Source organism: Halococcus sp. IIIV-5B (genome assembly GCF_003602035.1).
GTDB classification, from domain to species: domain Archaea; phylum Halobacteriota; class Halobacteria; order Halobacteriales; family Halococcaceae; genus Halococcus; species Halococcus salsus.
This window is the reverse complement of record NZ_QZWE01000020.1, coordinates 1-55929: the sequence shown is the minus strand read 5'-3', so window position 1 is coordinate 55929 and position 55929 is coordinate 1. Positions and strand designations below refer to the sequence as shown.

At 67.7% G+C, this 55929-nt stretch carries 54 protein-coding genes and 1 pseudogene (1 of these 55 only partly in view); 20 read left to right on the top strand and 35 right to left on the bottom strand.

Annotated features, from left to right (window positions below; genetic code table 11):
- The 7 genes in view from D3261_RS13560 to dapA are tightly spaced (at most 32 nt apart) and all read right to left on the bottom strand, a layout consistent with a single transcriptional unit that may run on beyond the window.
- Positions 1 to 74: the start of a ferritin-like domain-containing protein gene (locus tag D3261_RS13560; RefSeq protein WP_120073236.1), read on the bottom strand. The gene continues 388 nt to the left of window position 1, outside the view; 74 of the gene's 462 nt are visible here — the first part of the coding sequence; its start codon is at positions 72 to 74; its stop codon lies off the left edge, out of view.
- A gap of 25 nt (positions 75 to 99) precedes the next feature.
- Positions 100 to 1203, bottom strand: coding sequence for a M20 family metallopeptidase (locus D3261_RS13555; RefSeq protein WP_120073234.1), 1104 nt, complete (start codon positions 1201 to 1203; stop codon positions 100 to 102).
- Positions 1203 to 2084 (bottom strand): diaminopimelate epimerase, encoded by an 882-nt coding sequence (gene dapF, locus D3261_RS13550; protein ID WP_120073232.1) that lies wholly within the window; start codon positions 2082 to 2084, stop codon positions 1203 to 1205. The genes D3261_RS13555 and dapF overlap by 1 nt, the downstream gene beginning before the upstream one ends.
- Entirely contained in the window at positions 2081 to 3325 is a 1245-nt protein-coding gene (lysA, locus tag D3261_RS13545; protein ID WP_120073230.1) for a diaminopimelate decarboxylase, read from the bottom strand. The genes dapF and lysA overlap by 4 nt, the downstream gene beginning before the upstream one ends.
- The gene (locus D3261_RS13540) at positions 3325 to 4152 is read right to left on the bottom strand and encodes a 2,3,4,5-tetrahydropyridine-2,6-dicarboxylate N-succinyltransferase (RefSeq protein WP_120073228.1); all 828 of its coding nucleotides are present in this window, start codon (positions 4150 to 4152) and stop codon (positions 3325 to 3327) included. Before D3261_RS13540 ends, lysA begins: the two co-directional genes overlap by 1 nt.
- Positions 4149 to 4877 carry a 4-hydroxy-tetrahydrodipicolinate reductase gene (gene dapB, locus D3261_RS13535; protein ID WP_394337583.1) on the bottom strand — a complete coding sequence of 243 codons (729 nt, stop codon included), beginning with the start codon at positions 4875 to 4877 and terminating at the stop codon, positions 4149 to 4151. Before dapB ends, D3261_RS13540 begins: the two co-directional genes overlap by 4 nt.
- 32 nt (positions 4878 to 4909) lie before the next feature.
- Complete coding sequence (gene dapA / locus D3261_RS13530; protein WP_120073224.1) at positions 4910 to 5827, bottom strand: 4-hydroxy-tetrahydrodipicolinate synthase; 918 nt, start codon at positions 5825 to 5827, stop codon at positions 4910 to 4912.
- Positions 5828 to 6170: 343 nt separating this feature from the next.
- Between dapA and D3261_RS13525 the strand changes: the two genes are divergently transcribed.
- Entirely contained in the window at positions 6171 to 7478 is a 1308-nt protein-coding gene (locus D3261_RS13525) for an acetamidase/formamidase family protein (protein WP_120073222.1), read from the top strand.
- Between the two features lie 62 nt (positions 7479 to 7540).
- Here D3261_RS13525 and D3261_RS13520 read toward each other — a convergent pair whose 3' ends face one another.
- Entirely contained in the window at positions 7541 to 8800 is a 1260-nt protein-coding gene (locus tag D3261_RS13520; protein WP_120073220.1) for an AGE family epimerase/isomerase, read from the bottom strand.
- 230 nt (positions 8801 to 9030) lie between these two features.
- Between D3261_RS13520 and D3261_RS13515 the strand changes: the two genes are divergently transcribed.
- The 5 genes from D3261_RS13515 to D3261_RS13495 are packed head-to-tail and all read left to right on the top strand — an operon-like array spanning position 9031 to position 14015.
- On the top strand, positions 9031 to 10449 hold the full coding sequence (locus D3261_RS13515; RefSeq protein WP_120073218.1) for an extracellular solute-binding protein: 1419 nt from the start codon (positions 9031 to 9033) through the stop codon (positions 10447 to 10449).
- Positions 10450 to 10453: 4 nt separating this feature from the next.
- Positions 10454 to 11395: a carbohydrate ABC transporter permease gene (locus D3261_RS13510; protein WP_120073217.1), complete on the top strand. Its 942-nt coding sequence runs from the start codon at positions 10454 to 10456 to the stop codon at positions 11393 to 11395.
- Entirely contained in the window at positions 11395 to 12234 is an 840-nt protein-coding gene (locus tag D3261_RS13505; RefSeq protein ID WP_120073215.1) for a carbohydrate ABC transporter permease, read from the top strand. Before D3261_RS13510 ends, D3261_RS13505 begins: the two co-directional genes overlap by 1 nt.
- Positions 12235 to 12286: 52 nt before the next feature.
- Positions 12287 to 13471, top strand: coding sequence for an ABC transporter ATP-binding protein (locus D3261_RS13500; RefSeq protein WP_120073213.1), 1185 nt, complete (start codon positions 12287 to 12289; stop codon positions 13469 to 13471).
- Between the two features lie 46 nt (positions 13472 to 13517).
- The gene (locus D3261_RS13495; protein ID WP_120073212.1) at positions 13518 to 14015 is read left to right on the top strand and encodes an NYN domain-containing protein; all 498 of its coding nucleotides are present in this window, start codon (positions 13518 to 13520) and stop codon (positions 14013 to 14015) included.
- Between the two features lie 4 nt (positions 14016 to 14019).
- Here the strand turns inward: D3261_RS13495 and D3261_RS20380 are convergent, their stop codons facing one another.
- Positions 14020 to 14196 (bottom strand): hypothetical protein, encoded by a 177-nt coding sequence (locus tag D3261_RS20380; RefSeq protein ID WP_192927934.1) that lies wholly within the window; start codon positions 14194 to 14196, stop codon positions 14020 to 14022.
- Positions 14197 to 14287: 91 nt separating this feature from the next.
- Between D3261_RS20380 and D3261_RS13490 the strand changes: the two genes are divergently transcribed.
- Entirely contained in the window at positions 14288 to 14749 is a 462-nt protein-coding gene (locus D3261_RS13490; RefSeq protein ID WP_394337582.1) for a PUA domain-containing protein, read from the top strand.
- A 395-nt stretch (positions 14750 to 15144) separates the two neighbouring features.
- Positions 15145 to 16743: a long-chain-fatty-acid--CoA ligase gene (locus D3261_RS13485; RefSeq protein WP_120073208.1), complete on the top strand. Its 1599-nt coding sequence runs from the start codon at positions 15145 to 15147 to the stop codon at positions 16741 to 16743.
- A gap of 36 nt (positions 16744 to 16779) precedes the next feature.
- On the opposite strand, the gene D3261_RS13480 is transcribed toward D3261_RS13485, so the two are convergent.
- The 4 genes from D3261_RS13480 to D3261_RS13465 are packed head-to-tail and all read right to left on the bottom strand — an operon-like array spanning position 16780 to position 20522.
- The gene (locus D3261_RS13480) at positions 16780 to 17322 is read right to left on the bottom strand and encodes a CBS domain-containing protein (RefSeq protein ID WP_120073206.1); all 543 of its coding nucleotides are present in this window, start codon (positions 17320 to 17322) and stop codon (positions 16780 to 16782) included.
- 51 nt (positions 17323 to 17373) lie between these two features.
- Entirely contained in the window at positions 17374 to 18342 is a 969-nt protein-coding gene (gene purM, locus D3261_RS13475; RefSeq protein WP_120073204.1) for a phosphoribosylformylglycinamidine cyclo-ligase, read from the bottom strand.
- 48 nt (positions 18343 to 18390) lie between these two features.
- Positions 18391 to 19029 carry a metalloprotease gene (locus D3261_RS13470; protein WP_120073202.1) on the bottom strand — a complete coding sequence of 213 codons (639 nt, stop codon included), beginning with the start codon at positions 19027 to 19029 and terminating at the stop codon, positions 18391 to 18393.
- A complete protein-coding gene (locus D3261_RS13465; RefSeq protein WP_120073201.1) occupies positions 19026 to 20522 on the bottom strand; it encodes a TraB/GumN family protein in 1497 nt (498 codons plus the stop codon). The genes D3261_RS13470 and D3261_RS13465 overlap by 4 nt, the downstream gene beginning before the upstream one ends.
- A 181-nt stretch (positions 20523 to 20703) precedes the next feature.
- Between D3261_RS13465 and D3261_RS13460 the strand changes: the two genes are divergently transcribed.
- Positions 20704 to 21474, top strand: coding sequence for a hypothetical protein (locus tag D3261_RS13460; protein WP_233553991.1), 771 nt, complete (start codon positions 20704 to 20706; stop codon positions 21472 to 21474).
- Between the two features lie 27 nt (positions 21475 to 21501).
- Here the strand turns inward: D3261_RS13460 and D3261_RS13455 are convergent, their stop codons facing one another.
- The 3 genes from D3261_RS13455 to D3261_RS13445 all read right to left on the bottom strand — a co-directional run bounded on the left by D3261_RS13455 (position 21502) and on the right by D3261_RS13445 (position 24074).
- The gene (locus D3261_RS13455) at positions 21502 to 21948 is read right to left on the bottom strand and encodes an acyl-CoA thioesterase (protein WP_120073197.1); all 447 of its coding nucleotides are present in this window, start codon (positions 21946 to 21948) and stop codon (positions 21502 to 21504) included.
- A 98-nt stretch (positions 21949 to 22046) separates the two neighbouring features.
- The gene (locus D3261_RS13450; protein WP_120073195.1) at positions 22047 to 23354 is read right to left on the bottom strand and encodes a M20/M25/M40 family metallo-hydrolase; all 1308 of its coding nucleotides are present in this window, start codon (positions 23352 to 23354) and stop codon (positions 22047 to 22049) included.
- A 60-nt stretch (positions 23355 to 23414) separates the two neighbouring features.
- On the bottom strand, positions 23415 to 24074 hold the full coding sequence (locus D3261_RS13445) for an O-methyltransferase (RefSeq protein WP_120073193.1): 660 nt from the start codon (positions 24072 to 24074) through the stop codon (positions 23415 to 23417).
- Positions 24075 to 24190: 116 nt separating this feature from the next.
- Here D3261_RS13445 and D3261_RS13440 point away from each other — a divergent pair, with 116 nt between their 5' ends.
- Entirely contained in the window at positions 24191 to 25255 is a 1065-nt protein-coding gene (locus tag D3261_RS13440) for a polyprenyl synthetase family protein (RefSeq protein WP_120073191.1), read from the top strand.
- 353 nt (positions 25256 to 25608) lie between these two features.
- Here D3261_RS13440 and D3261_RS13435 read toward each other — a convergent pair whose 3' ends face one another.
- The 9 genes from D3261_RS13435 to ahaH all read right to left on the bottom strand — a co-directional run bounded on the left by D3261_RS13435 (position 25609) and on the right by ahaH (position 34550).
- A complete protein-coding gene (locus D3261_RS13435; RefSeq protein ID WP_120073189.1) occupies positions 25609 to 26310 on the bottom strand; it encodes a V-type ATP synthase subunit D in 702 nt (233 codons plus the stop codon).
- A gap of 29 nt (positions 26311 to 26339) precedes the next feature.
- Positions 26340 to 27782, bottom strand: coding sequence for a V-type ATP synthase subunit B (locus D3261_RS13430; RefSeq protein ID WP_120073187.1), 1443 nt, complete (start codon positions 27780 to 27782; stop codon positions 26340 to 26342).
- Position 27783: 1 nt separating this feature from the next.
- Positions 27784 to 29541 (bottom strand): ATP synthase subunit A, encoded by a 1758-nt coding sequence (locus D3261_RS13425; protein WP_120073185.1) that lies wholly within the window; start codon positions 29539 to 29541, stop codon positions 27784 to 27786.
- Between the two features lie 3 nt (positions 29542 to 29544).
- On the bottom strand, positions 29545 to 29871 hold the full coding sequence (locus tag D3261_RS13420) for a V-type ATP synthase subunit F (RefSeq protein WP_120073183.1): 327 nt from the start codon (positions 29869 to 29871) through the stop codon (positions 29545 to 29547).
- Between the two features lie 49 nt (positions 29872 to 29920).
- Positions 29921 to 30973 carry a V-type ATP synthase subunit C gene (locus D3261_RS13415; RefSeq protein WP_120073181.1) on the bottom strand — a complete coding sequence of 351 codons (1053 nt, stop codon included), beginning with the start codon at positions 30971 to 30973 and terminating at the stop codon, positions 29921 to 29923.
- On the bottom strand, positions 30970 to 31551 hold the full coding sequence (locus D3261_RS13410; RefSeq protein WP_120073179.1) for a V-type ATP synthase subunit E: 582 nt from the start codon (positions 31549 to 31551) through the stop codon (positions 30970 to 30972). The genes D3261_RS13415 and D3261_RS13410 overlap by 4 nt, the downstream gene beginning before the upstream one ends.
- A 9-nt stretch (positions 31552 to 31560) precedes the next feature.
- A complete protein-coding gene (locus D3261_RS13405; RefSeq protein ID WP_007696071.1) occupies positions 31561 to 31851 on the bottom strand; it encodes a hypothetical protein in 291 nt (96 codons plus the stop codon).
- A 169-nt stretch (positions 31852 to 32020) separates the two neighbouring features.
- Complete coding sequence (locus D3261_RS13400) at positions 32021 to 34231, bottom strand: V-type ATP synthase subunit I (RefSeq protein ID WP_199694008.1); 2211 nt, start codon at positions 34229 to 34231, stop codon at positions 32021 to 32023.
- Positions 34218 to 34550, bottom strand: coding sequence for an ATP synthase archaeal subunit H (ahaH, locus tag D3261_RS13395; protein WP_120073176.1), 333 nt, complete (start codon positions 34548 to 34550; stop codon positions 34218 to 34220). The genes D3261_RS13400 and ahaH overlap by 14 nt, the downstream gene beginning before the upstream one ends.
- Positions 34551 to 35069: 519 nt before the next feature.
- On the opposite strand from ahaH, the gene D3261_RS13390 reads away from it, so the two are divergent.
- Positions 35070 to 36470: a hypothetical protein gene (locus D3261_RS13390; protein WP_120073174.1), complete on the top strand. Its 1401-nt coding sequence runs from the start codon at positions 35070 to 35072 to the stop codon at positions 36468 to 36470.
- Here D3261_RS13390 and D3261_RS13385 read toward each other — a convergent pair.
- Positions 36458 to 36841, bottom strand: a complete 384-nt coding sequence (locus D3261_RS13385; protein ID WP_120073259.1) for a hypothetical protein — start codon at positions 36839 to 36841, stop codon at positions 36458 to 36460. The genes D3261_RS13390 and D3261_RS13385 overlap by 13 nt on opposite strands.
- Positions 36842 to 37046: 205 nt before the next feature.
- Between D3261_RS13385 and D3261_RS13380 the strand changes: the two genes are divergently transcribed.
- The gene (locus tag D3261_RS13380; protein WP_120073172.1) at positions 37047 to 37763 is read left to right on the top strand and encodes a TFIIB-type zinc ribbon-containing protein; all 717 of its coding nucleotides are present in this window, start codon (positions 37047 to 37049) and stop codon (positions 37761 to 37763) included.
- A 343-nt stretch (positions 37764 to 38106) separates the two neighbouring features.
- A complete protein-coding gene (locus D3261_RS13375) occupies positions 38107 to 39063 on the top strand; it encodes a TIGR03557 family F420-dependent LLM class oxidoreductase (protein WP_120073170.1) in 957 nt (318 codons plus the stop codon).
- Between the two features lie 12 nt (positions 39064 to 39075).
- Here D3261_RS13375 and D3261_RS13370 read toward each other — a convergent pair whose 3' ends face one another.
- From D3261_RS13370 to glyA, 3 genes are all read right to left on the bottom strand, one after another.
- Positions 39076 to 39606 (bottom strand): NUDIX hydrolase, encoded by a 531-nt coding sequence (locus tag D3261_RS13370; RefSeq protein WP_120073169.1) that lies wholly within the window; start codon positions 39604 to 39606, stop codon positions 39076 to 39078.
- Positions 39603 to 40496, bottom strand: coding sequence for a bifunctional methylenetetrahydrofolate dehydrogenase/methenyltetrahydrofolate cyclohydrolase (locus D3261_RS13365; RefSeq protein ID WP_120073167.1), 894 nt, complete (start codon positions 40494 to 40496; stop codon positions 39603 to 39605). The genes D3261_RS13370 and D3261_RS13365 overlap by 4 nt, the downstream gene beginning before the upstream one ends.
- A gap of 63 nt (positions 40497 to 40559) precedes the next feature.
- Positions 40560 to 41807, bottom strand: a complete 1248-nt coding sequence (gene glyA / locus D3261_RS13360; RefSeq protein WP_120073165.1) for a serine hydroxymethyltransferase — start codon at positions 41805 to 41807, stop codon at positions 40560 to 40562.
- Positions 41808 to 41914: 107 nt separating this feature from the next.
- On the opposite strand from glyA, the gene D3261_RS13355 reads away from it, so the two are divergent.
- From D3261_RS13355 to D3261_RS20865, 3 genes are all read left to right on the top strand, one after another.
- Entirely contained in the window at positions 41915 to 42178 is a 264-nt protein-coding gene (locus D3261_RS13355) for a DUF5827 family protein (RefSeq protein ID WP_120073164.1), read from the top strand.
- Positions 42179 to 42278: 100 nt separating this feature from the next.
- Positions 42279 to 44723, top strand: a complete 2445-nt coding sequence (locus D3261_RS13350; protein ID WP_120073162.1) for an ATP-dependent DNA helicase — start codon at positions 42279 to 42281, stop codon at positions 44721 to 44723.
- Positions 44724 to 45101: 378 nt separating this feature from the next.
- Positions 45102 to 45224 carry a hypothetical protein gene (locus D3261_RS20865; protein ID WP_255409224.1) on the top strand — a complete coding sequence of 41 codons (123 nt, stop codon included), beginning with the start codon at positions 45102 to 45104 and terminating at the stop codon, positions 45222 to 45224.
- Positions 45225 to 45612: 388 nt separating this feature from the next.
- On the opposite strand, the gene D3261_RS13345 is transcribed toward D3261_RS20865, so the two are convergent.
- The 4 genes from D3261_RS13345 to D3261_RS13330 all read right to left on the bottom strand — a co-directional run bounded on the left by D3261_RS13345 (position 45613) and on the right by D3261_RS13330 (position 49055).
- The gene (locus tag D3261_RS13345) at positions 45613 to 45750 is read right to left on the bottom strand and encodes a transporter (protein ID WP_120073160.1); all 138 of its coding nucleotides are present in this window, start codon (positions 45748 to 45750) and stop codon (positions 45613 to 45615) included.
- Between the two features lie 50 nt (positions 45751 to 45800).
- The gene (locus tag D3261_RS13340; RefSeq protein WP_120073158.1) at positions 45801 to 46568 is read right to left on the bottom strand and encodes a CAP domain-containing protein; all 768 of its coding nucleotides are present in this window, start codon (positions 46566 to 46568) and stop codon (positions 45801 to 45803) included.
- A gap of 58 nt (positions 46569 to 46626) precedes the next feature.
- Positions 46627 to 47136, bottom strand: coding sequence for an NUDIX domain-containing protein (locus D3261_RS13335; protein ID WP_120073156.1), 510 nt, complete (start codon positions 47134 to 47136; stop codon positions 46627 to 46629).
- A gap of 125 nt (positions 47137 to 47261) precedes the next feature.
- Positions 47262 to 49055, bottom strand: coding sequence for a S9 family peptidase (locus tag D3261_RS13330; RefSeq protein ID WP_120073155.1), 1794 nt, complete (start codon positions 49053 to 49055; stop codon positions 47262 to 47264).
- A gap of 340 nt (positions 49056 to 49395) precedes the next feature.
- Here D3261_RS13330 and D3261_RS20055 point away from each other — a divergent pair, with 340 nt between their 5' ends.
- From D3261_RS20055 to cruF, 4 genes and pseudogenes are all read left to right on the top strand, one after another.
- On the top strand, positions 49396 to 50577 hold the full coding sequence (locus D3261_RS20055; protein WP_158589390.1) for a hypothetical protein: 1182 nt from the start codon (positions 49396 to 49398) through the stop codon (positions 50575 to 50577).
- 33 nt (positions 50578 to 50610) lie between these two features.
- Positions 50611 to 52173, top strand: a pseudogene (locus tag D3261_RS13320) (phytoene desaturase family protein); the annotation flags it as partial.
- The gene (locus D3261_RS13315) at positions 52170 to 53066 is read left to right on the top strand and encodes a prenyltransferase (protein WP_120073152.1); all 897 of its coding nucleotides are present in this window, start codon (positions 52170 to 52172) and stop codon (positions 53064 to 53066) included. The pseudogene D3261_RS13320 and the gene D3261_RS13315, both read left to right, overlap by 4 nt.
- Positions 53059 to 53907 carry a bisanhydrobacterioruberin hydratase gene (gene cruF / locus D3261_RS13310; protein ID WP_120073150.1) on the top strand — a complete coding sequence of 283 codons (849 nt, stop codon included), beginning with the start codon at positions 53059 to 53061 and terminating at the stop codon, positions 53905 to 53907. The genes D3261_RS13315 and cruF overlap by 8 nt, the downstream gene beginning before the upstream one ends.
- 18 nt (positions 53908 to 53925) lie before the next feature.
- Here the strand turns inward: cruF and D3261_RS13305 are convergent, their stop codons facing one another.
- Positions 53926 to 54870, bottom strand: coding sequence for a phytoene/squalene synthase family protein (locus tag D3261_RS13305; RefSeq protein ID WP_120073148.1), 945 nt, complete (start codon positions 54868 to 54870; stop codon positions 53926 to 53928).
- A gap of 139 nt (positions 54871 to 55009) precedes the next feature.
- Positions 55010 to 55929: TIGR00300 family protein (locus D3261_RS13300; protein ID WP_233553990.1), on the bottom strand; the 920-nt coding region annotated here is incomplete at its 5' end.

Sequence of the window (55929 nt, the reverse complement as noted above, 5' to 3'; positions counted from 1 at the left end):
ATCACCGTCTCGAACTCGTCGTTACGTGCGGCGTGAAGCAGGTCGAGAACGTCCTCGTCGCCTTCGGTGCTCATGTCTCCCCGGAGGGCTGTCGAACACTTAAGAGTGGCTTTCGCGGAGACACGTTTCGACGGCGTTCTCGAGGGTCTCAGCCGCTCGCTCGACCTCCGGTAGACGGACGTACTCGCGCTCGGCGTGGGCCACTGGCCCCGTCTCGTCGGCGAGCACGCCTGGGCCGAACACGACGGTGGGCGCGCGCTGGGCGAAGTACGACGCCTCGGTCGCGGCGGTGAACGGCCGCGCCGTGCAGTCGAGGTCCCGAAACGCCCGCACCACGCCGGCGTCGGCGTCCGTCTCGAAGGCTTCGAGGAACGGCGTCTTCCGGTCGGTGAGTTCGAACGAGACCCCCGAGCCGAGGCGCTCGCGGAGGTACTCGTCGAGACCCGTCTCGTAGCCGTCGGCGGTCTCCGGCGGGACGCTCCGACGGTCGAGGACGATCTCGCACGCACCGGCGACCTGGTTCGTGGCGTCGCCACCGTCGATCACAGTCGGGGTGAGCGTCGGCGCGCCGAGGTCGGGGTGGGGGTCGAGCCCGTCGGGTCGGTCGTCGAAGCCGGGGAGCGCCTCGACCGCGCGGGCGGCGAGCGAGATGGCGTTCGTCCCGCTCTCGGGTTCGGCGGCGTGGGCGCTCTCGCCCTCGATCTCGACGACCCCCTCGAACCGGCCCTTCGCAGCGGTACAGACGTCGAGGCCCGTGGGTTCACCGACGATGACCGCGTCGCCGCGTTCGGGGTCGAGGTCGAGGTCCGGCACGAGCGCCGCCGCTCCCGTCGAGTAGACCTCCTCGTCGGGGGTGACGACGAGCGTGACGCGGCCGGCCTCGGGGTCGCAGTCGAAGAACGCCGCGAGGATCGCCGCGAGCGGTCCTTTGGCATCGCACGACCCGCGCCCCGAGAGGGTGTCGCCGTCGCGGGAAGGAGGGATATGGGGCGCGACCGTGTCGATGTGGGTGTTGAGGACGAGGTGGGGCCCGTCGGGATCGCCGCCTCGGCTCGCGGTCACGTTGCCCGCGTCGTCCACCGTGGGGTCGACGTCGTGCTCGCGGAGCGTCTCACGGAGGAACGAACGCATCCCGTCGACGTCCTCGTGGGAGGGGATCTCGACCGCGCGTTCGAGGAAGTCGATCGGATCGAACTCGGTCATCAGTCGTCGGCGGTCGCGCCGGGTTCGCCGTCGATCTCGACCGAGCGCGAGCCGCCCCACGAAACCCGGCCCGCGAACTCGCGCTCGGTGGGGCCGCGGAGGATGGCTTCGGTGCCCGAAAAGCTGACTTCGAGGTCGCCACCCGGCGGAGCGACCGCGATAGTGTCGGCCTCGGTACGGCCGAGCTTTCGGGCGACCGCCGCGACCGCGACCGCGCCGGTGCCACAGGACTTCGTTTCGCCCTCGACGCCGCGCTCGTAGGTCCGCTGGTCGAACCCGCCCTCGCTGTCCGGGCTCGCGAGCGTGACGTTCGCTCCGTGTGGGAAGATTTCGGCGTGGCGGACCGGCGGTGCGATCGATTCGAGGTCGGTCGTCGAGACGTCCTCGACGAACGCCACCGCGTGGGGGACCCCGATGTCGACTGCGGTCACGTCGAGGTCGCCGATGGCTTCCTCGACGATCGGCTCGTCACGCGCCAGCGGGACGGCCTCGGGCGAGAAGCGTGGCAGCCCCATCTCGATCGAGACGCTCTCCTCGTCGACCGTCGCGCGCCGGGTTCCCGACTGGGTGTCGACCATCACGACGCGTTCACCCGTTCGTTCGGTGGCCCACGCCGCCGCGCAGCGTGCGCCGTTGCCACACATCGGGGCGGTCGAGCCGTCGGGCTGGACCAACGTCATGACGACCCGCGGCGAAGCGTAGCCGGCTTCGAGCGCGAGGTAGAGCACGCCGTCCGCACCGGTGGATCCGTTTCCGTCCCCGATCCCGCTCTCGCGGTCACAGAGGTCGATCGCGAGTCGTCGTCGGTCCGTCACCGGCTGGGCCGCGTCGATGACGAAGAAGTCGTTGCCGGTGCCGTGGAACTTGTCGAATGATATCATTGGTCGAGCCTCGTGAGGTCGGATACCGTCTCGCGCCGCACGCAGACCCACGACGCGTCGCCGTCGAGGGCACAGACCGCGGGTCGGGGTCGGGAGTTGTAGGTGCTCGCCATCTCGTAGCCGTACGCGCCGGCGTTGCCGATGGCCAGGAGGTCGCCGCGCTCGGGTGCCGGGAGGGGTCGGTCGCGGGCGAGCGTGTCGGCGGACTCACAGACCGGGCCGGCGACGGTCGCCGCGACCGTCTCGCGATCCGACGCGTCCCCCGCGAGCGAGCGGATCGCGTGGTAGGCGTCGTAGAGCGCAGGGCGGGCCAGAGCCGTCATTCCGGCGTCGACACCCACAACGGTGGTTCCAGGCGTCGGCTTGACGGTGTTGACCCGCGTGAGGAGGACCCCCGCGTCGGCCGCGAGATACCGGCCGGGTTCGATCCCGAGCTGCGCGTCGACGGCGAACGCCTCGCGCGTCGTCTCGGCGAGAGTTGAGAGATCGAGCGGGGGTTCGGTCTCGTGGGAGGGGACCCCGAACCCACCGCCGATGCTCACCGCGTCGAGGTCGTGGTCGGCGAGCTCGGTCGCGATCTCGCTCACCCGCTCGACCAGCGCCTCGTGACGACCGAGGTCGTCGAGGATGCCGCTGCCGGCGTGGGCGTGGAGCCCGACGAGGTCGAAGCCCATCTCTTCAGCATCGGCCGCGATTTCTCCCACTCGGTCGGCCGGGATGCCGAACGTCGGGTCGCCGCCGGTGCGGACCTTCTCGTGGTGGCCCGCGCCCACGGCGGGGTTCGCCCGGAGGTAGACCCGCCCCGTCCAGCCCCGGTCGGCCAGTCGGGTCAGCGTGTCGCGCGCGCCGACGGTGATCGTGATCTCGCGTTCGGTGGCGACCTCGATCACTCGGTCCAGGTCGCGGGCGGGCGGGTTGACGGCGGTGTATCGCAGAGTCGAAAAACCCGCCTCGTGCGCCCGGACGACCTCGCCAGCGGAGGCACACTCCGCACCGAGCCCCTCGTCGGCGAGGGTTTCGAGCACTGGTTTTCGGGCGTTGGCCTTCACTGCGTAGTCGAACGCGGCGTCGGGGAACGCCTCGCGGAGACGGGCGGCGTTCTCGCGCACGCGTTCGAGGTCGACGACGTAGAGCGGGGTGTCGTGTTCGCTCGCGAGGTCGCGCAGCCGCGCCGCCGACCAATCGGAGAGCCGTCGGACGGCCGGGTTCTCGCTCGTCGTATCTACTGCGACTCCCGCCATCACCGGAGCGCCTCCTCGCGCTCGGTGGCCTCCAACGTCCGGTTCTCGACGGCGGTGGCGACCACGGCGGGTTTGTAGGCCCCGCCGTCGAAGAGGTCGTGCTCGCCTATCGAGGATTCCACGAATCGCGTGAACGCCCGGCGTTCTGGCGGGAGTTCACCGTAGACGACTTCCTCCTCGACGAGGTCGTAGACCGGGATCCGGGGCGTCAGCAGGGTGTTCTCGCCCACGACTGAATCGTGGCCGACCACGAACCCCGAGGTCACGCGGCAACCAGCGCCCAGCGAAACGCCCTCCTCGATCACGACCGGTGTGTTCTCGACGGGTTCGAGCACGCCGCCGAGGAGCGTGTTCGCGCCCAGCTTCACGTCCGCGCCGACTTGGGCACACGATCCGACCGTATCACACGAGTCGACGAGCGTACCGTCGCCGACGTACGCGCCCGCGTTGACGAAGCTCGGGCTCATCAGGATGGCGTCGTCCCCGATCGAGGCCCCGCGCCGCACGACGGTTCCGTCGGGGGTGTTCCGGGTGCCGCGCTCGCCGAGGTCGTCGGTCGAGCGGAGCGGGAGCACGTCGTGGTAGGCCACGTCGCCGTACTCCCGGCGCTGGGTCTCACGGAGGCTGAAGTTCAGGAGGATTCCCTGTTTCACCCACTCGTTCGCCACCCACTCGCTTCCTTGCTTTTCGGCCGCTCTGACCTCGCCGGCTTCGAGCGCGTCGAGGAACGCATCGAGGGTGTCGCGTTCGTCCGCCCCGGCCTCGCTCGCGGTCAGTCCCTCGTCGGCGCGCGCCCAGAGCGTCTCGATATCGGATTGAAGACTCACGCGAGCACCTCCTCGAACGCGTACCAGCCCGCGTCACGCCCGGCGAGCCAGACCGCCGCGTCGAGCGCGCCGGCGGCGAAGACGCCCCGGCTCTCGGCGCGGTGCGTCAAGGTGAGCACTTCATCGTTGCCCGCGAGCAGGATTTCGTGTTCGCCGCGGACGTTCCCCGCTCGCCGGACGTGAACCCCGACTTCGTCCACGTCGCGGGGTTGCTCGCCCTCGCGGCCGTAGGTCCGGTCGCGGTCCGCCGCGCTCGCGTCGTCGATCCGGTCGAGCAGGGTGGTCGCCGTACCGCTCGGCGCGTCGCGCTTTCGGTTGTGGTGGGTCTCGGTGAGTTCGATATCGTAGTCGGAGAGGGTCTCCACCGTCTCGGCGAGCGCGTCGCCGAGCGCGTGGATCCCGCGCGAGAAGTTCGCCGCCCACAGAACGGGGATCCGGTCGGCGGCCTCGCGGAGCGCGTCGCGATGGCCCTCCTCGAAGCCCGTGGTGCCGGTGACGAATCCGACACCCGCCTCCGCACACGCCGCCGCGTACTCGACGGCGGAGTCCGGACCCGTGAAGTCCACCACGACGTCGGGCGCGTGGTCGGTGAGGAGGTCGGGGAGATCGTCGGTCGACCGTACCTCGTGGCCCGCGACGCGCTCGTCGGTCGGGGTGCGGTTCGCCGCGAAGACGACCGTCGTATCGTCGCGCTCGGCAGCCGTTTCGAGGACCGCCCGGCCCATCGTTCCCGTCGCGCCGGTGACGCCGACCGCCGTCACCGTTCGACCTCCGCGGGGGTCCGTTGGTCGTCGGTCGCGAGGTCGGCGAGGATCTCGGCGAGCGCGTCGCGACGCTTCGCCGAGAGCCGCGAGAGCGGCGAGCGCATTCTCGGACTCATGTGGCCACGGATCGAGAGCGCCTCCTTCAGCGGGATCGGGTTGGTCTCCCAGAACAGCGCACGGAACAGCGGCCCGAGCTCGTGGTGGCGGTCGCGAGCGCGCTCGAAGTCGCCGTCGAGCCCGGCGTGAACCATCCGGCTCACGCGCTCGGGTTCGACGTTCGCCGCGACGCTGATGGTGCCACGCCCGCCCACCGCGAGGGTCGGGAGCGTGACGGCGTCCTCACCCGAGAGCACGGTGAAGTCGGTCTCGCGGGTTCGTTCGATGACCTCGCTGACGGCGGCGAGGTCGCCGCTCGCGGACTTGTAGCCGACGACGTTGGGATGCTCGGCGAGCGTCACGGCGGTGTCGACCTCGACCGTCCGGCCCGTCCGACCGGGGACGTTGTAGACGACCTGCGGGAGGTCGACGGCGTCGGCCACGGTTCGGAAGTGGGTTTCCATCCCGGCGGGTTCGGGCTTGTTGTAATACGGCGAGATCAGGAGTAGGGCGTCGGCACCGGCGTCGCGGGTTCGTTCAGCGAGCTCGACCGCCTCGCGTGTCGAGTTCGAGCCCGCACCAGCGACGACGGGGACCGAGACCGCCTCGGCCACGGTCTCCACGACCGCGACGTGCTCGTCGTGGGTCATGGTCGCGCTCTCGCCGGTGGTGCCGACGGGGACCAAGCCGTCGACGCCCGCGTCCGCGAGTCGTCGGGCTTCGGTCCGTAGTCCGTCGAAATCGATGCTTTCGTCCGCCTCGAACGGCGTCGCCATCGCGGGGAAGACGCCGTCAAGGTCGATCTGGTGTGTCATGTGGTGGTGGAGTGGGGACTCTGAAGTCGATGCACGAAAACGGTGCGCAACGGGGCGCTACACCCGCCGCGAACCGACCGGTTCGCGTTTCGATTTCGTCCTCGCCGCGGCCTCGAACTCGTCACACCCCTGGCTCGCCGACCGGGTCTGTGAGGGTGTGACGCGTCGCATACCACGACCACGGCACCCGGAGGACTTAGGCGTTGTGACGCGTGCGATACCTGCCAGTGCGGGCGAAACGCGGGACGAAGAGCGTCGATGATTCAGAACGGGTCGGTCGCGACCAGCGAGAGCTCCGAACGCAAGTTGATAGAGTTATGTTGACACGACCCGTGAACAGACTATGGCACAACACGAAGTCCAACGGGAGATCACGGTCGACCGGTACACGAAGGGGCTGGTCGGCCCAGACCAGGAGTGGGCGGGCACCGTCGCCGACGGCGGGACGATCCACACCCACACCCCGCCCGCCTGCTGGGGGCCGATGATCACCCCCGACTTCCGCGGTGGCCACGAGGTCACCCGACCGGTCCGCGTCGAGAACGCCGCGGTCGGCGACGCGGTCGCGCTCACGATCCGGTCGGTCGAGGTCACAAGCGTCGCGACGAGCACCGGCAGCATGGCCGAGCGGGAGGGCGCGTTCGGCGACGATCCGTTCGTCGACCACCGCTGCCCCGGGTGTGGCACCGAGTGGCCCGAGAGCATCGTCGAGGGGACGGGCGAGGACGCGATCAAGTGCGCCGAGTGCGGCGAGAACGCCTCCTCGTTCGGCTTCGAGTTCGGCTACACCGTGGCGTTCGACGAGGACCGAACTGTCGGACTGACGATGGACGCCGAGGCCGCCGACGACCTCGCGAGCAACGCCCGCGAGGCGATGGCGATCCCCAAACACGCCCGCCAGCACCCGATCCTGCTCTACAAACCCTCGGGGATGCCGGGGACGCTCGGCCATCTCCGACCCTTCGTGGGGAACATCGGGACGACGCCCCCGATCGAACTCCCGGACTCGCACAACGCTGGCGACTTCGGGCAGTTCCTCGTCGGCGCGGAGCACGACTGGGGCCTCCCGGACGAGGACGCCCTCGCCCAGCGGACCGACGGTCACATGGACATCAACGCGGTGCGCGAGGGCGCGGTGCTGATCTGCCCGGTGAAGACCGACGGCGCGGGGGTCTACGTCGGCGATCTCCACGCCAACCAGGGCGACGGCGAACTCTCGCTCCACACGACCGACGTGAGCGGCCGCACCGAGATCGACGTCGAGGTCATCAAGGGGCTCGACATCGACGGGCCGATCCTGCTCCCCAACGAGGCGGACCTCCCGCACATCAGCGCGCCCTACACCGACCGAGAACTCGAAACCGGACGACGGCTCGCAGCGGAGTACGGGGTCGAACTGGTCGACGACGTGGGACCGATCCAGGTCGTCGGAAGCGGCGAGACGATCAACGCCGCGACGCAGAACGCCTTCGACCGCGCCACCGCCCTCCTCGGGATGTCCGAGGGCGAGGTCCGCGGGCGCTGTACGTTCACCGGCGGGGTGGAGATCGGCCGCCTCCCGGGCGTCGTCCAACTCACCCTGCTCGCGCCGATGGAACGGCTCGAAGACCGCGGGATCGCACACCTCGTCAGGAACCAGTACGACCGCTGAACCGGATCGAGTGACTCACCCGCTTTCGGTCGCGTTCCCGTGGGCGGGGAAAAGCGGACGCCCTACAGCCGTTCGAGCGCCGCGATCGATTCGAGGAGCGCGCGGCCGTTGTGGTAGGCGGCCTTGTAGACTGCCCCCTTCCGTCCGACGGGTTCGAGGTCGTCGGTCACGCCCGAGTGCCACTCACCCACGTCGTGGTCGATACCGTACTCGTCGAGGAAGTCGTAGGTTTCAGTGAAGACGTCGAGATAGCGCTCGTCGCCAGTGTGTTCGTACATCCGGAGCGCGCTCGTCATGCCTTCGGCCTGGACCCACCACGCCTTGACCCGGAAGCTCGCGGGCTCGTCGAAGCCACCGTAGAAGTAGAATCCTCCATGGTCGTCGTCGTAGCCGTATTCAAGGGTGTACTCCCAGAGGGTCTCGTAGAGGTCCGTGTAGAGGTCCTTCGAGAGTCCGAGCGCGTCGGCGGCGTCCATCGAGAGCCAGACGTTCTCGATATCGTGGCCGTACGAGACCACCCGCAGGTCCTCGCCGTCGAGCTTAGGTTTCCAAGTGGCTGTGTACTTGTCCGAACACGCACCCAGTTTCTTTCGAACCACGGTGTTCGTGAGGATGTCGAAGAGTTCGTGCAAGCGCTCGCGACCGCGGTCGGTTTCGAACACCTCGTAGTAGGTCGTGAACGCCTCCATCAGGTGCAGATGGGTGTTCATGAGTTTGAGGGAGGCGTCGAGCGCGTCGTCGCCCGACTCCTTCGGCGACCAGTCGGGCTCGATGTTGTCGAGGTAGGTTCTGCCTTCGAGGATCGGCTCCCAGTCGGGCGTGAAGTACTCGACGTAGCCCCCGTGAACCTCGTCCTTCGCGTGCTCGTCGAGCAGGTCGACGAGGTCGTGGGCGTACGCCGCCGCGCGGTCGTCGCCGGTCGCCCGATGGTACTCCGAGAGGGCGTAGAGGCCGAACGACTGGCTGTAGCAGTGTTTGTTGGGTTTCGAGGTGGTACCGTCGCGCTCGACCTCCCAGACGAAGCCTCCATGCTCGTCGTCCCACATCTCGCCCAGCAGGAAATCGAGGCCGTGCTCGGCGATTTCTTGATACTCCTCGCCGTAGCCCTCGCGCGCGAGTCGTGCGGTGAACCAGACCATCCGCGCCTGGGTCACGACCTGTTTGTGGCCGTTGCCCGCGAACTCGCCCTCGCTATCGTAGCTCGTCAGAAAGCCACCCTCGTCGTCGATGCACCGGGGAAACCAAAAGTCGAGGACGTTCTCCTCCAGCACCGCTTCGAGTTTCGGACGGTACGTCTCGACGACGGTGGCCGCGTCGGTCATGCCCGTAGACACAGCGGTGGCTTCAATAGTCGTTCTGGTGAGAGTTCGACGACCGGACCACGGGATCGTCACGACCAGCGACGACACGCAGTGCCGGCGAAACGCCCGTAGGGAGCACGTATCGCACGTGGAGCAAGCCGTGACGGCTCCGGCGAGGATGGTATCGAGTTAGATCCAGCCCTCGGCGATAAGTATAAAAATGTGGGAAAATAACCGGAGACATCGTATCTATGACTAATAAACAAACACGTCGTCGATTCCTCACGACGGCCGGGCTCGCGACCGGTGTCGGCCTCGCAGGCTGCACCCGTGGCGGCACGAGTTCCGGCAGCAATTCGTCGGGGAACTCGTCGACGACGTCCCCGTCGTCGAGGCTCGATCCCTCGGCCTATCGGGACGCGAACATCGACTGGCGGGCCCACGAAGGGACCAGCATCAACCTCGGGGCCGTCCAGCACGACTGGGTGACGAACATCAGACCCTACGTATCGGTCTTCGAGGAGCTGACGGGGATCGACGTGGTCTGGAGCATCCTTCCCGAACAGCAGTTCCGCACCAAACGTCTCACCGACGTGAGCACGGGTGCGGGCAACTTCGACCTGTTCTTCATGGACCAGGTCGTCAACCAGTTCGCCCGCGCGGGCTGGCTCGAGAACCTCGACCCGTACTTCAACAGCGACACCCTCTTCGACGAGGACTGGTACGGCACCCAGGACCTCCTCCAGGTCTGTCGGCAGGCCGCCCACGGCGCGGGTCGCCAGCCCTACTGGACCGGGCTCCCGATCACCGTCGAGGTCCAGACGATGTTCTACCGGGAGGACCTCTACGAGAAGCACGGGCTCTCGGTCCCGAAGACCACCGACCAGTTCCTGCGGAACGCGAAGGCGATCCACGAAAACGAGTCCGACGTGGTGGGTGTGGTCAACCGCGGGCAGAAGGGCTACGGGATGAACATCTACACGATGGACCCGTGGATCCGGGAGTTCGGTGGGCAGCTCTGGGAGTCCTATCCCAACGACTCCGGGCTCGACACGGAGACGGCGATGAAGGCGGGTCGGTTCTACGTCGACACCCTCCAGCAGTACGGCTCGGCCTCGGCCGCCACGATGGAGTGGTCCCAGGTGGTCGCGACGATGCAACAGGGCGGGGCGGGTCACATCCTGAACGACGCCAACCTGTTCTGGGGGAGCCTCTCGGACCCGAGCTCCTCGCAGGTCGCCGACGACATCGCGATCGCGAAGATGCCGGTGCCGAAGGGGAAGAACACCTCGTTCGTGCCGGGTGCCTTCGTCTGGCAGCTCTCGACCTCGCCGGTGGCCGCCAACCCCGAGGCCGCGTTCCTGTTCATGATCTGGGCGACCGCGAAGCCGACCCAGCGCGCGATGGCGATTCAGGGCTCGGCCTCGTTCCCGGTCCGGCGGTCGGTCTGGGAGGCCGATCCCTACCGCCAGAAGTACGGCCAGAACTTCGCCGACGTCTCCCTCCAGTCGCTCCAGAGCGCGAAGATCGAGCCGTTCGACCCGCAGTATCCCGTCTGGGGGCAGAAGTACTCGATCCAGCTCCAGCAGGCCATCGCCGGCAACAAGTCGGTGGAGTCGGCCTTCGAGAAGGCCGCCCAGCAGGCCGAGCTCACGGCGGGGAGCGGGTGATCCGATGAGTACGGATACCCGGTCGGTCGGCTCGGACCAGGGCGACGGCGCGCTCGGCTCGCTCAAGGGCGTCTGGAACGACTACCTCCCGGTCTGGCTCGCGACCCCGATGGTGCTCGTGGTCCTCCTGATCACGATCTTCCCCGGGGTCTACGACCTCTATCTCAGCCTCGTCAACTACACCTACGTCAACCCGGACCAGTTGGGGACGTTCGCGGGGCTCCACAACTTCGCGGTGGTCTTCACCGACCCCACCGTCTGGCAGTCGATCACGGTGACGACGGTCTTCGTGCTGAGCGCGCTCGTGCTCGAAACCGTGCTCGGGTTCGGGCTCGCCGCGCTCGTCAACGACGTCGCGAGCGGGCGGGCGAAGTCGTTCTACCGCGTGGCGTTCATCCTCCCGATGGCGGTCGCGCCCGTGAGCCTCGCGACGATCGGCCAGGTGATGCTCCAGCCCCAGCTCGGTATCATCCCCTACCTGATCAACAGCTACACCCCGTTCGCCGCACCCGCCTTCCTCACCGACGTCCCGCTGCTCACGGTGATCCTGATCGACACCTGGAACTGGACGCCGTTCATGTTCCTGATCTTCTACGCGGGCCTCTCGTCGGTGCCCGGCGAACTGCTCGAAGCCGCCCGGATCGACGGTGCACCGATGTGGCGGCGGTACGTCCACGTCGTGATCCCCTACCTCAAACCCGTCCTGTTCGTGGCGATACTCATTCGCTTGATCGACCTCTTCCGGTCGTTCGGGCTGGTCTACACCCTCACCCAGGGTGGACCGGGGAACGCCACGATGCTGATCGGGATCCAGATCTTCCAGACCGGCTTCACCTACGTCGACCTCGGGGCGGCGAGCGCGCTCGCGATCGTCTACCTCGTGGTCGTACTGATCATCTGTAACATCCTGATCCGCGTCGTCGGCTTCGGGGAGGTGCTCGACTGATGGCGACCGCCAGCTCGGACAGCACGGCGAAGGATATCGGCCGGCACGTCGTCCTGCTCCTCTGGACCGTCATCGCGCTGTTCCCGCTCGCGTGGATCGCGTTCATGTCGCTGAAGCCGCCGGGCGAAGCGATCGACCTCCCGCCCGACTGGGTCTTCCTGCCGACGGTCTACAACTACCTCCAGCTCGTCGGGGACCCCGCGTTCGTCTCGGCCTACGCGAACAGCCTCATCAGCGTGAGCGCCTCCGTGGTGCTCGTGCTCCTGATCGGGGTTCCGGGAGCCTACGTGCTCTCGCGCTACGACATCCCGAAGAAGCCCGACGTCCTGATCTGGATCCTCTCCTCGCGGATGTTGCCGCCGGTCGCGGTGGTGATCCCCTTCTTCGTGATCTTCCGGACCTTCGACCTCTACGACACCCTGATCGGACTGGTGTTCATGTACATCACCATCAACATTTCAGTGGTCGTCTGGGTGATGAAGTCCTTCTTCGACGGGATCCCCGAATCCCTCGAAGAGGCCGCGATGGTCGACGGTGCAAGCCGTTCGCAGGCGTTCCGGAAGGTGGTGTTGCCCTCGGCGGTACCGGGGATCATCTCGGTCGCCGTGATCAGTTTCATCTTCGCGTGGATCGAGCTCCTGTTCTCGCTGGTGCTCACCAACAACCAGGCGGTGACCGTCTCACTCCAGGTCTACACCTTCATCGGGTCGCGAAACATCGAGTACAGCATGCTGGCGGCGGCCTCGATGGCGATGATCATCCCAGTGTTGGTCTTCCTGGTCGCGGCGAACCGCTACCTCGCCTCCGGGCTGAGCTTCGGGGTGGTGTTGAAGGAATGATCCTTCGACCCACCCGCGCAACGACCGACAACCGACAGACGGAGTCACACTAATGGCACGAATCGAACTCAACGGTATCACGAAGACGTTCGCGGAGGGCAGCGACGAGATCGTCGCGGTCGACGACGTCGACCTCACGGTCGAGGACGACGAGTTCCTGATCATGGTCGGTCCCTCGGGGAGCGGGAAGTCGACGCTCCTCAGGATGATCGCGGGGCTCGAACGACAGACCGAGGGCGAGATCACGATCGACGGCGAACCGATCGGCGACCTCGAACCCGGCGAGCGCAACATCGCGATGGTGTTCCAGAACTACGCGCTCTACCCGAACATGTCCGTCAAAGGAAACATGAGCTTCGGGCTGAAGATGTCGACCGACCTCTCGGACGACGAGATCGACACCCGCGTCGAGGACGCCGCCCAGACCATGAACATCGGGCACATGCTCGACAGCGACCCCAGCCAGCTCTCGGGTGGGGAGAAGCAGCGCGTGGCGATCGGGCGGGCGACCGTCCGCGACCCGAACGCCTTCCTGATGGACGAACCGCTCTCGAACCTCGACGCGAAGCTCCGCGCGGAGATGCGCACCGAGATCAAGCGCCTCCAGCGCGAACTCGGCGTCACGACGGTCTACGTCACCCACAACCAGACCGAGGCGATGACGATGGGTGACCGGCTCGCGATCCTCAACGACGGGAAGCTCCAGCAGGTCGGAACACCCCTGGAGTGCTTCTACCGGCCGGCGAACACGTTCGTCGCGGGATTCGTCGGCAGCCCGTCGATGAACTTCTTCGAGGTCACGCTCGACAGCGACCGACTGACGGCCGACGGCATCTCCTACGACGTCGACCCCGACGCGACCGAGGGGATCGACGACGGGACCGAACTCCTGTTCGGGGTTCGCCCGGAGGACATCGAACTCCGCGAGGAGGGCGACTCGCCCGACGACTTCGAGTGCGTCGTGGACGTGGTCGAGCCGATGGGGAGCCGGAAGTACGTCTACTTCACCCGGCCGGAGGGCGAAAGCGAGAGCGACGAGACCTTCGTCGCCGAGGTCGACGGTCAGCTCCCGATCGAGTCGGGCGAGACGTGGTTCGTCCACGTTCCGAAGGACACCTTCTACCTCTTCGAGCGGGCCTCGGGCGAGGCGGTCCACCACCGCCGGCTGCTCGAACGCACCGAACAGGAACTCCTCTCGAAGATCGAGGGCCAGAACACCGAGACGGCCGACACCTGACGCTCGTCGTCGAAACGTTTTAGCGGGCGCTCGGGCGACTACCGGCATGTCGAACGTGCATCCGGCCCAGCGCGTCGCGGTGCTGGTCGATTCGCAGAACTTCTATCACACCACCCAGAGTATCTACTCGCGCAACATCGATTACTCGGAGCTGTTGGAAGAAGCCGTCGACGGTCGCCAGCTCACCCGGGCGATCGCCTACGTCATCCGGGCCGACTCGCCGAAGGAGGACAGTTTCTTCGAGGCGCTCGAAGACATCGGCTTCGAGACCAAGATCAAGGACCTCAAGACCCACGCCGACGGGTCGAAGACCGCCGACTGGGACGTCGGGATGATCCTGGATGCCGTCACTCTCGCGCCACACATCGACACCGCCGTGATCTGCACCGGCGACGGCGACTTCTCAAGGCTCTGTTCGCATCTCCGCCACGAGGGGGTTCGGGTCGAGGGGATGGCCTTCGGCGAGTCGACCTCCGAGGACATGGTCGAGGCCGTGGACTCGTTCACCGACCTCTCCGAGCGCGCCGACCGATTTTTGCTGTAGGTCGTTAGACGCCGCCGTCGGAGACGCCGAGGAGCAGGGTGCCGCCGGCCATCACGAGCGCCGCGATGCCCACGACGAGACCCGGGATCCAGTCGAAGGTGGGGAGGGCGTACAGCAGGACGACGATCGAACTCACGAGGAGCATCCCACCGCCGGCCATGGTCTGTGTGCGTTGATCCATGGGAACCAGTGGCCGCGGGCGATATAAACAGCTTCGGAAGCCGTCGAGCCGGATGGCCGGGCTTTTGCCCGCCGCGCCCGAGGTTCGGCCGATGAACGAGGACGAGACCGCGCGGCTCCGGACGATCGCCGACTACCAGTTCGGTGCGGGGGCGGGGGCGGCGCTGTTCCCCGATGCCGACCTCGCGGTGCGACGGTCGGTGAGCGGCCGCCCGCAGCAGGTGTTCGACGGCGACCGACGGCTGGTTTCGTACAACACGGACGGTCGATTCACCCTCGGGATCGCGGGCGGGCGGCGGCTCCTCGGGCTCGCCGCGCCGACCGCGCGGGTCGTAGTGGGCGAGGAGAGCGACCCGTTCGTTCGGGACGGCAAGAACGCCTTCGCGAAGTTCGTACAGGAGGTGGATTCCGCGGTGCGACCCGGCGACGAGGTCTGTATCGTCGACCCCGACGACGACCTGCTCGGGGTCGGTCGGGCGAAACTCTCGGCCGAGGCGATGGCGGATTTCGAGACCGGGGTCGCGGTGAAGACCCGCGACGGAAACGATAGCTGAGGCGGGTTCCGCGATGCGGCGGCCGCTGCGGTCGCGGCGGTTGCGGTGCGGCCGCGGTGGGCGGTGAGGTGGCTGTGCGGGGCGGCCGGGACTGCGGAATGGTCGCGGTAGGCGGTGTGGTGTTGTCCCTGGTGGATGAAGGGCGAGGCCCGAACGGAGTGAGGGCCGAGGGCTTCGGCGGTGCTGTGTGGTGGCGGTTGCGACGGCGGTGGCGGAGGTGTCAGTTATCGTTCCGCGAGCGAACGGAGTGAGCGAGCGGGCCGACGACTGACCATCGGGAAGGAGGAGGCTTTTGATCCACATTTTGCCAGGGAGCGAGCGCTAGCGAGCGACCGCAGCAAAAGGTGGGGAGGCAAAGAGCTTAGTCCCGACCCGATCAATCATCCTGGTAGTTCATGAACGTCGAGATGCGCACCACGGACTTCCTCGATCGGGCGGTCGATTGCTACAGCGACGTCGTCGGCGTCGTCGCCCACGACGGCACCGAGTACACCTACGCCGAGTTCGCCGAACGGGTGAACCGGGTCTCGAACGCGCTCTCGGGGATGGGTGTCGGCCAGGGCGACCGGGTGGCGTTGCTCGCGCCGAACACCCACTACTTCCTCGAGACCATGTACGGGGTGAACCAGCTGGGGGCGGTCTTCGTCCCGATGAACTACCTGCTCACGCCCTCGGACTTCGAGTACATCCTCGGCGACTGCGAGGCGAACGTCGTGATCGCCGACTCCGACTACGCCGAGAAGGTCGAGGCGGTCCGCGAGTCGGTACCAGCGACGGAGTTCGTGGGCTACCGTGCCGCCGATATCGAGGGTGACTGGCAGGATTACGAGGACTGGCTCGCGGCAGCCTCGGCGGAGGCCCCCGAGCGGCCGGATATCGCGGAGGACGACGACGCCAGCATCAACTACACTTCGGGAACCACCGGAGACCCGAAAGGGGTGGTCAGGACCCACCGGACCGAACACTGGCACGCGCTCGTGCTGAACCAGCACATGGAGGTCACGGACGACGACACCTACCTCTGGACGCTCCCGATGTTCCACTGCAACGGCTGGGGGCACACCTACGCCATCACCGGGATGGGCGGCACGCACGTCTGCCAGCGCACCTTCGACCCCGAGGGGACGCTTCGTCGGGTCAGGGACCACGACGTGTCCTACCTCTCGGGCGCACCCACCGTGTTGAACCGGCTCATCGCCTACTACGACGACCACCCGGACGCCGTGACGACCGGCGCGCGCGAGGTCCGGATCTCGACCGCCGGGAGCGCGCCCGCCACCGCGACGCTCTCGACGGTCGAGGACGAGATCGGCTGGCGCGTGATCCACCTCTACGGTCTCACCGAGACCGCACCGATGATCACGACCTCGCACTCCCCGCGCCGGCTCGCCCAGCGCGGCCGCGACCTGAAGGTCAATCAGGGGGCCGAGATGATCGCCACCGACGTCCGGGTCGTCGACGACGACGGGGCGGCCGTCCCACGGGACGGCGCGACCATCGGCGAGATCGTCGTGCGCGGGAATCAGGTGATGGACCGCTACCTCAACAAACCCGACGCCACCCACGAGGCGTTCAACGCGAAACTGCCGGGCTACTTTCATACGGGGGATCTCGCGACCATCGACGAGGACGGGATGGTGGCGATCCAGGACCGGAGCAAGGACATCATCATCTCGGGCGGCGAGAACGTCTCGTCGATCGGCGTCGAGGACGTGCTCTACGACCACCCGGAGGTGGCGAAGGCCGCCGTGATCCCGACCCCGAGCGACGAGTGGGGCGAGGCGGTGACGGCGCTCGTGGTGGCGAAGTCGGGTGCGTCGCCGACCGCCGAGGCCATCAGGGAGTTCGCCGGCGAGCACCTCGCGCGGTACCAGGTCCCGAAACGCGTCGAGTTCGTCGACGACCTCCCCGAGACCGCGACCGGGAAGGTCCAAAAGTACCAGCTCCGCCAGGAGTACTGGGAGGGCGAGGAGCGCCTCGTGGGGCAGGGCTGAGCGGAGAAGATCGGCTGGCGGTCGGACCAAGCCCCGTCAGGAGAGGTGGGCGGCGACGTCGGCCTCGGTGATGATCCCGAGCAACTGGCCGCCCTCGACGACGATCACGGCGTCGTGGTGGTCGAGGTGGGTGTCGACCGCGTCGAGCGCGGCGTCGGGGGCCACCGTGGTGATCGACTCGCGCATCACGTCGGCCACCGGGAGCGAGGCGGCGTCGTCGATGCCGGCCTGGCGGACGTCGCCGTTCGAGATTATGCCTACCGGATAGCCGTCGTGGACAACCGGAAGCTGTGAGTAGCCCTCGGCGCGCATCCGGTCGATGGCGTCCCGGACACTGTCGTCGGGCGCGACCGCGACCACCGACTCGTGCATCAGGTCGCGCGCGCGCCGGATGCTCCCCTCGGCGGCGTCAAGGGCCGAAACGACCCGCCGAAGCGTCGAGAGCCGCGGGTCGACGTCGCCACCCTCGATCCGGGCGACCAGCGGCTGGGAGACGCCCGCGCGCTCGGCGAGCGCGCTCTGGGTGAGGTCGACCCGATGACGACGCTCGCGTAACTCCTCCGGCGTCGGGAGCTCCATACACGGCGATAACCAGCGGTAATCAAAAGCGTTGCGTCCCGCGGTGTGAGCTCAGTCGAGTTCCAGCCCACCGACGGCCACTCCGGCTCCCTCGGTGACGTGGCCGACGACCGCGCCGTCGGTCGCCGCGGCCAGGTCCTCGGCGTCGGCGGGGTCGAGCGCCGCGACGAACCCCATCCCCATGTTGAAGGTCCGGTAGAGTTCCGCCTCCGAGACGTTCCCCGCGTCGGCGACGAACTCGAAGACCGGCGGGACCGGGAGCGGGTCGGTGATCTCGTACCGGAACGCCCCCATCCGCGCGAGGTTGGTCCAGCCGCCACCCGTGACGTGGGCGGCGGCGTGCGTCGCGTGGTCGGCGAGCGGGTCGAGGAGGTCGGTGTAAATGCGGGTTGGCTCCAGCAGGACCTCGCCGACGGTTCGCTCGGAGTCGTCGGGGAACGGTTCGTCGTAGCCGCCGGCACGGGTCGCGGCCTCCCGGGCGAGCGTCAGGCCGTTCGAGTGGATGCCCGTCGAGGGGAAGCCCACGAGCGCGTCGCCCGCCCGCGCCTCCCCGAAGAGGTCGTCTTCTTCTGCCAGTCCCGCACAGGTCCCCGCGATGTCGAGGCCCTTGATGACCTCCGGCATCACCGCGGTCTCGCCACCGACGAGCGCTACGTCCGCCTGCTCGGCTCCTGCGGCCAGTCCCCTCCCGAGGTCGGCGGCGGTGTCGTCGTCGGGTTCGTCCACGGCGAGGTAGTCTACGAACGCCACGGGTTCGACCCCGGCGGCCACGAGGTCGTTGGCGTTCATCGCGACGCAGTCGATGCCAACAGTAGAATAGTCGTCGAGGGCCTCGGCGACGAGGAGTTTGGTGCCTACGCCGTCGGTCGCGAGCGCGAGGTACTGCCCGCCGATGTCGACCAGGCCCGCGTAATCGCCGTCGCCCTCGCCGGCCGCACCGATCAGGGCTGCCGTCGCGGCCTCGCTGGCTTCGATGTCGACGCCCGAGTCGGCGTAGGTGAGTTCCTCGTCGTCGCTCATGGCGAAACCCGGGAGTGAAGCGCGCAAAAGCCCATCGATGCGACGGGTTCAGAGCCCAAAGCCGAACCGGAAGAGCACGAACACCGCCGAGCCCGCGCTCACGACGAACGTGATTGCGAACACCGTCTTGCTCCACGAGAGCACCGTCCGACCGTCGAGCGGGCCGAACGGCAGCATGTTGAAGCCCGCGAGGAGGAGGTTGATTCCGACCCCGAAGACCCCGACCGCGCCGAGGAATCCGGGCGCGACAAGCGCGAGGGCCGCGAACCCGACCGCGAGTAAGAGGTTCGTGACGGGTCCCGCGAGCGCGATCAGCCCGTTCTGGCGCTTCGTGATCCGACCTCGGTGGTAGACCGCGCCGGGCGCGGCGAACAGGAAACCCGCGAACGCGCTCGCGACGGCCAGGAAGAGCATCCCATAGTCGGCGCGGAAGGCCGCGACCTGGCCGAAGCGCTGGGCGACGAGTTTGTGGGCGAGTTCGTGGAACAGGAAGCCAACACCGGCGGTGAGCATGCTCAGTCCGAACACTTGGAGGATGGCGGGCGAGAGCAGGGTATTGGGGTCACCGGTGAGCAGCGCGGTTCTGAGGTTGATGCCGAGGAACGAATCGAAGAACAGCGCGAACGCGACGCCGAGCGCGAGCCAGGCGATCGCGAGGTCGAACACCTCCCGGCCGTGGAACTTCACGTCACCGTCCCCCAGATCAGGTCGGCGCTGTTGCGTGCCCCCTCGACCATCAGGTCGGCGACGCCGCCGACGCCCCCGACCCCGGAGGCCAGTATCGGAAGGACGACCGCCGCGAACAGGAAGCTCGCCACGATGGAGCCGACGTTGGTGAGCGCGACCACCGCGATGAGGCGAAAGAGCCCGACCGCTTTCAGCTGGGTCCAGAGCTCGCCCATCGGGGTCTCCTCGTCGCTCAGGATCTCGTTGAGCGTGCCGATGTCGCCGACGTTGACGTCGAGGTAGCGGAGCTCGACGTAGCCCGCGAACCAGCCGGGCGCGAGCAGCGGGTTGACGGACGTGAGCCACGCCACCGCGCCGCCGACGAGCGCGCTGGTCCAGTGGGCCCCGCCGAGCCGCGCGAGGGTCGCCGAGAAGACCCCGTTGATCAGGAACCACGCGCCGAAGAGGGTGAGGAGGAACTCGTTTCGCGCACCCGCCATCGCGAGCAGGACGAAGAAGGCGAGGAATCCCAGGGTGATGAGGTAGCCGACGACCTTGTAGGCCGAGAATCGCCGACCGGTCTCGCGACCCACGAGCGACTCCATCGGGGGCAGCGTCTCGGGGTTTTCGAGGTACCGCTCGACGCCCTCCATGTGACCCGCGCCGAGCACCGCGACGACTCGATGGCCGCTCGCGCGGAGCGCCACGAGCCGGTGGGCGATGAACGCGTCGCGCTCGTCGATCAGGGCCTCGGCCCCGCCGGGTGAGAACTGCCGAAACTCCTCCAGCATCGTACTCACCACGTCGGTGTCGGTCATGTCCGCGATGTCGAACTCCTCGACCTCGTCCTCCTCGGGGAGGCTCCAGACGAAGGCGAGCGAGAGCACCGCCGCGAGTCCCAGGCCGAGCACGATGGTCACGAGCACGTAGTCGAGAACCGAAACCACCAGTCCCGGGATCGCCAGCGCTGGGGGCACGACGAGCGGGCCGAAGAAGGCTTCGACCGGGATCCCGAGAATCACCCCGAGCGAGAGCCCGATACCGAGCCCGACCGCGATCGGCGAGGCGAACGCCAGCGGCAGGCTGAGGAGCATGCTGAACTTCTCGCCGGCGGTCATCCGGGCCCAGAAGCGCTGGACGGTCATCTGGATGTCGCGGTCGACCAACGCGAGCCCGAGCCCGAGCTCCTCGGCGGTCTCGACGCCCGCGAGCATGTCGGCACCGGGGGTGATGTCGAACTCGTCGCCGAGGCGGGTCTGCACGTAGGAGAGCATCCAGTAGGCGAGGAACTGGAAGACGGTGTTGCCCCGAAGGAGGTCGCCCGCCGCGAGGTCGTCGGGCTCCTCGCCCTTGAGCTGGCGAAACCGGCCCTCGTCGAGCTCGACCGCGACGACGTCGGGGCGCTCCTCGCGGATGGTCTCCTCGACCTCGCCGACGCTCTCGGGCGAGACGTGGGCCGTGCCGACGACCCGGACGCTGCCCTCGGCGTCCGTGGTCGCCGCAGGATCGCTCATTGGCGGGTGAATGGACCCGGCTTTCTTACCCCTGTCGGACGAGCACGAGGCGACGGATCCGACCACGAGGCGGCCGTCTTCGGTTGTCGCACTCGACGGATCCGCGACCGTCCCGCCCCATCTAAAGGATAATATCTATCACGAAATCGTTATGCTCTGGGAACGTCTCTAGCGACACGTTATGTCATTAAAGATAACACAAATCCTGCGGAGCGGTGTCGACAGAACCCGGGAACGGAACGGTCTGCTACTGGTCGGGATCCTGTTCGTGCTCTCGGCGGTCAGCAGCCTCCTCGGTGCCGGGATCGCGCGGTACGTCCCGGAACAGGGCTTCGCCTCGCCCGACGCGGCGGCGGACGCGCTGTTCGCGTTGCCGGCGGTGGGAGCCGGGGTGCTCTCGCTCGTCCTCGCGTTCGCGAGCCTGGTAGTGAGCATCGCGGCGATCCGGGTGTTCGTCAGCGACGAGACCGAACGGCTGCCCCGTGAGGCCTTCACCCGGCGGATGGGATGGGTCGTGCTCAACGCCATCGTCGGCGGGGTCGTCTTCGGTATCGCCGTGGCGGCCGGGTTCGCCCTCCTGATCGTTCCGGGGGTCTTCCTGCTCGTGACCCTCGCGTTCTGGACCGTCTTCGTCGCGGTCGAGGACCGGAACTTCCTCGACGGGTTCCGCGGGAGCTGGCGGCTCACCAAGGGCCACCGTTTCAGCCTCCTCGGGATCGGCGTCGCGGTGATGCTCGCGACGGTGGTCGTCCAGGCGGTCTTCGGCATCGGCATGGTGGCTGGTCCTCTCCTCGGCGGGCTCATCGCGGCGGTCGGCAGCGCCATCACGAGCGTCTTCTCGGTCGCGGTGCTCGCGTCGGCCTACACCGAACTCACCGCGATGGAAGCGGACGAAACGCTCGGCTTCGAGGAGGAGCAGAGCCCCTCGACCAGCGGCCGGGAGGCCATCTGAACGGGTGACGCGTCCGACTGAGCTATTTTATGCGGAGCTACCGTTGCCCGCGACCGCGGCGTCGTGGAGCCGTTCACCGTCTGCGGTGTCGACGGTGAGCTCCGGCACGGACGTAGGTTCGAGGTCGTCGTCGATGGCGACGTAGACGAAGTAGGATTCGGTGGCCGTCTCGCGTTCGCCGGTGCGGAGGTCCTCGCGGTCGGTCTTGAGTCGGACGTGGACGCTGGTTCGGCCCGCCTCGTAGACGTAGGCCTCGATGAGCGCGGTGTCGCCGACTTGGATCGGGCGCTCGAAGTCGACCTGGTTGATGTGGGCCGTCACGCAGGAGTTGCCCGCGAAGCGGGCGGCGCTCATCGCGCCGACCTCGTCCATCCACTTGAGGACGTTCCCGCCGTGGGCGGTCTGGAGGTTGTTGGCGTGGTGGGGTTGGACCATCGTCCGATTCTGGATGAACGTCTCCATCAGGCCGGTCATGGTTGGGTTTCGACAGCCGACCGGATGAACCTGCTGAAAGCCGCTCTCTCCAGGGATTCTCGTGGTCGATCGGGACGGCCGGAGGCGATCGACCGTGGTCAGTACGGCCAGTCGCCGGTGACTTTCATGCCCGGGGCCTCGTCCTCGGCTTCGAGCGCCGCCGCGATCTCTTCGGACTCTTTGTGAGCCACCGAGAAGTCGTCGCTCGCGAGGTCCACAGTGAGGGCGGTGAGGAGGACCGCCTGCTCGCGGAAGGTTCTGGATTCGAGTTTGTCGAGGGTGTCGGCCTCGGTGTGGCCCCAACCGCGGTCCGGGCCGGTGTCGCTCCCGACGTGGTAGCCCGGCACGCCCCAGCGGACGAACGGCCAGTGGTCGCTGTGGGGACCCTGTTTCGGGACGACCTCGACGGGGTGGTCGAACCGCTCGCCGACGCGTTCGGCGGCCGCACCCAGCTCGTCGAAGCCGTGGGTAACGAACGAGAGCGTCCGACCGTTGACGACCCCGTCGAGGTTGAGGATGGCTTTGATCGCTTCGGAATTCGCGTTTTCGGCCATGTACTCCGACCCGCGCAGCCCCACCTCCTCGGCCCCGAACGCCACGAACTCCACGGTACAACCGAGTTCGTCCTCGCGGGCGGCGAGCGCGCGGGCGAGTTCGACCACCATCGCCGTGCCCGCACCGTTGTCGCCCGCCCCCTCGGCGATGTCGTGGGCGTCGACGTGGCTCGTCACGAGGAGTCGGGTCTCGGTCTCCGGACCGAGTTCGGCGTGGACGTTCCGACTGGTGGCGTCGTGGACGTCGGCCTCGACCCGAACCGTCGCCGTCTCGCCGTCGAATCGACGACCGAGCCGGAGCCCAACCTCCTTCGAGACGCCGACGGCGGGGATCTCGCCGACCGGGCCGTCCGCACCGCTCACGCTACCCGTGGGTGGAAGCTGGCCGGGGACGTGGTTCCGGAAGACGAACGCCGCCGCGCCGCCCGCGACCGCGCGGTGGTACTTCTCGGTGCGATGGATGAACCGGTCGTGGTGGTCGGGCACGTCGCTGGCGGCCATCACGACCCGTCCCTCGATGTCGTGGCGCTCGAAATCCGCGGGCAGCCCGTAGCCCAGGTCGACGAACTCGCCGGCGGCCTCGCCGCTCGGGCTTCGCGGGAGCGCGATCGAGTCGTGTTCGAGCCCGTCCACGACGACGCCGCTCTCGCCGCGCGTCCAGCCCTGAATCCCGAACTCGTCGAGGCGCGCGTTTCGTGCGCCGACCTCGGCGAGCGCGTCGCGGGTCGCTTCCGCTGCACGGCGTTCGCCCTCGCTACCCGCCATTCGGTTCCCGTTCTCGATGTCGACCAGGGTTTCGAGGTGGTCCCATCCCGTCCGACTGGTGAACGTCTCGCCGATCCAGTCCGTCATAGGGGACCGTCGCCAACCGGAACTAAACGTCTACTCATTCGGTGGGCGGTCCCCGAACCGCTACAGCCGCACGCTCGCGAGGATCCCTTCGCCGACCGGGACGAGCGCCGTCTCGAAGTCGGGGTCGGCTCGAACCCGCTCGTAGTAGTCGGCGATGTGCCGGGCGGTGGCCGGGGCCGCGTCGCCGTCGAGCGCGTCCAGCAGATCGTCGGGGCCGAACTGCTCGCCGGCGGCGATGACGTTGTCGGCCAGCACCATCCCGCCGGGAGCCACCTTCTCGCGAACCGCCTCGAACGCCTCGACGTAGCGGTCGTCCTCGTTGTCCACGAGTACCAGGTCGAAGGGGCCATCGTACCGCTCGACGGTCTCGATCGCGTCGCCCTCCTCGAAGACCGCGCGGTCGTCGTAGCCGCCGCGCGCGAAGAACTCGCGGGCCATGTCGAGTTCGTCGGGGTCGTGTTCCGTGAGGACGACCCGGCCGTCGGGCGGGAGCGCCGGGGCCACCCAGTAGGCCGAGTAGCCGAAGCCGGAGCCGAACTCGAAGACCGACGAGGCGGCCGTCAGTCGGGCACACAGGCGATAGAACGCGCCCGCACCCGGTCCGATGGTGGGAAAGCCCGACTCGCGAGCGGTGGTCTCCATCTCGTCGAGCACGTCGTCGGATTCGGGGGCGGCGCGTCGGCAGAGGCGACCGATCGCCTCGGGCAGTGGGTTCGTCATGGATCCCGTAGAGCGGGCATCGACAAAGCTCCGCGCACGAGGTGTTTTCGAGAGCCTGCGGGGGGACCGGGGACGGAGAGGAGACTTTTTCACTCGTCACCCCCACCCGTATTCGTATGCGTGACGTGCTCGCGACGTGGCGACCGGTCATCGACACCGAGATCGAGCGGCTGCTCCCGCGCGAGATCGACGCCGAGTACGTCGCTTCCTTCTTCGGCGAGCCGACCTACGAGTACGACTCGACCGCGATCCAGCGCGCCCTCCCCGACCTCACCTGGGACCTCCTCGACCGCGGCGGCAAACGCTGGCGGGCCGTGGTCTGCTGTCTCCTGATCGAGGGATTCGGCGCGGACCCACACGACTACCTGCCCTACGCCTGCATCCCCGAGATCCTCCACAACGGCACCATCATCGTCGACGACGTCGAGGACGGCGCGACGATGCGCCGGGGCGAGACCGCGCTCCACCACGACTTCGGGACCGACATCGCGCTCAACGCGGGCAACGCGCTCTACTTCTTCCCGCTCAAGATCGTCGCCCGGAACCCCGGCGACCTCGACGCCGAAACCCGGCTCGCGCTCTACGAGATGCTGATGCACGAGCTCAACCGAACCCACCTCGGGCAGGGGATGGACATCCAGTGGCACAACGAACGCGAGATCCGGATGACCGAAGCCCAGTACCTCGAAATGTGTGCGTGTAAGACCGGCTGTCTCGGCCGGATCGTCGCACGGCTCGCCGCCATCCTCACGGGGCAGTCGGCGGAGACCGAGCGCCACGCCGCGCGCTACGCCGAGCTCATGTCCATCTCCTTCCAGATCGGCGACGACATCCTCGACGTCGAGACCGCGACCGAGGACGGCGGCGCGTTCGGCAAGGGGATCGGCAACGACGTCCGCGAGGGGAAGAAAACCCTGATGGCGATCCACGCCGCGCGCAACGCCGACCCCGAACGCGCCGCCCGACTGGAGGCGATCCTCTGGGCCGACGAGAACACCGACGAGGAGGTCCGGGAGGTCATCGACCTCCTCCGCGAGACCGACAGCGTGGCCTACGCCCGCGAGTGTGCGCTCGACATCGCCTCCGAGGCCCGCGACCACCTCTCGGCGCTCGACCTCGACGAGGAGTCCGCGACCCAGCTCGCGGCGTTCACCCGCTTCATGGTCGAACGCGAGGCCTGAGTCGGAACTCGTCGCGAACGGAAACCGACTGCACCGCCGATAGTTACCGACATCGACGGACGATTCGAACGGAACAGCGACGCTGGCCGCCGTCGGCCGGCCGCGGGCCGGTGGCGGTGCGGCGGCTGGCGGCCAGTGGTGCGGTTGCGGTTCTGATGTCCTGGTGGATGAAGGGCGAGCGAACGGAGTGAGCGAGGGCTTCGGCGGTGCTGTGCGGGAACGTTAGTGATCGTACCGCGAGCGAGTGAAACGAGCGAGCGGGCGCGAGGGTGACCGAAGGGAACCCGACGCGCTTTTGATCCACATTTTGCCAGCGAGGCCGCTCCGCGGCCGAGCGCAGCAAAAGGTGGTCTCTATGAGGTAGCCGCGACTTCGCCTTCGGGCGGCTCGGCGGATTCGGCCTCGGACTCCTTGCGGGCCTCGCGCTCCTGGTCCTCTTTCTTGTCCTTGACCTTCTTCATCCGGAAGATCTCCTCGCGTTCCTGTTCTTCGAGCTTCTGCTCGATGTACTCCTGGGACTCCCGGAGTTCGGGCAGGAGCTTGAATTCGAGGGCGTTGACCCGGCGTTTGGTGGTCTCGATCTCGTTCAGCATCTTCTTCATCGCGGTCTCGACCTCGGCGGCGAGCACGATCGAGTCGATGAGGTCCTCGTAGGCGTCGGCGGCCTCGTCGATGTGGGCGCTCGTCCCGAGCACGCCGTAGCCCCGCTGGTCGATCGACTTCTTGACCTTCGAGGACTCGATCTGGGGCACCACGACGCCCATGATGTTCTTCGATTGGATCGTGATCTCGGGGTGGTCCTCGAGGGCCGCGGCCGCGCCGCGGACCGCGACGTCGCCCTCGACCGCCCGCGCGATGTCGATCTTCGCCTGGGCCTGCTCGTAGTCGTCGCCCATCCCCGAGCGCACGTCCTGAGCCTCGTCGAGGATGTCCATGAACTCCATGATGAGGCCGTCACGCTTCTGTTCGAGCGTGTCGTGACCCCGCTCGGAGAGGTCGATGCGGTCCTCGATCCCCATCAGCTCCTTGCGGGTCGGTTTGACGTCGTTGGCCATTGTTAGTCAGTAGTATGACACCGAGGTCCTTAAGCCTCGGCCTCGGCACCGCTCGACTCCTCGCTCTCCTGGGCGTCGTCGGCGTCCTCGTTGTAGTAGCGCTCGATGTACTCCTCGTCGATCCGGTTGAGCTCCTGTTTCGGGAGCGCGGAGAGGAGCTCCCAACCGATGTCGAGGGTCTCCTCGACGTCGCGGTTGGTGTCGTAGCCCTGGTCGACGAACTCCGCCTCGAACCGGTCGGCGAGGTCGAGGTACTGGTTGTCGCGTTCGGAGAGCGCCTCGCGACCCACGATGTTCACCAGGTCCCGGAGGTCCTCACCCTCCGCGTAGGCTGCGTAGAGCTGGTCGGAGACGTCGCCGTGGTCCTCGCGGGTCAGCCCCTCGCCGATACCGTCGTCCATCAGCCGCGAGAGACTCGGCAGCACGTTCACCGGCGGCTCGACGCCCTGACTGTTGAGGTCGCCGTCGAGCATGATCTGTCCCTCGGTGATGTAGCCCGTGAGGTCGGGGATCGGGTGGGTCTCGTCCTCGCTCGGCATCGTGAGGATCGGGATCTGCGTCACCGAACCGTCGCGACCGCGGATCCGACCCGCGCGCTCGTAGAGCTGCGCCAGGTCGGTGTACATGTAGCCGGGATAGCCCCGTCGACCCGGGACCTCCTCGCGCGCGGCCCCGATCTCCCGGAGCGCCTCACAGTAGTTGGTCATGTCCGTCAGGATCACCAGCACGTGGTAGTCCTGCTCGAACGCGAGGTACTCCGCGGTCGTCAGCGCGAGCCGCGGGGTGATCTGGCGTTCGACGGCGGGGTCGTCCGCGAGGTTCGAGAAGACGACCGAGCGTTCGAGCGCGCCCGTGCGCTCGAAGTCGGCGAGAAACTCGTTTGACTCCTCGGCGGTGATACCCATCGCACAGAAGACCACCGCGAACTCGCTGCCCTCGCCGTCCTCGTTCGCCTCGTCCTCCTCCGGCACCGTCGCCTGGCGCGCGATCTGGAGGGCGAGTTCGTTGTGCGGCAGCCCCGAAGCCGAGAAGATCGGCAGTTTCTGGCCCCGCACGAGGGTGTTCATGCCGTCGATCGCCGAGACACCCGTCTGGATGAACTCCTCGGGGTACTCTCGGGCCGTGGGATTGATCGCCGACCCGACGATGCTCTCGCGGCTGTCGGGCACGATCTCCGGGCCGTCGTCGATCGGTCGGCCCGAGCCGTCGAGCACCCGCCCGAGGAGGTCCTCGGTGACGGGCATCGTCATGGTCTCGCCGAGGAAGCGAACCGAGGCGTCCCGGTTGATGCTGCCGGTGCCCTCGAAGACCTGGATCGACACGAAGTCCTCCGAGGATTCGAGCACCTGGCCGCGCTTTCGCTCCCCGTCGGGGAGTTCGATCTCCACGATCTCGTCGTAGCCGACCGGCTCGTCGATCTCGACGAACACCAGCGGCCCGCTTATCTCCTCGATCGTTCGGTATTCCTTCATGTTAGTACTTCTCCCGGAGCTGGTCCTGGACGTCGGACTCGATCTCCTCGATGAACTCGCCGTACTCCTCGGTGGTCCCGATCCGGTTGAGCCGGGGTGCGGCGTCGATGCTCGTGATCTCCTCGACCGGGACGCCCGCTTCGAGCGCGTCGAAGGCCTCCTCGCTGTAGGTCTGAATCGCCTCCATCATCCGGTAGGTCTTCTCCGGCGAGGAGTAGGCGTCGGTCGGGTTGAGCGCGTTCTGCTGGAGGAACGCTTCCCGGAGGTAGCGCGCCACGTCGAGCGTGAGGCGCTGGTCGTCCGGCAGCGCGTCCTCGCCAACGAGCTGAACGATCTCTTGGAGTTCGGCCTCCTCGTCGAGGGTGTTGATCACCCACTGACGGGTCTCCGGCCAGTCGGCCGCGACGTTCTCCTCGAACCACGGGTCCAGCTGGTCCCGATAGAGCGAGTACGACTCGTTCCAGTCGATCGCCGGGAAGTGCCGGCGCTCGGCGAGGTCGGAGTCGAGCGCCCAGAACGTCTTCACGATACGCAGCGTGTTCTGGGTGACGGGTTCGGAGAAGTCGCCGCCCGGCGGAGAGACCGCACCGACCGCCGAGATCGATCCTTCCGTACCGTTGATGTTCTCGAAGTAGCCCGCGCGTTCGTAGAACGCCGAGAGCCGCGCCGCGAGGTAGGCGGGATAGCCCTCCTCGCCGGGCATCTCTTCGAGCCGGGAACTGATCTCGCGCATCGCCTCCGCCCACCGTGAGGTGGAGTCGGCCATCAGCGCGACGTCGTAGCCCATGTCCCGATAATACTCGGCGATCGTGATTCCCGTATACACGCAGGACTCACGCGCCGCCACCGGCATGTTCGAGGTGTTCGCGATCAAACATGTGCGGCTCATCAGCGGTTTCCCCGTGTTCGGGTCCTCGAGGTCCGGGAAGTCGTCGATCACTTCCGTCATCTCGTTGCCCCGCTCGCCACAGCCGATGTAGATCACGATGTCGGCGTCGGCGAACTTCGCGAGGCTCTGTTGGGTGACGGTCTTCCCGCTCCCGAACGGTCCCGGGATCGCCGCCGTGCCGCCCTTCGCGAGCGGGAAGAGACCGTCCTGGACCCGCTGGCCCGTGACGAGCGGCGTCGTCGGGGTCTGCTTGTCGACCGTCGGGCGGGTCTCGCGCACCGGCCACTCCTGGTGCATCGTGACCTCCTCGCCCGAGTCGAGTTCGACGATCGGGTCGGTTACCGAGAACGACCCCTCCTCGACGTTCGTGACCTCGCCGCCCTCGTAGTCGGGCGGCACCATTACGCGGTGTTCGATGCTCTCGGTCTCGGGGACCGTTCCCACGACGTCGCCGGCTTCGAGCTCGTCGCCCTCGCTGACGGTGGGCGTGAACTCCCACTCTTCGTCGAGGTCGATCCCGGGGGCGTCCACACCTCGATCGAGGAACGCGCCCATCCGGTCTTCGAGCACGTCGAGCGGGCGCTGGACGCCGTCGTAGATCGAATAGAGCATCCCGGGACCGAGGTCGACCGACAGCGGTTCGCCGGTGTTCTCGACGGGTTGGCCCGGCGAGATCCCCGAGGTCTCCTCGTAGACCTGGATCGTCGTGCGATCCCCTTCGATCTCGATCACTTCGCCCATCAGCCCCTCGTCGCCGACGTAGACCACGTCGTTCATCCGCGCGCCGAGGCCCGTGGCGACAACCACGGGACCGCTCACGCTGGCGATGGTGCCGTCGTCCGTCGTTTGTACGTCTGTTGCTTGACTCATGATTTAGCTGTCGTCCATCAGGTCGATGCCGATGGCGCGTTTGATCTGCTCGCGCAGCCCGCCGCTGCCCGCCTCGTCGCCGCCGAGCGTCACCAGCGTGGGTTCGATGCTGGTCTCGGCGTCCTGCCGCACGCCGCGCGAGAGGTGGTCGGTGTCGGCGTCGGCCATCACCACGATCCCGACGTCGTCGTTCGCGAACACCCGCTCGACGGCGTCGTCGAGTTCGTCCGCCTTGTCCTCCTCCGCGACGTTCTCGATCTCGCGAACGCCCGCGAGGCGAAAGCCGGTGGTGAACTCGGGCGTGCCGATGACCGCGATCTCCTGGCTCATTGGTGTTCGTCCCCCGCGTTAGGCGACCCAGCGGTTTCGGCGTGTCGGTTCATCGGAGGACGAGGTCCTCCTCGATCGTCTCGGGGTCGAGCCCCGCGGCCCGCCCGCGGGCGATCGCCCGAACGTTGTCGACCTCGCGCTCCTTCGCGAGCACGTAGGCGAACACCGGACAGACCGAGAGCGGGTACCAGTTCGCGAGCTGGTGGGCGTACTCCGCGAGCGCGGCGTCGAGCGCGCGCTCGAAACCCGTCAGGCTCTCCGCGTCGTCGAGCGCATCGAGCGCCGCGTCGAGTTCGTCGCCGTACCGGCTGTCGGCCAACCGGGCGGCGAGCTCGTCGGGGTTGTCCGCGATCCCGGCGAGGTCCGATTCGTCGAACAGTCGCCCCCCGTCGATGAAGTAGGTCGCGGGGTCGGTGTCCGCGCCCGAGCGCGCCAGCCGGAGCGCGTTCCGGGCGTTCCGGAAGTCGATCTCGGCTTCGAGGAACTTGACGTAGAGCCGCCGTGCGTTGCTCTCGCCGGGCCGCACCGCCAACAGCTCCTCGTAGTAGGCCCGGTCGATCGCGTTCTCGAGCGGCACCAGCGTACCGGTCGACTCGTACTCGTCGAGCGCGCTCTCCAGAGGCGGCCCGAAGACGGTGTCCGAGAGCCCCTCGACGACGCCCTCGATCGAGTCGGCTTCGAGCAGCCGGTCGCGACGGTCCTCGTCGAACTCGCCGGTTCGGACGAGGTCGTTCTCGACGCTCTCGCGACCGGTGTCGGCGTAGATCCCTCGAAGGACCGTCTTGATGTTCCACGCGTCGAACTTCCGGAGGTAGCGCGCGATGTCGTCGTAGAGCGGGCCGCTCGCCCAACGCAGGAGGTCCTCGAAGTCCTTCGCGAGGTTCCGGGCGAGCGCGTGCTCGACCAGGTCGACGCCCGAGTGACGACTCCCGAGCGCGTTCATCTCCTCTTCGTACTGCGATTCCTCCATGAACCGCGCGATCCCGCTGGGCTCCATCCGCACCAGCTGTTGGTAGTCCTCCTCGTCGAACAGGTTCGCCCGACGCGAGCGCACCCGGGCGGTGACGTACTCGTAGTTCGAGTCGGTGGCGCGCGTGCTCATTGGTCGAACAGCCTGGAGCTCACGGCCTTGAGCTCGTCGTCCCAGACCGAATCGAGCACCGAATCGAACGTGTTGTTGACCCGAACCCGCGAGGCCTCGCTCTCGGCGACCACGCCGCCGAGACAGTCGTACTCCCCGGCGTGCTCGAAGCCGTCGTACTCCGTGGCGAGCGAGGCGAGCAGGTCGGCGTCGTCGGCTCGACCGTAGAGGCCGACCGACGCGCCGTCGTCGAACTCCGTCGCGGCGTCCTCGAGCAGCGCCCGCGTGAGCTCCTCACGCTCGTCGCCCGAGAGACCCGTGACCCGGTCTTCGACCTCGCTGCGAAGGTCTGAGAGGACCTCCCGCCGTGTTTCGAGCCGGAGCTGTTTGGCTTCGAGCTTCACGCTCGAGAGCCGCTGGTCGCGCTCGCGCTCGATCCGATTCTCGACCTCGCGCTCGCGTTCGGAGACCGTCTCCTCGGCGTCGGCTTCGGCCTCCTCGACGATCTCCGCGGCGCGCTCGTCGGCCTCCTCGCGGATGCGTTCGGCGCGTTCGCGTGCTTCCTCCTTGACGTCCTCGGCGACGGTTTCGAGACTCATTCCATCACCTTACGCGCCGGCGAGGAAGAACGCCACGAACCCGATGATGATCACGGTTTCAGGGATCACCGTCAGGAAGATGGCGATACCGAGCGAGATGGAACCTTCCGAGTACGCACCGACGGCCGCGGCACCGATCCCGCGCTGTGCGTTCCCGGTACCGACCCCGGCGAGGCCGACGCCGATCGCCGCGAGACCGCTCGCGAGCGCCGCCGCGGCTTCGGTCGACATTCCACCGCCACCGCCGCCCTGTTGTAGCAGTACCCCCGGATCGACGAGCGCGCTGATGAGTTCTAGCATGGCGTCAGTTGTCCCCGTTCCGTGTGTCGTCGGTCATTGTCGAACGGGCTAAAGTCCCCGCACCAGCCACATAAAACTTCTCAAAATATTCGCCGTAGACCGAACGAACAGGCTCAAATACGTGGTTTGAGTAGTTCTCGAAATCGGCCGGTTTCGGAACGAACCCGCCCTACTCTTCGAGGGTGTGGGTCCGTTCGTAGCCGAACGGTTCGTACTGGTCGCCGCCGCCCTCGTAGAACTGGTTGAAGAACTCGACGTACTCCAGCCGCACGGCCTGGAGGCCGGCGCTCATGACGCCGACGCCGAGCACCAGCATGTGGCCGACCACGAGCAGCACCATCCCGAAGGCCGCGCCGGCGATGCCCATGTGGATGAGGCCACCGAACATCAGCGAGGCCTCGCCGCTCAGGGTCTCGACGTAGCCCGGGCCGTGGGTGAACAGGAGGTGGAACTCGCCGTTGTGTTCGTAGGCCCCAAAGACCAGGAGGTTGACCGCGAACGCCAGCCCGACCTCCGCGAGCACCTCGGCGGCGAGCCGTGTGTACGAGAGGGGGTTGACGAAGGCCGCTCGAAGCAGCCCTTCGAGGAAGCCGACGAGAACGCCGATGCCCCCGAAGTGGTTGACCTCGTTGACGATCACGAGCCCGAGCCCGACCACGAGGCCGACACCGAGGCCGGCCCAGCCGACGGTCGGCGAGAAGCCCGCGAAGCCGAGCGCGAACGGCTGGCCGTCGAGGGCCACGAACATCAGCTCGGGTTTGACGCCCATCAGGGTGCGGCTCATGAGCCAGACCCAGACGCCGAGCATCAGGATGAGGTACGAGCCGCTCTCGAGCATCGCGGTCTTGAAGCTCGTCCGGAGGTTGTCGGCGAAGTCGAAGAGGTAGCCGACCGTCATGTGGAGCAGGCCGAAGAGCACGCTGATCAGGAGCCACGCGTTCGCGTAGGCCCCGTACGTCGGCATCAACCCTTTGTGGAGGGGCTGGCTTTCGAGGCCGAGCGCGCCCTCCCAGAGGTACATCTTGATGAACTCCGTCCCGAATATCTCGCCGTAGAGTATCCCGAACAGGAACGTGAACCCACCCGCCCACAGCGTGATCGCGCCGAGCGCGCGGATCCCGTCGCTCTCGAAGCGTTTGAACAGCAGGGTCCCCACGGTGAGGTAGACCAGCCCGTAGCCGGCGTCCCCGATCATGAACCCGAACATCAGCGGGAGGGTCAGGAAGAGGACGATCGACGGGTCGATCTCCGAGTACTTCGGTCGGCTCACCGTCTTGACGAGGAACTCGAAGGGTTTCACCGGACCCGGGTTGTCCTGCACCACCGGCGGGTCGCGCTTGCCGATGGCGACGTCGGTGCCGCCGTCGGCTGCGACTTCCGCCTCGGTTTCGTCGCTCGATCCACCGTCGCCACCCGATTCGGTCGGTTCGCGCTCGGTCACGTGCCCGTCGCTGTTGTAGGAGGCCTGTTCGAGCTCCTCGACGACGACGTGGTCGCCGACCGCCTCCCTGAGCCGTGATTCGAGGTCGTCGAACCGGTCGGTGGGGACCCAGCCCTCGGCGACGAAGGCGTTCTTCGTCGTCGCGAAGGAGAGCGGGGCCTCGCGGCGCTGGACCTCGATCGCGAGCTCCTCCTCGGCGGCGAGCAGGAAGTCGCCGTGCTCGTCGCGGACCTCGCGGATCTCGGCTTCGACGTCCTCGACGTCGTCGGCGAGCGCGCTGCGGCGGCCGTCGAGGTCGTCGAGGTGGTCCTCGGGGCTGCCCTCGGCGTCGGGCACGTCGACCGCGACGAACTCGGTGCCGGTGAGCGCGTCGTCGAGGACGGCCGTCTCGCCCGGTGCGGGCTCGGCGAACACCGCGACCGCGCGGTCCTCGGTGAAGAGTTCGTAGCGGTCGATCCGCTCGGAGCTATCGAGCGCCTCGCGGACCGCCGCTTCGTCGGCCTCGCCCACGCGGGTTTCGAGCGAGTCGTAGCCCGAGAGCAGGTCGAGGTCGATCCCGAGCGCCGCGAGGGGTTCGAGCGCGTCGATCCGGTCGGCGAGGTCGGCGCGCTGGCCTTCGAGGTCCTCGCGCCGGTCGTCGAGTTCGTTGGCCCGCGTGCGGACGGTCTCGATACGGTCGCCCATCCCGTCGAGGTCGATACCGCTCGTCTCGCGGTCCTGGTCGACGTCGAGAAGCGAGATGAGCGAGCGGACGGTGACGAGACGGTCGGCGGCCTCGTCGGCCCCCGCGACCGGGTCCCCGGGTTCGAAGCCCTCCCACTCGCCGTCGTAGCCCGTGACGTGGAGGAGGTCGAGTCGGTGGACGGTTTCGATGGTGTCGGTGAGGACGCGCTTCGCGCCCGTGACCGACACCCGGCTCATCCGTTCAGGTCTGAGCATGAACCTCCTCGGTGAACCGCTCGACGACGTACTCCGCGGTGTCGTCGAGGTTCTCGCGCGCGTTGGATTCGAGTTCCTCGCGTTCCGCTTCGGCCTCCTCGAGGACCGCCTCGCGCTCGGATTCGATCTCCTCGCGGGCGGTTTCGAGCCGCTCCTCTTCGAGTTCGTCGGCCTCCGCTTCGGCTTCCTGGCGGATCTCGTCGGCCTCCTCGCGGGCCTCGGCGATCCGCTCCTCGCGGTCGGCTTCCGCCTCCTCGATTATCTCCTCGGCCTCGCGCTCTGCCCCCTGAATTCGGTCGAGCACCTCTGGTCTGGCCATGTCGTTCAGTGAGCCTTGTCCCACCGCCTATTTGGTCGTTCCGGATACCATCGCACAGCGAGGTCGCGATTCGACCCACACCACTGCAACGGAATCGGCGATGGATCGTCCGGGTCCATCGTGCGCCACGACGAGTCAGCCGCAGTGGCGCGCGCTCGCGACCGGTCCGAACGATAGTGAGGGCCGGTCGCGGACATTGTGCGAGGGATGAGCATCGCAGTGAGTGAGCCGCAGGCGAACGAGCGAGAAGCGCAGTCGGTTGGGGAGGTGTGTGGCTGTCGCGGAGCGGTTGCGGAAGCGGTGCGGAGGGGTTAGTGATTGTACCGCGAACGAGCGGAGCGAGTGAGCGGCAGTTTTTAGTCCACCGGAAGACGCTTCGCGTCTTCCGAGCCGTTCGTTCGCGCTTCGCGCTCACGAAGACAGGTTTTCCTCGTCGGGTGGCCTCCCGCTGGTCGGCCACCACTCCTCGGAAAAAGTGGTTCGTAAGCGCTTAACCACGCCCGGTCACACCCCCGTTCGATGACCGGTGGGCACCACACAGGCGAGGGGGCGCTGTTCTCGGCCCGTCAACTCGCCGTCATCGCGTGGGTGACCGCCACCTCCGTCGTCTTCTTCAATATCTTCATCAAGTTCGTCAACCGCCAGCTCCTCGGCAATCCCTACGGGACGCCCGTCTACTGGCCGGTCAGCATCTTCGTCTTCCGGCTGGGGCGGCTCCGTCTGGACTGGGCGATCCCGATGCTCGTCGCCGCGGTTGGGGTGTTCGCGGTGACGGCGTGGTACCTCCGGGAGGAACGAACGCGCCTCGCGCCGGTCGTGGTCGCGGGGTTCGTGCTGCTCGTGTGTTCGAACCTCCTTCACGGATTCACCCACGGATTCGTCGTCCCGCTCTCGACCCGCGAGGGCTACTACCAGCTCGCCGCGACGATCGTCGACCCGCTGGCGTTCGTGCGGACCTACGAGGCCAACCAGCTCTCGTACGTGGTCCACGCGCGAACGCACCCGCCGGGGACGGTCCTCACCTTCACCCTCCTCGACTGGGTCTTCGGGTCGCGCCCACTGGTTACGACCGCCATCGCGGCCATCTCGCTGCCGACCTCGGCCGTGCTGGTCTACCGGCTCGTCGGGACCTACTACGAGAGATCCGTCGCCCAGTACACCACGCTGTTGTTCGTGCTGCTCCCCTCGGTTCAGATATTTTACCTCGCGACGATCGACGCGATCATCGCCACGCTGTTGCTCGCTGCGGTGTACTTCTTCACCCGCGAGTCGCGGTGGTGGAGCCTCGCGACGCTCGCCTGCCTGCTCGTCGCCGCCAGCCAACTGTTCCTGTTCGTCTTCGTCCTCCCGATCCTCGCCGGGATCGCGGTCTTCCGGCGCGAGAAACTGCTCCCGCTCGTCGGCATCGGGGTCGGACTCGTCGCGTGCTATCTGGTCGTGAAGTTCGGGCTGGGGTACGACTACCTCCACAGCCTCTCGATCGCCTCGGAGCAGCAGAATCCGAATGGGTTCATGCTGCTCGCCGACCCCTCGGACTACGTCTTCAGCCGCTTCGAGGACATCGTCGAGCTCGGGCTGTTCTTCACCCCGTTCCTCTGTCTGCTCGCGGCCCGTGGCCTTCGGGACCTCTGGGGCGACCTCCGGCCCGAGGGCCGATGGTGGCTCACGGCCACCCGGGAGCGCGAGCCGTTCGTGATCGCGGCGGCCGCGGTCGTCGGGTTCTGTGCGATGCTCGTCGCGGGCGTCTACCACACCGGCGAGACCGCCCGTGGCGCGCTCTACATCTACCCCTACCTCTGCCTGCCGGTAGCCGCCGCGGTCCACCGGGTTCGACCGAATTTTCGGGACCGCTGGCTCCTCGTGGGCGCGGTGTTCGGTCAGACGCTCCTGTTACAGCTCCTCGGGAGCTACCTCTGGTGAGGCCGCTTTTCGGCCGTCAACGGCTGGCGAGCCACAAGCTTGCACGCGAAATCGGGGTTTTCCGCGAGGTGACGCACCACGAGGTGGCGACGACGACCCGAGAGCGCGGGGGAGTCGACGTCTTGGGCGGTGAACGACGTCGGAAGCGCGTCGAACAGGTCCCGGAGAGCCTCGAACGAGTCGAACACCCTGCGGTGGCCCGCCGACTCCACACCCCGGCGCGCGACGACGTAGCTCCCGTCGGGGCGGTGTGTACCGGTGGTGCGAACGAACTCGCGATGTCGTGCGAGCGAGTCGTCGAGCGACTCCCGGAGGGATACGGCCTCGGCTCTGGTCAGTTCGTGTGTGCGACCGGCGACCGAGACCGTCACCCGATCCGAATCACGTCGGACCGATACCTCATCGCCGGAGAATTTCTCGACCACGAGCGCGGGGACTCGACGGCATACCGACCGCTCGGTGCGGCACGAACATAAATCCCGGCGGTGGTGCGGACCGGGCTGTCGTCCGTGATCCGGGTCGCGTTCGGCTCCCACACGACGGCCACTTTTTCACGCTCGCGGTTCGAGGGAGGGTATGCGCATCCGGGGCGAACGCGAGTGCAAGGACTGCGGCACGCGGTGGTCGTACTACGAGACCGGGAGCGTCGACTGCCCGAACTGCGGGAGCCTCCGGAGCGTCGGCCGCGACGAGCGCACCGAGCACACTGCGACCGCGGCGACGCTCGACCTCACCGAGGCGCGAAGCCTGCTCGGGGCTGAGGCCGCCGACACCCGCGCCGCGGCCGAACGCGCCGCCGAGGCCTGCCACGAGTTCGTTCGGGGACAGGGGTTCATCCGCGCCGGGAGCCTCGCACCGCTCGACGGGACCGCCGTCGGGGCGCGCGAACTCCGCCAGGTCGCCACCGAACTCGCGCGCGGGCTGCGGACGGACGACGAGGAGGAGCGCTACTTCATCGACCTCCTCGGTGGGGTCGACGAGGGCGAACGCCCGCCCCCCGAAACCGTCCCGGACTCGCTTCGGGCGGCCCGCGGTCGGGCGGTCGCGAGCGCGCTCGACGTCTACCGCCGGGACGCGACGGCGTATCTCGACGCCCACCCGGATAACGAGGCACGGGCGGTGCTCGACACGCTCGAAGACCACGTCAGGCGGGTCGAGGCGCTCGACGGCGACGTCTCGCCCGCCCACGCCGAACGGCTCCTCGGGGTCGCGCGCGACGTCGGTACGTACCTCCGCGAGGACGACGAGAACGCGCTGGCGGCCGCACGCGACCGGCTCGACAGAATCGGATAGTTCGACGAGAGTACCGGTCCGACTCCTTGCGAACGGGGGGACGGTTCCGTGGAACTGCGTGCGGGGGCGCGCGGGAGCGCGTCGGAGACGCGCGACTCGCGCGAGGGATGAGCGAAGTGAGTGAAACGAACGGAGCGAATCGGTTGGGGAGGGTGTGGCCTGCGGTTCTCGTTTGTGTTTGCGTCGTGACGTTCGACGGATCACTCGGTCGGCAGTGTCTCACGATTGCTGAGAACAGACAGACGACCGCTGGGTCCACGGCACACCCGGCACACGTCGGCACCAGACCTTAGCCACCGACCGTCGAAGCCGGCCGTATGTCGACGACTACCGGTGAGGCCAAATGACGGATATCGGCTACACCCTCTCGACCGAGGAGTTCGGCCCGAACGAGCTCGTCCGCCAGGCCGAGCGCGCCGAGGAGGTCGGCTTCGACTTCGTGTCGAGCTCGGACCACTACCATCCCTGGACCAGCGAGCAGGGCGAAGCGCCCTTCGTCTGGCCCGTGCTGGGTGGGGTCGCCGAGGCCACCGACGAGATCGACGTCGGTGTGGGTGTCAACTGTCCAATCATGCGGATCCACCCTGCCGTGGTGGCCCACGCCGCCGCGACCGCCGCCGAGATGCTGGAGGGGCGCTTCTTCTTCGGCGTCGGCACCGGCGAACTCCTGAACGAACACGTCGTGGGCGAGCACTGGCCCTCCCAGCCCGTGCGGCTCGAAATGCTCGAAGAGGCCGTCGAGGTCATCCGCAAGCTCTGGCAGGGCGGGCAAACCAGCCACTACGGGAAGCACTATACCGTCGAGAACGCGCGGCTGTTCACCCTCCCCGACGAACTTCCCCCGATCGTGGTCTCGGCCTTCGGCGAGCGCGCCGCGACCAGCGCGGGCGAGATCGGCGACGCCTTCTGGTGTGTCGGCCCGCAGGGCGATCTCCTCGATACCTACGAGGAGGCCGGTGGTTCGGACCCGTCGTACTGCCAGCTCCACGCCTGCTACGCCGATTCCGAGGACGAAGCGGTCGAGACCGCCCACCGCGTCTGGCCGAACTCCGGGCTCCCAGGGGAACTCGCCGCCGAACTGCCGACCACGACCCACTTCGAGCAAGCGAGTCGGATGGTCACGAAGGAGGACATCCGCGAGGGGTCGATCCTCACCGAACCCAGCGCCGACGCCCACATCGAGAACATCCAGAACGCGTTCGACGCGGGCTACAGCCACGTCTACATGCACCAGATCGGCGACGACCAGGACGCACTGCTCGACCTCTACGAGAACGAGGTCCTGCCGAGTTTCGACTGAGAGCGTTCCCGATCACCGTTTTTTGAGCGCCGTGAGCAAGTCACGTTCGTAGGTCTTCTCGGGCAGCGCCTCGAACCACTCCACAGCGAGAATATCCTCGTCGTCGAGTCCCGGGTCCGTCGCGAGCTCCGCCGTCGTCGGCGTCGCGTCGAACATCGCGAACCGGAACTCGAATTCTCGACTCTCCCCCTCGTGAACGAAGGTCCGTTCCTGGATCGCCGCGAGCCCGTCGATCTCGACCCCGAGACCGGTTTCCTCTCGAACTTCGCGGGCCGCACCCTCCGCGTGACTCTCGCCGACTTCGAGCATCCCGCCGGGCGCGATCCACGGCTTGGATCCACTCCAGCGCCGCCCCTGCCGGATCAACAACACTCGACCACCCTGCGTGACGAACCCGCCGACACCCCACGCGCTCTCAGCGGCACGCGAACGCGCATCCTCCCACTCGTCGGCGGGCAGGTCGCTCGTTGCCGACCGGCGGAGCACGTCCCCGTAGCGCGCCGCGAGGTCGTCGGGTGCGAGAAAGCGGTCGTCCCGACTCACGGAAGCTCGACGTCGACGCCCTCCTGCTGGCTCGCGGCTTTCACAGTGTTGTAGAGCAGCATCGCGCGCGTCATCGGGCCGACACCACCCGGGACGGGCGTGATGGCGCTCGCCTTCTCCTTCGCCGACTCGAACTCGATGTCGCCGACGAGTTCGTAGCCCTTCTCGGTGTCCGCGTCCACCCGGTTGACCCCGACGTCGATCACCACTGCACCCTCGCCGATCATCGAGCCGTCGAGGAGTTCGGGTGCGCCGACCGCCGCGACCACGACGTCGGCGTTCCGCGTCTTCTCGGCCAGGTCCTGCGTTCGGGAGTGACAGACGGTGACCGTCGCGTTGCCGTCGTCGGCCTTCTGGAGCAGGAGGTTCGCGAGCGGTTTGCCGACGATGCGCGAGCGCCCGACGATGGTGACGTCCTTGCCCTCGGTGTCGACGGCCGCCGACGCGAGGAGCTTCTGGACCCCGTGCGGCGTGCAGGGCTTGAATCGCGCGTCGCCCGCGACCAGCCGCCCGACGTTCTCGGGGTGGAAGCCGTCGACGTCCTTCGCGGGGTCGATCCGGCGGATCACCTCCCGATAGTCGATCTGGTCGGGGGTCGGGTCCTGAACGAGGTACCCATGAATATCGGGGTCGTCGTTGAGTTCGTCGATGGTCGAGTTGAGGTCGTCCTGCGAGGCGTCGGCGGGGAGTTCGACGTGGACGCCGTTGATCCCGACCTCCTCGCAGTCGCGCTGTTTCATCGAGACGTAGGTCTCGCTCGCGGGGTCGTCCCCAACGAGAACCGTGGCCAGGCCGGGCGTGACGCCGGCGTCCTCGAACGTCGCGATGCAGTCCTCGAGGTCCGAGCGGATGTCGTCGGCGACGGCGTTGCCGTCGATGACGTCGGTCATGGAGAAGCGCCGAGAGCCACGTTAATCAATGCCTCGGTCCGGGGAGTGGTCGTCCTGCCGGACTCACTCGTAGAGCGGGAACCGCTCGCAGAGCGCGTCGACGTCGGCCGAGACCTCCTCGACGACGCTCCCGTCGTCGGGGGCGTCCACGACGCGCGCGATACAGTCGGCGACCTCGCGGCAGGCATCGGCGTCGAAGCCGCGGGTCGTGAGCGCGGGCGTGCCCGCTCGGATCCCGCTGGCGACGAAGTTCGAGCGGGTTTCACCGGGGACCGTGTTCGCGTTGAGCACGATACCCGTTCCTTCGAGGGCTTCCTCGACCTCTTTGCCCGTCGTATCGGGATGGGACTCTCGGAGGTCGCAGAGCACGAGGTGGGTATCCGTGCCGCCCGAAACCAGCCCGAGGCCGTGCTCCTGCATTCGGTCGCCGAGCGCCGTCGCGTTCTCGACCACCTGTTCGGCGTACGCCTCGAACTCGGGTTCGAGCGCCTCGCCGAAGCCCACCGCTTTGCCCGCGACGTTGTGCATCAACGGCCCGCCCTGCATTCCGGGGATGATCGCCGCGTCGATGGCGTCGGCGTGCGCCTCGCCCGAGAGGATCATCCCGCCGCGGCCCGAGCGGATGGTCTTGTGAGTGCTCCCGGTGACGAAGTCCGCGATACCCACTGGCGAAGAGTGGACACCCGCCGCGACGAGGCCCGTGATGTGGGCGATGTCGGCGAGCTGGTAGGCGTCGACGCTCTCGGCGATTTCCTGAAAGCGCTCCCAGTCGACCTCGCGCGGGTAGGCCGAGTAGCCCGAGATGATCATGTCGGGCTCGAACTCGTTCGCGTGTTTCTCGATGGCCTCGTAGTCGAGTCGCCCGCTCTCGGGGTCGACCCCGTAGTGTTCGACCTCGTACACCTTCCCGGCGAAGTTCGCCTTGAAGCCGTGCGAGAGGTGGCCGCCGTTGGTGAGGTCCATCGAGAGGATCTTGTCGCCGGGTTCGAGCGCGGCGAGGTAGACCGCCATGTTGGCCTGGGAGCCGGAGTGGGGCTGGACGTTGACGTACTCGGCCCCCCAGAGCTCCTTCGCGCGGTCGATGGCCAACTGTTCGACCTCGTCGGCGTACTCACAGCCGCCGTAGTAGCGCTCGCCGGGGTAACCCTCGGCGTACTTGTTGGTGAGCGCGCTGCTCTGGGCGTCCATGACTGCAGGGGAGACGTGGTTCTCGCTCGCGATCATCGAGAGCGTCGAGCGCTGCCGGTCGAGTTCGCCGTCGAGCGCGTCCGCGACCGCCGGGTCCGTGTGCCGAACGTCCTCGTAGTCCATGTTCGCCCCTTCGGTCGCACCGTCAATAGCGTACCGATACCGCACCATATTTCCGGACCTCGTGACGACACCGCCGAGGATTTACTTCGGTCGTCTCTATCCCACGTATGCCCCGACCGAAGTCCTCGTTCGACCGACTCCGCCCGTTCCAGTTCCGCGAACCGAGCGACGTACTCGACGACGACACGATGTACACCGTCTACGAGATCGCTCGGCTGCTCCAGGGGCTCGACCCCGAAACCGAACTCGACGTCGAGACCGAGGACGTCCTGCTCGACTGGGCGATCCCGTGGATGGTGACGAACGCCGAGGAACTCTGCTTCGCCGACCCCGCCGCCGACGACGAACCCGGTCACTACGGGCTGGCGTGACCCGCTCACCGGGATTCCCCGGCGGTCACCGCCACCGAACCGACCGACCCCCGCGAGCGAAGCCCTATACCCGAGGGCGCACGAACCGAGCACACGAACGATGAGCGGCGAGGGAGCCAGCAGCGAGACGGCCACCACGACCGGCGAGCCCAGCGAGAGCCCGGACGCTGACTCCGCCCCGCCGAACTGGCGCGACGTGTTCGGCTACGACGAGCCCTACGACAACCAGGCCGACGCGATCGAGACCGCGATCGAGACGGGCGAACGGGGCGGCTACCTCGTGATGGAGGGGGCCTGCGGGACCGGCAAGACGATGGCGGCGCTCACCGCCGCGGGCACCCTGCTCCGCGAGACCGACCGCTACGACAACGTGCTCGTGGTGACGCCGGTCAAACAGCAGCGCCAGCAGTTCATCGAGGACCTCAGAGCCATCAACGAGCGAGTCGACGACCCCTTCGACGGGCTGGCGCTGGTCGGCAAGGCCGACCTCTGTCCCTACGAGCGTGCCGGCGCGTTCGAGGAGAGTACACAGGAGGCCTGCGAGGAGCTCCGAGACCACACCTCGGGGCTGGTCGCACACGGCGACGGCGGCGGCGAGGGCGAGGTCTGGTGGGACTCGGCGCGCGCCGGCGAACTCGTTTCGTCAGCCAGAATCGACCCCGATTCGTGGAACACGCTCGACGACAACCTCTCCATGGGGGATCACACCGCACCGTACCCCACCGCCCGACCGACCGCGCCCGACTCGCTGGCCGAGGACGACCACGCACCCACGTTCTGCCCGTTCGAGGCCGACTGGTACGCGCGGGACAAGTCGGTCCCCGTGAGCTTCGACGCCGGGGAGGAGAACGTCGTCACCACCGACGAACTCCTCGCGGGGTCGGTCCCGGCGGGCACCTGCCCGCACCGCTCGATGGGCACGCTGCTCGACGACGCCGAGGTCGTCGTGGGCAACTACACCCACCTCTTCGATCCTCGGACCCGGGCGCTCACCGACGGCGCGGTCGACGACCGGACCTTCGTCATCGTCGACGAAGCCCACAGGTTGGAGGGCAGAGTCAGGGAGATGCTGAGCGACCGAGTGGGGATCCACTCGCTCCGGCGGGCGCGTAACGACGTCCAGTACCTCCGCACGCGGGCGGGCCAGTCGCGCGAACACCGCGCCCAGGTCGCCGAACTCCTCGACCCCCACGAGGTCGGCACCGACTCGCTCGAACGCGTCGAGGAGTTCTTCGACGAGGCCATCGACTGGGTCGACTCGCGGGTCGATCGCTACCTCGCGAACGAGTTCGGCGATCTCGACCGAGCGGCCGACGACCTCCCCGAGACGGTCGAGATCCCGCTTCGCGACCCCGAGATCGAGGAACGCGACGAGTTCTCGGCGTGGGCACGCGAGGCGGGTTACTCGGCCTCGTTCTGCAAGTCGCTCCACTCGGTCGGTGCGGCGGTCGAGGACGTGCTGGGAACCGTCGCACCCGAGCGGTCGTGCGTCTGCGGCGACGTCGGCCGGCTCGTCGCGCGGTGGTGGACCCGCGACCACGCCTCGTATTTCAGGGAAGTCACGCTCACGAGCACCGACCGCGACCATCTGGAGGGGTGGGAACGCCACTACACCGCCGCGCTGTTCTGCTACGACTGTCTGCCCGCCGAGGACCTGAAGGAGCGCTTTTCGAACCTCGGGGGCGGCGTACTGATGAGCGCGACGCTCGAACCCATCGACGTCTTCCGTGAGTGTGTGGGGCTCGACGGGGTCGCGGTCGAGGAGGGGGACGGGACGGACGAAGAGACGGAGGAGGAAGCGGCCGAGCCCCGCCCGGTGGTCGAGCGGACCTACGACCTGACGTTCCCCCCGGAGAACCGGGCGAGCTGGGTGGTCGACGCGCCGGCGTTCACCGCCCGGAACCGCGGCCCGCCGGCGGAGAACAACGGCGTTCGCGAGACCTACGCCTACGCGCTCCGCGAGCTCGCCAGGAACCCCGGCAACGTTCTGCTCTGTCTCCCGAGCTATCGCGAGGCGGCGTGGGCGGGCGAGCGGCTCGCGGGGGCGCTCGACAAACCAGTCCTCGTCGACGAGGCGTCGAGCGACGCCACGACGGAGGCGCTCAAACGCGAGTTCTTCGCGGGCGAGGGCAAGGTCCTCGTGACCTCGACGCGGGGAACCCTCACGGAGGGCGTGGACTACGACGGCGACAAACTCGGGACGTGTGCGGTGGTCGGGGTGCCGCTCGTCAACGTGGCTTCACCCCGGATCCGGGCGGTTCGACGGGCCTACGGGGCTGCTTTCGACGAATCGAAGGCGTTCCGGTACGCGCTCACGGTGCCCGCGGTCCGGCGGGCGCGCCAGGCCATCGGCCGCGTCATCCGCGGCCCCGAGGAGGTCGGGGTCAGGGCCTTCGTCGACGAACGCTACACGCCCGACGCACCGCGGTCGGTCGCCGACTGCCTCCCCGACGCCGAGCGCGAGGAGTTCGTGACGCTGACGCCGATGTTCGTGGAGACGGTCGTCGACCGATTCGGCACCGAGCACCCCGAGTTCGGTGGGTAGAGAACACACCAACGGGTTTCACGGAAGAGGGCACTGATACAGCCGCTGAGACGGTCGTGTCGTGGGCCGGCGGGCCGGGGGATGGCCCGGGCCCACGTTCTCGTGACCAGCCGAGCAGGGGAACGGGTCGACAGACGACGGATGTGGGGGGTGACTGGATCGAACCTACTCGGCGAGTGGGCGTTTCGGTGCGCACGTTATGGTCCTTTTGGCCAGTTGATGTTTTCTCGACGGTCGCGGCCACTTGGAGTATCCCCGGTGGCCCTCGGACTGACGGATGGAGCGCGCGACCCCCTCCGAACCGGTTCGCTCGAATCCGATCCGAGTGATCGGTCACGTTTATGTGCGTGCCTGTACTGTCCCCCGCTGGGTGATGCCATGCAAGGGAACAACGGAGTCGACCGGGAGAGCGGGCACGTACGAACCTGCCAGCGGTGTCGGAAGGGGATGCCGAGCCCCTACATCAACGACGGGGTCTGTTATCACTGTCGGGACCGGTAACCGGTCGTAGTCGCGGTTCCGACGAGCACGAAAACCGACGGCGAGCGCGCTCTTCGAGTCGAAAAGGGGGGGGGAGGACAGGACCGAGGGGGAGTAGTTACGAGTGATGCCAGGCAACGGATTCCCCCGCTGGTCCTACCCGATCCTCGATGCCAGTTCGCAATAAGCTTTGTGCGTATTCTCACATCCAGAAATTAGCCTCATCACATTCGATACGCGCGGCGGACAACCGACCCGACCGGCCCTCTATTTCGACTGGAAATATCATATCCATAGAATAACGACCGCTATTGAGCGGTCGGGAATCCCTCGTGCTCACAGCTGTGAAATCGAATCGGCTCGTACGAATCAGTCATCAGTCCGGTGCGTGCCGGCGTGGAAGGGGCGGTCAGTCGTCGCCGATGAACCGGAGCGCGACGCCGAGGGCGATCACCGCGAGACCCGCGATGGCGCTCATGATCGGCGGAACCGGGAGGAAGAGCAGTACGACACCGGCGAGGATCAACAGCGTGGACTTTTGGACCATGCGCGCCCTCGCTGGTCCGGCCGGATACCCTTTGTGGTCGGATGAGGAAGTCAGCAGAACTCCTGGCTCGCGAACACCCTGGTCTGGCCGTCGACCTCCTCGATGTAGACCCCGATCCCCTCGTTCTCCCAGTAGGGTTTGAGGAGGTTCTCGCGGTGGTCGGTCGAGTTCATCCAGCCGTTGACGATGCCGCGGGCGAGTTCCTCCTGGGTGTCGTACTCCACGGTTCGGTTCTCCATTCGGACGGGCGCGTCGTAGTAGGTGTAGAGGATGTTCTCGCCGCCGGTGGCGTACCGGAGACCGTCCATCGGGACGCGACACTGGTAGCCGAACTTCTCGTAGCGGTCGGCGACGGTCTCGCCGTCGGGACCGACGTGGGCGAAGTAGCTCCGGTTCGCCATGTCGGCGCTGTGATAGCGCGCGATCGACCGGAGCCCGGTGTCGAAGCTGAGGTTCGAGAGCCCGCGGTCGGCACGTCGTTCGTTGATCCCCTCGTGGACGAGATACTCGAGGCGCGTGCCGTTGAGTTCGCCGGCGTTCGAACTCGGGACCGACGCGTTCGTCCCCGGATCGGCCACGGATCCGGCGTCGCCCGCGACGTCGCTCACACCGACCGTGCCGACGTCCGCGAGTTCGTCCACGTCCTCGAACGGGTCGAGGCCGGTCGCGTTCTCGACCATCCCACCGAGGTCGGACGGCTGGCTCGGGAGTCCACCGAACGCGAAGCCGGCGGCGAGCGCGACCACGCAGACCACGAACGCGAGCCGCAGAACGGTCGAGACGACCCAGCCGACCGCACCGACGAGCCAGCGAAACATCTACCGGTGGTTCTCGTCGGATAGCTATGTATCTGTCCGTCGGGCCGGAAAGACCGTGTCAGATGGCGAGAACGCCCGGGTCGAGGCTGTCACCCGGTCGGCTGTGTCGCCAGCGAACCGGGCTCTCGGTACACTGGACGGTCTGGTCCGAGCCACAGGAGCCGACGAACAACACGATGAGACAGTAGATCGGCGGGCGGTCGCGGTCGGACTCGTCGCCGATGCTCACGATCGTGATCCGTTCGACGCCCTCGACCTCGCAGTCGACCCCGGTCGCCTCGCGGACGTTCCGTCTCGCCCCGGCTTCGAGCGACTCGTCGGCGGCGACCGCGCCGCGAGGCGGTGCCCACTCGTTGTGGCGGTCGCGCACGAGCAGGGTCTCGTCGGCGTCGTTGGTGACCCGCACGCCCGCCGCGGCGTGCTCGACGGTGTCGACCGCGGCGGCCTCCTCGTACCGAGGGCCCGAGACCGACCAGCTCACCTGGTGGACCGGCGCGGAGCCGTACTCGTCCGTCAGTCGCGAGAGCTGGTCGGTGACCCAGCCCTCCGACCGCTCGGAAACGCTCATGGCATCACCACATCGGTCGACAGTATAAATCCGGTGTATCGTTCACCGGCGACCGGCCGCCGATTCGCCCCATTTTATCCTTTCAGACGTTTCACGTCGAGATTTTCTCAAGAAATGAGCTGTATTTACACGTGTTCGTCGAGGAATCGTGCGATCCGGGTGTAGGCCTCGATCCGGTTGTCACGCTTGACGATCCCGTGACCTTCATCGTCGAAGACCAGCTTCTCGACCGGGACCCCCTGGTCACGAACGCGCTCGGCGACCTGGTCGGCCTCGCCGACCGGGACTCGGGGGTCGTTCGCGCCGTGGAGGACGAACAGCGGCGCGTCGATGTTCTCGATGTGCGTGAGCGGACTGATGGATTCGAGGAGTTCGCGGTCCTCGTCCAACGACCCGTACTCGGCCTCGCGGAGCGCGCGCCGCCACGACCCGGTGTTCTCGAGGAAGGTCACGAAGCTCGCGATACCCACGATGTCGACCCCCGCGGCCCACAGGTCGGGATACTCGGTGAGCGAGGCGAGCGTCATGAACCCGCCGTAGGAGCCGCCCATCACCGCGATCCGGTCGGGGTCGACGAGCGGGTGGTCCGCGAGCCACGCCGCGCCGCGCTCGATGTCGGCCACCGAATCCATCCGTTTCTCCACGTCGTCGAGGTGGGTGTAGGCCTTCCCGTAGCCCACCGATCCCCTCACGTTGGGCTCGAACACCGCGTAGCCCGCCTCGCAGAGGTACTGGGTGACCGGGCTGAACGAGGGTCGGCGTTGGCCCTCGGGTCCGCCGTGAATGTCGACCACGACAGGTGTATCGCCCTCGGCCGCGTCCGCAGGAACCGAGAAGAACGCGGGTATCTCCCGGCCGTCGAAGGTCTCGTACCGAACGAGGTCGGGCTCACGGAAGTCCTCGCGCGCGAACCCGGCGCTCGCGGCGCGGGTCCACCGCTCGGCCGCACCGGTTTCGACCTCGACGACGTGGACGTTGGTGTTCTCGCGCGGCCCCGTGACCGTCACCGCGAACCGCTCCGCCTCGTCGTCGAAGGCGATCCCACCCGCGACGCCGTCGGGGAGGTCGGGGTCGGGGAAGGACTCGACCTCGGTCTCGCCCACGAGCCGGCCAGCGGTGAGCTCGGTGTAGCCGTCGACGTTGCGGGCGTAGACGATTCTCCTTGTATCCTCGTGGAGCGCGAACCCCTCGACGTTCCAGTCGCCGCCGTCGATGACGGGTTCGATCTCACCCGTCGCGAGGTCGAGCCGGGCGAGAGAGAGGGTGTCGGAATCGTGGTCGGTCACGACGTAGAGCGCCTCGCCCCGTGGCCCCCATGCGGCGTTCAGGAACCGCACGTCGCCCTCGTGTGGTGTGACGTGTTCGATCCCGCCGCTCTCGACGTCGAGGATCGAGAGGTCCTGGTCGAAGCTCGAATGGGCCTGGCTCACGATCAGCCGGTCGTCGTCGGGCGAGAAGCCGCCGAGGGTGAGCCAGCCCTCGCCCTCGTGGACGAGGGTCGCCTCGTCGCCCGTCTCGGTGCGTTCCTGGACGTAGATGTCGAACACCGAGTCGTCGCGTCGGTTCGCCGCGAAGGCGAACCGCTCGCCATCGTGGCTCCAACCGCCCCAGCGATGTTTGGCTGCGGGGGTGTCGGTGAGCGGCGTCACGTCCCCGTCGTCGAGGAGGAAGAGCTGGGCGCGTTCGTTGCCCCCGTCGTCCATTCCGAAGACCAGCTCCTCGCGTTCGGGGGAGTGTGAGACGAACGTGACGCGCTCGTCGAAGAAGGTACGCTGTTCGGGCCACGCACCCGGTTCGCGGAGCGACCAGACCTGCGGGGTGCCGGTGGCGTCGAGGAGGAAGGCGAGTTCGCCCGCGGGCGAGAACGACCCGCCGTAGGCGCTGCGGACGTTGAGATACCGCTCGATGTCCGTGGGCATGGCTCACGTACCCCCGACGATCACAAATCCCTTCGGGTCGTCACCGATGGGCGCTCGACCGCTATCCTGGAGTCGCGCGACACGCCGTTCCCGTAATAGCTCATATCGAAAATAGGACGTTCTCAACGAGTTGCCCGGCGGATGACGAGCACCGTCGCTGCTCGGGTTCTGTGTTCTCGTCGTGCGGCTCGACAGCCTCGGAACGGCCGCCTCGGAGCCGATGGCCGCCAACTGACTTCCCGCGAAGGGGTATTCGTCCGCTCGACGATTGAATTTAGCCCACCCCGTTATCGACCCCCGGACAAGACAGATAAGGCAACGGACCGTACGGACCTCAATCGTGATCGAACCGGAGCCGGACTCGAACTCAGTGCTTCCCGACGACGAGCGGTTGTCGGCCGTCGAGAAGTGGCTGGCTCCGGCCGTCGGCGTCGCCGTGGTGCTCGTCCTCCTGTTCAGCGTCGGCTTCCTCCTCACGGACTACCTCGGGGACGACTCCGCGAGCGCGGGTGCCGACCAGTCGAACGGCGTCGGTGTCGCGGCCGGGAACGGCACTTCAACGGCGAGCGATATCCCGACGACGCGCGGCGTGGCGACGAACGAGACCGTGACGGCGGTCGCGACGACGTCAGCGACGGGGAACTCGACTGCAGCAGCTACGGCGACACCGACCACGACGGAGGTCACGAACGCCACGGAGCCGACCACCGATAGCCCAGCAGCCGCCGGCTCCGATGCCGAAGCGGACTCCGATACTGGGGCCGACTCCGATGCTGGAGCTGGTGACAACACCGGCACCGGAGCCGACGCCAGTTCCGACACGGGGGCCGATTCCGACACCGGAGCGGACAACAGTACCGGGGCGGAGTCAGATACTGAGGGCGATTCCGATAGTGGGGCCGACTCCGGTACTGGAGCCGACGCCGGTCCCGATACGGAGGGCGATACTGGAGGTGATGCCGATGCCGGAGCGGACGCCGATACCGAAGCCGACGACGATACCGACGCTGACGACGACACCGAGGCCGATACCGAGGTTGACGACGATACCGAAGCTGATGGCGATGCCGACGCTGACGACGACACCGAGGCCGACGACGATACCGAAACGGCAACCCCGACAGCCACCGAGACGGACACCGAAACTGCGACGGCAACCGATACCGACACCGCGACGACGACCGAGACGGCCACGGACACGGCGACCGACACCCCAACCGAGACCGCGACGCCAACGGAAACCGAAACGGCTACTGAGACCGAAACAGCCACCGAGACGGAGACGGCGGAGCAAGCCGCGCAAGCGAGTGTCGCGGTCGATTCATCGACACCGACGGCGACCGCCGTCGCGGCCGCCTCGGCGGAAGCGGTGTCGGACGCCACCGAGACGCCGACCGCAACCGCGACGGCCACCGAGACCGCTACGGCGACCGTAACCGGAACGGCCACGGCAACCGCAACCGAGACGGTGACCGCAACCGCGACGGCCACTGCGACGGCCGCCGCGGAAACCGCGGCGTAACCGGGAGGTCGACGGGGGGCTCCCACTCGGCACGCCGTCCCCGGTCAGTTCGTTTTTACCCACGGCGACCCGATTCGATCCATGGAATCGCCTTCGGGGCAGCGGCGGGGTCGGTCGCTCGCGGGACGGGACGTCGCAGTCGTCGGCGGTGGGTTCGGCGGGCTGTCGGCGGCGTGCTATCTCGCCGACGCGGGGGCCGCGGTCACCGTGCTCGAAAAGAACGACCAGGTCGGTGGACGTGCCTCGCAACTCGAACGGGACGGCTTCCGGTTCGACATGGGCCCCTCGTGGTACCTGATGCCCGACGTCTTCGAGCGCTTCTTCGGTGCGTTCGGCAAACAGCCGACGGACTACTACGGCCTCACCCGCCTCGACCCCCACTACCGGATCTTCTTCAAGGACGGCGACCGGGTCGACCTCACGCCCGACCGCGACCAAGTCCGGGCGGTCTTCGAGTCCTACGAGGAGGGCGGCGCGGCGGCCTTCGACGACTACCTCGAACGGAGCGAACGGACCTACGAAACCGCCCTGGAACGGTTCGTCTACACCGACCGCCCTCGGGCGCGCGACTGGGTCGACCCCGACGTGATGCGCTCGGCCCCCATCGGACTGAGCCTGCTGCGCTCGATGGAATCCCACGTCTCGCGGTACTTCGACGACCCGAAGCTCCAGCAGATCACCCAGTACACCCTCGTCTTTCTGGGGGGGTCCCCGAAGAACACGCCCGCGCTCTACACCATGATGAGCCACGTGGACTTCAACCTCGGCGTCTACTACCCCGAGGGCGGATATGGGGGGGTTGTGGACGGCATCACCGACCTCGCGCGCGAACTCGGGGTGACCTTCGAGACGGGTGCGGAGGTCACGGAGATCACCAGCAAGCGCGACGGGTTCGTCCTCGACACCGCCGCTGGCGACCACGCGACCGACCTCGTGGTCTCGGACGCCGACTACGCCCACACCGAACAGGACCTCCTCCCCGAGCACGAGCGCCAGTACTCGGCTGAGTACTGGGAGAAGCGAACCCTCGCGCCCTCGGCCTTCCTGCTCTACCTCGGCGTCGAGGGCGACGTCGACCCACTCGCCCACCATACTCTTGTACTGCCCACGGACTGGGACGGCCACTTCGAGGAGATCTTCGAGCGACCGGCGTGGCCCGAGGATCCCGCATATTACCTCTGCGTGCCCTCGCAGACCGACGACACGGTGGCCCCCGAGGGCCACTCGAACCTCTTCGCGCTCGTCCCGATCGCGCCCGGCCTCGACGACACCCCCGAGATCCGCGAGGAGTATCGCGAGAAAGTGCTGGACGACATCGCGGAGAACACCGGCGTCGAACTCGCTGACCGGATCGTCGTCGAGGAGACCTTCTCGGTCGACGACTTCGCCGAGCGGTACAACAGCCTCCGGGGAACGGCGCTGGGGCTCGCCCACACCCTCCGTCAGACCGCGCTGTTCCGCCCGCCCCACAAGTCGGAGGCGGTGCCCGGACTCTACTTCGCGGGCGGGTACACCACGCCGGGGATCGGCGTGCCGATGTGTCTCGTGAGCGGCGAGCACGCCGCCGAGGCCGTGATCGACGACCACGCCCGATGAGCGTCGCGGAGCGCGTCCGCCGGGGGGTGAGTCGCCTCGGGCGAACCGTGCCACCCGACTCGTTCGTGGGGTATCTCCTCCGGCTCTCGCGCCCGCGCTTCTGGCTCTATCTGGCCGGTCCCGTAGCGGTCGGCGCGGTCTACGCCGCGTCCGCGCCCGCCGACCTCCTCTCGCCAACGGCCCTCGCGCTGTTCGCCTACTTCCTGGTCCCCGCGAACGTCTTCCTCTACGGCGTCAACGACGTCTTCGACGCCGACGTCGACGCCGAGAACCCGAAGAAGGAGGGTCGGGAGGTGCGCTATACGGGAAGCCGGACCGTGCTCGCCGCCGTCGCGGTGAGCGGTCTGCTAATGCTCGGGTTCGTGCCCGTCCTCCCCTTCCCCGCGCTCGTCGCGCTCGCGGGCTTCGCCGTCCTCGCGGTCGAGTACAGCGCGCCGCCCCTCCGGTTCAAGACGACCCCGCTGCTCGATTCGGTCTCGAACGGGCTCTACATCCTGCCCGGTGTCGTGGCCTACGCCGCACTCGCGGGTGAGCTCCCGCCGCTCGCCGCCATCCTCGGGGGCTGGCTCTGGGCGATGGGGATGCACACCTTCTCCGCGATCCCCGACATCGAACCGGACCGGCGAGCGGGGATCCGGACGACGGCCACCGCGCTCGGTGAGCGCCGGACCTACGCCTACTGTGGGGCGTGCTGGCTCGCGGCGGCGCTCGCGTTCGGGGTCGTCCACGTCCTGCTCGGGGCGCTCCTGCTCGCATATCCCGTGTTGGTGGCCGCCATCGCGCGCTCGGCGGTCGACGTCGAACGCGCCTACTGGTGGTATCCGATCGTGAACACGGTAGTGGGAATGGTATTGACCCTCGGTGGCGTCTGGGTGTTGGTAGCCGGTGGCTGAGCCGTCCCTCGGGACGGCCACGACCCGGGAGCACATCGAGGCGCGGCTCGACCGACTCGTGGCCGAGAACCGGTTCACCATCGCGGTGGTGTTCCCGGCCGTCGGCGCGGTCCTCCTGCTCGCGAGCGCCGCGGACCTCGTCGGCCCGCCGCTCCAGTTCAACCCCGGTCTCATCCTCTTGGGGACGGTCGTGATGCGGCTGCCGCTGGTGGCGGGGGTCGCGCCGCTGGTCGACCGCCGAGCCGCCATCGGGATCGGCGTGCTCGTAGCCTACGCCTTCGGTATCGAACTCATCGGCGTGACGACCGGCTGGCCCTACGGCGAGTTCGAGTACCTGATCGAGCTCGGGCCGATGCTGTTCGGGGAGGTACCGCTCGGCCTCCCGGTCTTCTTCCTCCCGCTGGTGCTCAACAGCTACCTCCTCTGTCTGCTCCTGCTCGGCGAGCGGGCGCGGAACCGGGCCGTCCGGCTCGTCGCGGTCATCGTCACGGTGTTGCTCGTTGACGTGGTGCTCGACCCCGGTGCGGTCGCGGTCGGCTTCTGGAGCTACTCCGGCGGGGCGTTCTACGGCGTCCCGGTCTCGAACTACCTCGGCTGGGTGCTCTCGGCGACGGTCTCGGTCGTCGTCTTCGACCTCTCGTTCGACCGCACCCGCCTCACCCGCCGGCTCGAAGACTGTGGGTTCATGCTCGACGACCTCGTGAGCTTCGTGGTGCTCTGGGGGACGGTCAACGCCGTCTTCGCCAACTGGGTCCCCCTGCTGGTCGCCCTCGCCCTCGGGGCCGGTCTCGTGGTCACCGACCGGTTCGACGTTCCGGTCCGTTCGACGGCCGGGAGGTAGAAAAACGAGCCCCGTTCGTCAGCGCATCGGGGCCGCGCCCTCGGGCCCGTGGTGGCGCGTCGGGACGTGTGCGACCGTGCTGACCTTTGCGAAGACGGCGTCGGGGTCCTTGTTCCAGAGCCAGTGCCACCGGGTGCGCGCGAGCAGGGAGAGCTTCCGCGCCGTGCTCAGTTCGGGCGTCGCCGAGAGCACGTCGTAGTCCCGGGCTCGGATCAGCCGGTGGTGGTCGGCGTAGAGGACGGCGGCGAGCAGGACCGGGAACTGGCAGTCCTGCGGGAGGTACTTGATGCCCGCGACACCCTCGCGGTAGCGTTCCTCCGTGCGCCGGAGCTCGCTCGCCATCAGCGTCGCGAAGTCGTCGTCCATCTCGAAGCGCTCGATCTGGGTCTCGGTGACGCCGTGTTCGTCGAGGACGGTCTGCGGAAGGTAGATCCGGTCGCGCTCGATCACGTCCTCGCGAACGTCGCGCAGGAAGTTGGTGAGCTGGAAGGCCTCGCCGAGCGTGCGGGCGTGCGGACGGGCGGTGTCGGCGTCGTCCGGGTCCATCACCGCGGTCATCATCTCGCCGACCGCGGCCGCGGAGCCACCCATGTAGGTGTCGAGCTCGTCGTGGTCGGCGTAGCGGCGTTTCGTGATGTCGGTCGCCATCGCGTCGACGAACTCGTCGACGGCGGCCTCGGGGATGCCGTACCGGTCGCGGAGCTCGCTGAAGGCCGCGAGCACGCTGTCGTCGGTCTCCCCGTCGAGCGCGGCACGGCGGATGGCTTCGAGCCGGTCGCGCTGTTCGTCGGGCGGCGGGCCGTCGGGGTCGTCGACCACCTCGTCGGCGACCCGGAAGAAGGCGTAGAGGACGTAGGTCGCGTGGCGAACGCGCTCGGGGAGGAGCCGCGTCGCGACGTAGAACGTCGTCCCCGTCCGCCGATGGATCGCCTTGCTTTCGGCGAGCTGGGTTCCGTCAACCATGTCGTTGTGTTCTGTTCGGGCGAGACCGACTTATGTGTTTGTACGTTGTAACATCTAAGAAGTTATTATAGTAAACCCGTCATTTTTCGAGAGGAAGATTTTCGCCCGCCGGCGAACCGGTTTCGGGGCGAGTGCGAGGCTATTCGTCGAGCAGCTGTTCGGCGAGGATCGGCACGAACGTCCCGACGTCGGTGACCATCCCGACCGCCTGGGCGGAGCCGCGGTCGAGGAGCTGGGTGACGGTGGCGGGGTTGATGTCGACGCAGATCACGCGGGTCGAGGAGGGCAGACAGTTGCCGACCGCGACCGAGTGGAGCAGGGTCGAGAGCATCAACACCATGTCGGCCTCGTGGGCCTGCTCGCGGATCGCGTTCTGGGCTTCGACCGCGTCGGTCATGGTGTCGGGGAGCGGGCCGTCGTCCCGGATCGAGCCCGCGAGCACGAACGGCCGGTCGTTGGTCACGCACTCGTACATCACGCCGGATTCGACCAGCCCCTGGTCGACCGCGTCACCGATCGACCCCGCACGGATGACCTGACTGATGGTGTAGATGTGGTGTTTGTGGCCTTTCCGGGGGTGGTCGAGGGTCTCGGTGTCCATCCCGAGCGAGGTGCCGTAGACGTCGCGTTCGAGGTCGTGGACCGCGAAGCCGTTGCCCGCCGAGAGCATGTCGACGTAGCCCTCTCGGACCAGTCTCGCGAGCGCCTCCCGGGCTCCGGAGTGGATGAGGGCGGGCCCACAGACCGCGAGCACGGAGCCGCCCTCGCGTTTGGTCTCGGCGATCGCGTCGGCGACTTTGCTGATGGTGGATTTCGAGGGGCGCTCGGAGGAGACCCCGCCCTGCATGAAGCCGAACGCGCCCTCCCTGCCCCGCGGTCGTTCGGGTGGTCGAACTCTGATACCGGTCTCACCGGTCACCACTCGATCTCCCTCCTCGATGGCGTTCAGGACCTTCGTGTACGCCCGAACGCCGTCCGAATCGTCCGCCGCTCGCGGCTCGCTTCGCTCCCCGCTCGCCGTCGAGTCGCTCCGCGACTCGTTCTCCACCACCACCGCAC

Excerpts from the sequence above, each read along its gene's own strand:
- D3261_RS13400 (WP_199694008.1), bottom strand. The coding sequence starts at position 34,231 with ATGCTCAGACCTGAACGGATGAGCCGGGTGTCGGTCACGGGCGCGAAG.
- D3261_RS13375 (WP_120073170.1), top strand. The coding sequence starts at position 38,107 with ATGACGGATATCGGCTACACCCTCTCGACCGAGGAGTTCGGCCCGAAC.
- D3261_RS13455 (WP_120073197.1), bottom strand. The coding sequence starts at position 21,948 with ATGACCGGCCTGATGGAGACGTTCATCCAGAATCGGACGATGGTCCAA.
- D3261_RS13345 (WP_120073160.1), bottom strand. The coding sequence starts at position 45,750 with ATGGTCCAAAAGTCCACGCTGTTGATCCTCGCCGGTGTCGTACTGCTC.
- D3261_RS20865 (WP_255409224.1), top strand. The coding sequence starts at position 45,102 with ATGCAAGGGAACAACGGAGTCGACCGGGAGAGCGGGCACGTACGAACC.
- ahaH (WP_120073176.1), bottom strand. The coding sequence starts at position 34,550 with ATGGCCAGACCAGAGGTGCTCGACCGAATTCAGGGGGCAGAGCGCGAG.
- D3261_RS13505 (WP_120073215.1), top strand. The coding sequence starts at position 11,395 with ATGGCGACCGCCAGCTCGGACAGCACGGCGAAGGATATCGGCCGGCAC.
- D3261_RS13480 (WP_120073206.1), bottom strand. The coding sequence starts at position 17,322 with ATGGAGCTCCCGACGCCGGAGGAGTTACGCGAGCGTCGTCATCGGGTC.
- D3261_RS13445 (WP_120073193.1), bottom strand. The coding sequence starts at position 24,074 with ATGACGAACCCACTGCCCGAGGCGATCGGTCGCCTCTGCCGACGCGCC.
- D3261_RS13460 (WP_233553991.1), top strand. The coding sequence starts at position 20,704 with ATGTCATTAAAGATAACACAAATCCTGCGGAGCGGTGTCGACAGAACC.
- D3261_RS13410 (WP_120073179.1), bottom strand. The coding sequence starts at position 31,551 with ATGAGTCTCGAAACCGTCGCCGAGGACGTCAAGGAGGAAGCACGCGAA.
- D3261_RS13465 (WP_120073201.1), bottom strand. The coding sequence starts at position 20,522 with ATGAGCGATCCTGCGGCGACCACGGACGCCGAGGGCAGCGTCCGGGTC.
- D3261_RS13350 (WP_120073162.1), top strand. The coding sequence starts at position 42,279 with ATGAGCGGCGAGGGAGCCAGCAGCGAGACGGCCACCACGACCGGCGAG.
- D3261_RS13380 (WP_120073172.1), top strand. The coding sequence starts at position 37,047 with ATGCGCATCCGGGGCGAACGCGAGTGCAAGGACTGCGGCACGCGGTGG.
- D3261_RS13490 (WP_394337582.1), top strand. The coding sequence starts at position 14,288 with ATGAACGAGGACGAGACCGCGCGGCTCCGGACGATCGCCGACTACCAG.
- D3261_RS13520 (WP_120073220.1), bottom strand. The coding sequence starts at position 8,800 with ATGACCGACGCGGCCACCGTCGTCGAGACGTACCGTCCGAAACTCGAA.
- D3261_RS13355 (WP_120073164.1), top strand. The coding sequence starts at position 41,915 with ATGCCCCGACCGAAGTCCTCGTTCGACCGACTCCGCCCGTTCCAGTTC.
- D3261_RS13340 (WP_120073158.1), bottom strand. The coding sequence starts at position 46,568 with ATGTTTCGCTGGCTCGTCGGTGCGGTCGGCTGGGTCGTCTCGACCGTT.
- D3261_RS13420 (WP_120073183.1), bottom strand. The coding sequence starts at position 29,871 with ATGAGCCAGGAGATCGCGGTCATCGGCACGCCCGAGTTCACCACCGGC.
- D3261_RS13495 (WP_120073212.1), top strand. The coding sequence starts at position 13,518 with ATGTCGAACGTGCATCCGGCCCAGCGCGTCGCGGTGCTGGTCGATTCG.
- D3261_RS13515 (WP_120073218.1), top strand. The coding sequence starts at position 9,031 with ATGACTAATAAACAAACACGTCGTCGATTCCTCACGACGGCCGGGCTC.
- D3261_RS13315 (WP_120073152.1), top strand. The coding sequence starts at position 52,170 with ATGAGCGTCGCGGAGCGCGTCCGCCGGGGGGTGAGTCGCCTCGGGCGA.
- D3261_RS13415 (WP_120073181.1), bottom strand. The coding sequence starts at position 30,973 with ATGAGCACGCGCGCCACCGACTCGAACTACGAGTACGTCACCGCCCGG.
- D3261_RS13425 (WP_120073185.1), bottom strand. The coding sequence starts at position 29,541 with ATGAGTCAAGCAACAGACGTACAAACGACGGACGACGGCACCATCGCC.
- D3261_RS13440 (WP_120073191.1), top strand. The coding sequence starts at position 24,191 with ATGCGTGACGTGCTCGCGACGTGGCGACCGGTCATCGACACCGAGATC.
- glyA (WP_120073165.1), bottom strand. The coding sequence starts at position 41,807 with ATGGACTACGAGGACGTTCGGCACACGGACCCGGCGGTCGCGGACGCG.
- D3261_RS13555 (WP_120073234.1), bottom strand. The coding sequence starts at position 1,203 with ATGACCGAGTTCGATCCGATCGACTTCCTCGAACGCGCGGTCGAGATC.
- D3261_RS13525 (WP_120073222.1), top strand. The coding sequence starts at position 6,171 with ATGGCACAACACGAAGTCCAACGGGAGATCACGGTCGACCGGTACACG.
- D3261_RS13500 (WP_120073213.1), top strand. The coding sequence starts at position 12,287 with ATGGCACGAATCGAACTCAACGGTATCACGAAGACGTTCGCGGAGGGC.
- lysA (WP_120073230.1), bottom strand. The coding sequence starts at position 3,325 with ATGGCGGGAGTCGCAGTAGATACGACGAGCGAGAACCCGGCCGTCCGA.
- purM (WP_120073204.1), bottom strand. The coding sequence starts at position 18,342 with ATGAGCGACGACGAGGAACTCACCTACGCCGACTCGGGCGTCGACATC.
- dapA (WP_120073224.1), bottom strand. The coding sequence starts at position 5,827 with ATGACACACCAGATCGACCTTGACGGCGTCTTCCCCGCGATGGCGACG.
- D3261_RS20380 (WP_192927934.1), bottom strand. The coding sequence starts at position 14,196 with ATGGATCAACGCACACAGACCATGGCCGGCGGTGGGATGCTCCTCGTG.
- D3261_RS13305 (WP_120073148.1), bottom strand. The coding sequence starts at position 54,870 with ATGGTTGACGGAACCCAGCTCGCCGAAAGCAAGGCGATCCATCGGCGG.
- D3261_RS13330 (WP_120073155.1), bottom strand. The coding sequence starts at position 49,055 with ATGCCCACGGACATCGAGCGGTATCTCAACGTCCGCAGCGCCTACGGC.
- D3261_RS13510 (WP_120073217.1), top strand. The coding sequence starts at position 10,454 with ATGAGTACGGATACCCGGTCGGTCGGCTCGGACCAGGGCGACGGCGCG.
- D3261_RS13435 (WP_120073189.1), bottom strand. The coding sequence starts at position 26,310 with ATGGCCAACGACGTCAAACCGACCCGCAAGGAGCTGATGGGGATCGAG.
- D3261_RS13450 (WP_120073195.1), bottom strand. The coding sequence starts at position 23,354 with ATGACGGACTGGATCGGCGAGACGTTCACCAGTCGGACGGGATGGGAC.
- D3261_RS13365 (WP_120073167.1), bottom strand. The coding sequence starts at position 40,496 with ATGACCGACGTCATCGACGGCAACGCCGTCGCCGACGACATCCGCTCG.
- dapF (WP_120073232.1), bottom strand. The coding sequence starts at position 2,084 with ATGATATCATTCGACAAGTTCCACGGCACCGGCAACGACTTCTTCGTC.
- D3261_RS13390 (WP_120073174.1), top strand. The coding sequence starts at position 35,070 with ATGACCGGTGGGCACCACACAGGCGAGGGGGCGCTGTTCTCGGCCCGT.
- D3261_RS13430 (WP_120073187.1), bottom strand. The coding sequence starts at position 27,782 with ATGAAGGAATACCGAACGATCGAGGAGATAAGCGGGCCGCTGGTGTTC.
- D3261_RS13335 (WP_120073156.1), bottom strand. The coding sequence starts at position 47,136 with ATGAGCGTTTCCGAGCGGTCGGAGGGCTGGGTCACCGACCAGCTCTCG.
- D3261_RS13405 (WP_007696071.1), bottom strand. The coding sequence starts at position 31,851 with ATGCTAGAACTCATCAGCGCGCTCGTCGATCCGGGGGTACTGCTACAA.
- dapB (WP_394337583.1), bottom strand. The coding sequence starts at position 4,877 with ATGGGCCGGGCGGTCCTCGAAACGGCTGCCGAGCGCGACGATACGACG.
- D3261_RS13485 (WP_120073208.1), top strand. The coding sequence starts at position 15,145 with ATGAACGTCGAGATGCGCACCACGGACTTCCTCGATCGGGCGGTCGAT.